At 65.0% G+C, this 57,520-nt stretch carries 50 protein-coding genes, 2 tRNA genes and 1 pseudogene (2 of these 53 running past the window's edge); 34 read left to right on the top strand and 19 right to left on the bottom strand.

The window, feature by feature from the left end; genetic code table 11:
* The 7 genes from tolB to AC1DUN_RS14235 all read left to right on the top strand — a co-directional run.
* Nucleotides 1-217, top strand: the 3' portion of a protein-coding gene (gene tolB / locus AC1DUN_RS14265; protein WP_477714513.1) for a Tol-Pal system beta propeller repeat protein TolB. The gene continues 1,085 nt to the left of window position 1, outside the view; the window shows 217 of its 1,302 coding nt (coding positions 1,086-1,302); its start codon lies beyond the left edge, outside the window; it ends in the stop codon at nt 215-217.
* Nucleotides 218-291: 74 nt separating this feature from the next.
* Complete coding sequence (pal, locus tag AC1DUN_RS14260; protein ID WP_477714512.1) at nt 292-825, top strand: peptidoglycan-associated lipoprotein Pal; 534 nt, start codon at nt 292-294, stop codon at nt 823-825.
* Nucleotides 826-839: 14 nt separating this feature from the next.
* Entirely contained in the window at nt 840-1,601 is a 762-nt protein-coding gene (gene ybgF / locus AC1DUN_RS14255; RefSeq protein WP_477714511.1) for a tol-pal system protein YbgF, read from the top strand.
* Nucleotides 1,602-1,650: 49 nt separating this feature from the next.
* The gene (locus tag AC1DUN_RS14250) at nt 1,651-2,766 is read left to right on the top strand and encodes a YeeE/YedE family protein (RefSeq protein ID WP_477714510.1); all 1,116 of its coding nucleotides are present in this window, start codon (nt 1,651-1,653) and stop codon (nt 2,764-2,766) included.
* 21 nt (nt 2,767-2,787) lie between these two features.
* Nucleotides 2,788-3,567, top strand: a complete 780-nt coding sequence (locus tag AC1DUN_RS14245; protein ID WP_477714509.1) for a tRNA threonylcarbamoyladenosine dehydratase — start codon at nt 2,788-2,790, stop codon at nt 3,565-3,567.
* Between the two features lie 104 nt (nt 3,568-3,671).
* Nucleotides 3,672-3,747 (top strand) — tRNA-Lys (locus AC1DUN_RS14240).
* A gap of 8 nt (nt 3,748-3,755) precedes the next feature.
* A tRNA-Lys gene (locus AC1DUN_RS14235) sits at nt 3,756-3,831 on the top strand.
* A gap of 81 nt (nt 3,832-3,912) precedes the next feature.
* Here the strand turns inward: AC1DUN_RS14235 and AC1DUN_RS14230 are convergent.
* From AC1DUN_RS14230 to dapC, 7 genes are all read right to left on the bottom strand, one after another.
* Nucleotides 3,913-4,416 (bottom strand): hypothetical protein, encoded by a 504-nt coding sequence (locus AC1DUN_RS14230; protein WP_477714508.1) that lies wholly within the window; start codon nt 4,414-4,416, stop codon nt 3,913-3,915.
* A 68-nt stretch (nt 4,417-4,484) separates the two neighbouring features.
* Nucleotides 4,485-6,491, bottom strand: a complete 2,007-nt coding sequence (locus AC1DUN_RS14225) for an ABC-F family ATP-binding cassette domain-containing protein (protein WP_477714507.1) — start codon at nt 6,489-6,491, stop codon at nt 4,485-4,487.
* Nucleotides 6,492-6,594: 103 nt separating this feature from the next.
* A complete protein-coding gene (gene prmB / locus AC1DUN_RS14220) occupies nt 6,595-7,488 on the bottom strand; it encodes a 50S ribosomal protein L3 N(5)-glutamine methyltransferase (RefSeq protein WP_477714506.1) in 894 nt (297 codons plus the stop codon).
* Nucleotides 7,485-8,645: a succinyl-diaminopimelate desuccinylase gene (gene dapE / locus AC1DUN_RS14215; protein ID WP_477714505.1), complete on the bottom strand. Its 1,161-nt coding sequence runs from the start codon at nt 8,643-8,645 to the stop codon at nt 7,485-7,487. Before dapE ends, prmB begins: the two co-directional genes overlap by 4 nt.
* A gap of 315 nt (nt 8,646-8,960) precedes the next feature.
* Complete coding sequence (locus AC1DUN_RS14210; protein WP_477714504.1) at nt 8,961-10,106, bottom strand: PilT/PilU family type 4a pilus ATPase; 1,146 nt, start codon at nt 10,104-10,106, stop codon at nt 8,961-8,963.
* Between the two features lie 50 nt (nt 10,107-10,156).
* Entirely contained in the window at nt 10,157-10,984 is an 828-nt protein-coding gene (gene dapD / locus AC1DUN_RS14205) for a 2,3,4,5-tetrahydropyridine-2,6-dicarboxylate N-succinyltransferase (protein ID WP_477714503.1), read from the bottom strand.
* A gap of 28 nt (nt 10,985-11,012) precedes the next feature.
* Entirely contained in the window at nt 11,013-12,218 is a 1,206-nt protein-coding gene (gene dapC / locus AC1DUN_RS14200) for a succinyldiaminopimelate transaminase (protein WP_477714502.1), read from the bottom strand.
* Between the two features lie 388 nt (nt 12,219-12,606).
* Here dapC and smc point away from each other — a divergent pair, with 388 nt between their 5' ends.
* From smc to AC1DUN_RS14165, 7 genes are all read left to right on the top strand, one after another.
* Nucleotides 12,607-16,143 carry a chromosome segregation protein SMC gene (smc, locus tag AC1DUN_RS14195; protein ID WP_477714501.1) on the top strand — a complete coding sequence of 1,179 codons (3,537 nt, stop codon included), beginning with the start codon at nt 12,607-12,609 and terminating at the stop codon, nt 16,141-16,143.
* 7 nt (nt 16,144-16,150) lie between these two features.
* Nucleotides 16,151-17,245, top strand: coding sequence for a cell division protein ZipA C-terminal FtsZ-binding domain-containing protein (locus tag AC1DUN_RS14190; protein WP_477714500.1), 1,095 nt, complete (start codon nt 16,151-16,153; stop codon nt 17,243-17,245).
* A 124-nt stretch (nt 17,246-17,369) separates the two neighbouring features.
* Entirely contained in the window at nt 17,370-19,448 is a 2,079-nt protein-coding gene (gene ligA, locus AC1DUN_RS14185) for an NAD-dependent DNA ligase LigA (protein ID WP_477714499.1), read from the top strand.
* 25 nt (nt 19,449-19,473) lie between these two features.
* Nucleotides 19,474-20,190 (top strand): MgtC/SapB family protein, encoded by a 717-nt coding sequence (locus AC1DUN_RS14180; RefSeq protein WP_477714498.1) that lies wholly within the window; start codon nt 19,474-19,476, stop codon nt 20,188-20,190.
* A 107-nt stretch (nt 20,191-20,297) separates the two neighbouring features.
* Nucleotides 20,298-20,492, top strand: coding sequence for a hypothetical protein (locus AC1DUN_RS14175; protein WP_477714497.1), 195 nt, complete (start codon nt 20,298-20,300; stop codon nt 20,490-20,492).
* A 33-nt stretch (nt 20,493-20,525) separates the two neighbouring features.
* Nucleotides 20,526-21,065 carry a peptide deformylase gene (gene def, locus AC1DUN_RS14170; protein WP_477714496.1) on the top strand — a complete coding sequence of 180 codons (540 nt, stop codon included), beginning with the start codon at nt 20,526-20,528 and terminating at the stop codon, nt 21,063-21,065.
* A gap of 88 nt (nt 21,066-21,153) precedes the next feature.
* Entirely contained in the window at nt 21,154-21,867 is a 714-nt protein-coding gene (locus tag AC1DUN_RS14165; RefSeq protein WP_477663096.1) for a class I SAM-dependent methyltransferase, read from the top strand.
* Between the two features lie 13 nt (nt 21,868-21,880).
* On the opposite strand, the gene AC1DUN_RS14160 is transcribed toward AC1DUN_RS14165, so the two are convergent.
* Together AC1DUN_RS14160 and map are read right to left on the bottom strand one after the other, a co-directional pair.
* Nucleotides 21,881-24,472 carry a [protein-PII] uridylyltransferase gene (locus AC1DUN_RS14160; protein WP_477714495.1) on the bottom strand — a complete coding sequence of 864 codons (2,592 nt, stop codon included), beginning with the start codon at nt 24,470-24,472 and terminating at the stop codon, nt 21,881-21,883.
* A 62-nt stretch (nt 24,473-24,534) separates the two neighbouring features.
* Nucleotides 24,535-25,377: a type I methionyl aminopeptidase gene (map, locus tag AC1DUN_RS14155; RefSeq protein ID WP_477663097.1), complete on the bottom strand. Its 843-nt coding sequence runs from the start codon at nt 25,375-25,377 to the stop codon at nt 24,535-24,537.
* 260 nt (nt 25,378-25,637) lie between these two features.
* On the opposite strand from map, the gene purL reads away from it, so the two are divergent.
* Entirely contained in the window at nt 25,638-29,645 is a 4,008-nt protein-coding gene (gene purL, locus AC1DUN_RS14150) for a phosphoribosylformylglycinamidine synthase (RefSeq protein WP_477714494.1), read from the top strand.
* Between the two features lie 33 nt (nt 29,646-29,678).
* Here the strand turns inward: purL and AC1DUN_RS14145 are convergent, their stop codons facing one another.
* From AC1DUN_RS14145 to AC1DUN_RS14105, 9 genes and pseudogenes are all read right to left on the bottom strand, one after another.
* Entirely contained in the window at nt 29,679-30,092 is a 414-nt protein-coding gene (locus AC1DUN_RS14145) for a CBS domain-containing protein (protein WP_477714493.1), read from the bottom strand.
* Nucleotides 30,093-30,240: 148 nt separating this feature from the next.
* Nucleotides 30,241-30,990: an ABC transporter substrate-binding protein gene (locus tag AC1DUN_RS14140; RefSeq protein WP_477714679.1), complete on the bottom strand. Its 750-nt coding sequence runs from the start codon at nt 30,988-30,990 to the stop codon at nt 30,241-30,243.
* A 135-nt stretch (nt 30,991-31,125) separates the two neighbouring features.
* A pseudogene (locus tag AC1DUN_RS14135) lies at nt 31,126-31,347 on the bottom strand (hypothetical protein); the annotation flags it as partial.
* 323 nt (nt 31,348-31,670) lie between these two features.
* On the bottom strand, nt 31,671-32,456 hold the full coding sequence (locus AC1DUN_RS14130; protein WP_477714492.1) for a peptidylprolyl isomerase: 786 nt from the start codon (nt 32,454-32,456) through the stop codon (nt 31,671-31,673).
* A gap of 89 nt (nt 32,457-32,545) precedes the next feature.
* Nucleotides 32,546-32,839, bottom strand: coding sequence for a BolA family protein (locus tag AC1DUN_RS14125; protein WP_371327253.1), 294 nt, complete (start codon nt 32,837-32,839; stop codon nt 32,546-32,548).
* Nucleotides 32,836-33,462, bottom strand: coding sequence for a septation protein A (locus tag AC1DUN_RS14120; RefSeq protein WP_477714491.1), 627 nt, complete (start codon nt 33,460-33,462; stop codon nt 32,836-32,838). The genes AC1DUN_RS14125 and AC1DUN_RS14120 overlap by 4 nt, the downstream gene beginning before the upstream one ends.
* Before the next feature lie 141 nt (nt 33,463-33,603).
* Nucleotides 33,604-34,014, bottom strand: coding sequence for a peptide-methionine (R)-S-oxide reductase MsrB (msrB, locus tag AC1DUN_RS14115; protein WP_477714490.1), 411 nt, complete (start codon nt 34,012-34,014; stop codon nt 33,604-33,606).
* A 28-nt stretch (nt 34,015-34,042) separates the two neighbouring features.
* The gene (locus AC1DUN_RS14110; protein ID WP_477714489.1) at nt 34,043-35,542 is read right to left on the bottom strand and encodes a protein adenylyltransferase SelO; all 1,500 of its coding nucleotides are present in this window, start codon (nt 35,540-35,542) and stop codon (nt 34,043-34,045) included.
* Nucleotides 35,543-35,591: 49 nt separating this feature from the next.
* Nucleotides 35,592-36,281 carry a Crp/Fnr family transcriptional regulator gene (locus AC1DUN_RS14105; RefSeq protein ID WP_477714488.1) on the bottom strand — a complete coding sequence of 230 codons (690 nt, stop codon included), beginning with the start codon at nt 36,279-36,281 and terminating at the stop codon, nt 35,592-35,594.
* A gap of 230 nt (nt 36,282-36,511) precedes the next feature.
* On the opposite strand from AC1DUN_RS14105, the gene AC1DUN_RS14100 reads away from it, so the two are divergent.
* The 19 genes from AC1DUN_RS14100 (at nt 36,512) to AC1DUN_RS14010 (ending at nt 57,322) form a co-directional block, all read left to right on the top strand.
* Nucleotides 36,512-38,140, top strand: coding sequence for a 3-(methylthio)propionyl-CoA ligase (locus AC1DUN_RS14100; RefSeq protein ID WP_477714487.1), 1,629 nt, complete (start codon nt 36,512-36,514; stop codon nt 38,138-38,140).
* A 329-nt stretch (nt 38,141-38,469) separates the two neighbouring features.
* On the top strand, nt 38,470-39,720 hold the full coding sequence (locus AC1DUN_RS14095) for a branched-chain amino acid ABC transporter substrate-binding protein (protein ID WP_477714678.1): 1,251 nt from the start codon (nt 38,470-38,472) through the stop codon (nt 39,718-39,720).
* 85 nt (nt 39,721-39,805) lie between these two features.
* The gene (locus tag AC1DUN_RS14090; protein ID WP_477714486.1) at nt 39,806-40,759 is read left to right on the top strand and encodes a branched-chain amino acid ABC transporter permease; all 954 of its coding nucleotides are present in this window, start codon (nt 39,806-39,808) and stop codon (nt 40,757-40,759) included.
* Between the two features lie 11 nt (nt 40,760-40,770).
* Nucleotides 40,771-42,063 (top strand): branched-chain amino acid ABC transporter permease, encoded by a 1,293-nt coding sequence (locus AC1DUN_RS14085; RefSeq protein WP_477714485.1) that lies wholly within the window; start codon nt 40,771-40,773, stop codon nt 42,061-42,063.
* A complete protein-coding gene (locus AC1DUN_RS14080) occupies nt 42,060-42,839 on the top strand; it encodes an ABC transporter ATP-binding protein (protein ID WP_477663107.1) in 780 nt (259 codons plus the stop codon). Before AC1DUN_RS14085 ends, AC1DUN_RS14080 begins: the two co-directional genes overlap by 4 nt.
* Entirely contained in the window at nt 42,839-43,534 is a 696-nt protein-coding gene (locus tag AC1DUN_RS14075) for an ABC transporter ATP-binding protein (protein WP_074574254.1), read from the top strand. The genes AC1DUN_RS14080 and AC1DUN_RS14075 overlap by 1 nt, the downstream gene beginning before the upstream one ends.
* Before the next feature lie 218 nt (nt 43,535-43,752).
* Nucleotides 43,753-45,861, top strand: coding sequence for a 3-hydroxyacyl-CoA dehydrogenase NAD-binding domain-containing protein (locus AC1DUN_RS14070; protein WP_477714484.1), 2,109 nt, complete (start codon nt 43,753-43,755; stop codon nt 45,859-45,861).
* 47 nt (nt 45,862-45,908) lie between these two features.
* Nucleotides 45,909-47,084 carry an acetyl-CoA C-acyltransferase gene (locus AC1DUN_RS14065; RefSeq protein ID WP_477714483.1) on the top strand — a complete coding sequence of 392 codons (1,176 nt, stop codon included), beginning with the start codon at nt 45,909-45,911 and terminating at the stop codon, nt 47,082-47,084.
* Nucleotides 47,085-47,175: 91 nt separating this feature from the next.
* On the top strand, nt 47,176-48,999 hold the full coding sequence (locus tag AC1DUN_RS14060; protein ID WP_477714482.1) for an acyl-CoA dehydrogenase: 1,824 nt from the start codon (nt 47,176-47,178) through the stop codon (nt 48,997-48,999).
* A complete protein-coding gene (locus AC1DUN_RS14055) occupies nt 48,999-49,229 on the top strand; it encodes a hypothetical protein (RefSeq protein ID WP_477714481.1) in 231 nt (76 codons plus the stop codon). Before AC1DUN_RS14060 ends, AC1DUN_RS14055 begins: the two co-directional genes overlap by 1 nt.
* 203 nt (nt 49,230-49,432) lie before the next feature.
* A complete protein-coding gene (locus tag AC1DUN_RS14050) occupies nt 49,433-50,224 on the top strand; it encodes an SDR family oxidoreductase (protein WP_477663112.1) in 792 nt (263 codons plus the stop codon).
* 6 nt (nt 50,225-50,230) lie between these two features.
* Complete coding sequence (locus AC1DUN_RS14045) at nt 50,231-50,686, top strand: PaaI family thioesterase (protein WP_477714480.1); 456 nt, start codon at nt 50,231-50,233, stop codon at nt 50,684-50,686.
* 47 nt (nt 50,687-50,733) lie between these two features.
* Complete coding sequence (locus AC1DUN_RS14040; RefSeq protein ID WP_477663114.1) at nt 50,734-51,750, top strand: NADP-dependent oxidoreductase; 1,017 nt, start codon at nt 50,734-50,736, stop codon at nt 51,748-51,750.
* A gap of 24 nt (nt 51,751-51,774) precedes the next feature.
* Complete coding sequence (locus AC1DUN_RS14035; protein WP_477714479.1) at nt 51,775-53,415, top strand: isovaleryl-CoA dehydrogenase; 1,641 nt, start codon at nt 51,775-51,777, stop codon at nt 53,413-53,415.
* A 27-nt stretch (nt 53,416-53,442) separates the two neighbouring features.
* Nucleotides 53,443-54,381: a glutathione S-transferase family protein gene (locus AC1DUN_RS14030; RefSeq protein WP_477714478.1), complete on the top strand. Its 939-nt coding sequence runs from the start codon at nt 53,443-53,445 to the stop codon at nt 54,379-54,381.
* Nucleotides 54,378-54,836, top strand: a complete 459-nt coding sequence (locus tag AC1DUN_RS14025) for a GNAT family N-acetyltransferase (RefSeq protein WP_477714477.1) — start codon at nt 54,378-54,380, stop codon at nt 54,834-54,836. Before AC1DUN_RS14030 ends, AC1DUN_RS14025 begins: the two co-directional genes overlap by 4 nt.
* Nucleotides 54,837-54,937: 101 nt before the next feature.
* Entirely contained in the window at nt 54,938-55,843 is a 906-nt protein-coding gene (locus AC1DUN_RS14020; RefSeq protein ID WP_477714476.1) for an SDR family oxidoreductase, read from the top strand.
* Nucleotides 55,843-56,682, top strand: coding sequence for an alpha/beta hydrolase family protein (locus AC1DUN_RS14015; protein WP_477714475.1), 840 nt, complete (start codon nt 55,843-55,845; stop codon nt 56,680-56,682). The genes AC1DUN_RS14020 and AC1DUN_RS14015 overlap by 1 nt, the downstream gene beginning before the upstream one ends.
* A gap of 46 nt (nt 56,683-56,728) precedes the next feature.
* Nucleotides 56,729-57,322: a thioredoxin fold domain-containing protein gene (locus AC1DUN_RS14010; protein WP_477714474.1), complete on the top strand. Its 594-nt coding sequence runs from the start codon at nt 56,729-56,731 to the stop codon at nt 57,320-57,322.
* A 31-nt stretch (nt 57,323-57,353) separates the two neighbouring features.
* Here the strand turns inward: AC1DUN_RS14010 and AC1DUN_RS14005 are convergent, their stop codons facing one another.
* Nucleotides 57,354-57,520: the end of a hypothetical protein gene (locus AC1DUN_RS14005; protein ID WP_477714473.1), read on the bottom strand. The gene runs 187 nt beyond the window's last position; 167 of the gene's 354 nt are visible here — the last part of the coding sequence; the start codon falls outside the window, past its right edge; it ends in the stop codon at nt 57,354-57,356.

Genomic DNA, 57,520 nt, shown 5'->3' with positions numbered 1-57,520 from the left:
CATGGAACTTGCGACAGGGACCGTCACTCCAATCACCGACACTTCGGCCGACGAAAGTCCGAGCTTCGCGCCCAACAGCCGCCTGATCGTCTACGCGACCCACCAGCAGGGCAGGGAAGCGCTGATGACCACCACGCTGGACGGCAAGATCAAAGCCAGGCTGTCCGGCGCCAGCGGCGATATCCGGGAGCCCGATTGGGGACCCTTCCAGCGTTGATTCACAGCGCCAGGCAGGCGCTTCAAGCCACCGTTTTTGATCCGGCCCATTTTTATTTTTTGTAGAGGTACTTCATGAAACGCAGAATTTTTTCCATCATCTCCTCCCTGGTCCTGGCGGCCACGCTGGCGGCCTGCGGCTCCGGCGTCAAGCTCAATGACGTTCCCGTCGAAGACCGCACGGGCCAGACCACACAAGGCGACCCGTCGGGCGCCAGCGGCCGCGGTGTGCAGCCGGTGCAGGTGGAAGGCGCCGATGCCTCGCTCGCGGGCCCGGCCAATGTGGCCAAGGTCATCTACTTTGATTTCGACAGCTACGTGGTCAAGCCCGAGTTCCAGGGCGTGATCGAAGCCCATGCCAAGTACCTGACCGCCAACAAGGGCCGCAAGATGGCCATCGAAGGCCACACCGACGAGCGCGGCGGCCGTGAGTACAACCTGGCCCTGGGCCAGAAACGCGCCGAAGCCGTTCGCCGCGCGCTGGGCCTGCTGGGCGTGGCCGATGCGCAAGTCGAAGCCGTGAGCTTCGGCAAGGAAAAACCCGCGGTGCCGGGCTCCGACGAGGAAGCCATGGCGAAGAACCGCCGCGCTGAACTGAGCTACCGTTAAGCCGGGTGCCGACCGTGAAGACCTTCCGGATCGCCGCGATCCTCGCGGCCGGCCTGCTGGCGTTCAACGCGCATGCGGGGCTGTTTGAAGACGACGAGGCTCGCCGGGCGATCCTCGATTTGCGGCAGAAGGTCGATGCGGCGCAAACCCGCACGGCCGAAGAGCTGCGCAGGACCACCGAGGACAACGCCCAGCTGCGCCGCAGCCTGCTGGACCTGTCCAACCAGATCGAAGCCCTGCGCAATGAACTCGCCACCCTGCGCGGGCAGAACGAGAACCTCACGCGCAATGTGGCCGAGATGCAGCGCACCCAGAAGGACCTGACGACGGGCGTGGACGAGCGCCTGCGCAAATTCGAGCCCGGCAAGGTCAACGTGGACGGCAAGGAGTTTGTCGCCGAGCCGGCCGAAAGGCAGGAGTTCGAAACCGCGCTGGCCACGCTGCGCAAGGGCGACTTTGCGGGCGCGCAGACTGGTTTCCTGGCCTTCATGAAGCGTTACCCGCAGACCGGCTACCGGGCTTCGTCCCTGTTCTGGCTCGGCAATGCGCAGTACGCCTTGCGCAATTACCGTGATGCGGTGACCAATTTCCGCTCGCTGGTGACGGCTGAACCCGACCATATGCGCGCGCCGGAAGCCATGCTTTCGATGGCCAACTGCCAGGTGGAACTCAAGGACGTCAAGTCGGCCCGCAAGACGCTGGAAGACCTGGTCAAGGCTTATCCCCAAGCCGAAGCGGCTTCCGTCGCCAAGGAACGGCTGGCCAAGCTGAAGTAGCGGCGCCATTCAAAAGGGGCAGATGTTCATTCCCAACTAAAATCGGGGCATGGACATCTCCGCACTCAACAGTCTCACGGCCCAGGTTCTCTGGGCCGGTTTCATTCTGGCCATGGTTTTTGGCGCGATTGCCCAGCGCACCCACTTCTGCACCATGGGCGCCGTCAGCGACATCGTGAACATGGGCGACTGGACGCGCATGCGCATGTGGGGCATGGCCATAGGTGTGGCCATGATAGGTTTCTTCACCATGGCCGCGGCCGGGGTGATCGATCCCGCGAAGACGCTTTATGCGTCCAACCGCTTTATCTGGCTCTCGGCCCTGGTGGGCGGCGCCATGTTCGGTTTTGGCATGGTGTTGGCTTCGGGCTGCGGCAGCAAGACCCTGGTGCGCATAGGCGGCGGCAGCCTCAAGTCCGTCGTGGTGTTTGCCGTGATGGGTATCGCGGCCTTCGCCACGCTCAAGGGCATCACCGCCGTGGTTCGCGTGGCCACCGTCGACAAGGTCGCGATTGATTTCACGGCCAACGCGACCCTGCCGAACTGGGTGGCCGGCGCCATCGGCATCACGCCGGCCGCGGCCGGCATAGGCCTGGCCATCCTCATCGGCCTGGGCCTGATCGTCTGGGCCTTGTTCAGCGAAGACTTCCGCCGCTTCGACAGCCTGCTCGCCGGCCTGGGCATAGGCGGCGTCATCGCCGCCATGTGGTGGGTCAGCGGGCGCCTGGGCTATGTGGCCGAACACCCCGAGACGCTGCAGGAGGCTTTTCTGGCCACCAACTCGGGCCGGGCCGAGGCCTTGAGTTTTGTCTCGCCCGTGGCCTATACCGTGGACTGGCTGATGTTCTTCAGTGACAAGAGCAAGGTGCTCACGCTGGGCATCGTGTCGGTGTTCGGCGTGGTGGCCGGTTCGGCCGTCTATGCGCTGCTGTCGCGCAGCTTCCGCTGGGAAGGCTTTCGCGACGCGGAAGACACGGCCAACCACCTGGTGGGCGCCACGCTGATGGGCGTGGGCGGCGTCTGCGCCATGGGCTGCACCGTGGGGCAGGGCCTGTCGGGCATCTCGACCCTGAGCTTTACGAGTTTTGTGGCGCTGGCGGCCATACTCGCGGGCTGCGTGGCGGGCTTGAAATACCAGGTCTGGCGGCTTGAGCGCCAGGCCTGAGGCCCGCATAGCTTCACGGCCATGACTTCCCTGATCGAAGAACTCCCCGCCGACCTGGAGCGCCGCTTCGGCGGCCTGGCGCGCCTTTACGGCGCAGCGGGCGCGCAGCGCATACGCCAGGCGCACATCGTGGTCGTGGGCCTGGGCGGCGTGGGTTCCTGGGCGGCCGAAGCCGCGGCCCGCAGCGGCGTGGCCCGGCTGACCCTGATAGACCTTGACCACATCGCCGAATCCAATATCAACCGCCAGGTCCATGCGCTGGACAGCACGCTGGGGCAGGCCAAGGTGCAGGCCATGCGGGAGCGCATCGCGCAAATCCATCCGGGCTGCCGCGTCGACGGCATTGAGGAATTCGTCGACGCCGCCAACTGGCCGGGCATTCTGGACCTTGAGGGCAGTTTTGACCGTAAGCAACTGGCCGTGATCGACGCCTGCGACCAGGTGAAAGCCAAGACCGCCATGGCCGCCTGGGCCATCGCCAACAAGGTCAACCTCGTCAGTGTGGGCGCGGCGGGCGGCAAGCGGCTGGCGCACCGTGTGGACATCGACGACCTGTCGCTGGTCACGCACGACCCCTTGCTGGCGCAACTGCGCTACCGGCTGCGCAAGGAGCACAGCGCGGCGCGCAAAGGCAAGATGGGCGTGGCCTGCGTGTTCAGCCGCGAGGCCGTGCTGCAGCCCGCCGCCGCGGCCCAAAGCGACGGCAGCCTGAACTGCCATGGTTATGGGTCGGTGGTCAGCGTCACCTCGACCTTCGGCCTATGCGCGGCCGGCTGGGCACTCGACAAAATTGCCGCCTGAGTTTTTGCGGAGCGCTAAAAAACCACGCTATAATTCAAGGCTTTGCTGCTCTTGAAGTGGCAAATACCGGAATGTATCGCGAGGGAAACCCTGTGATATAACTCGGGACCATAGCTCAGTTGGTAGAGCAGCGGACTTTTAATCCGTTTGTCGTGGGTTCGACCCCCGCTGGTCCCACCAGAATTTCCGGGTTCTTAGCTCAGTTGGTAGAGCAGCGGACTCTTAATCCGTAGGTCGACAGTTCGAATCTGTCAGAACCCACCACCCTTCAAAAGGACTTGGCCGAAAGGCCAAGTCCTTTTGTTTTTTGCGCGGGGAAATTGCGGGGTCCGGTCTCAAGCCGATTCAGGCCGAATGCCCCAGCGCCGGCACGTCGAGCTGCGCCTGCCGTGCCACCCGTATGCAGTCCTTCATGTGCTCTTCACCGAAGTAGCGGATGGCCGCGTAGCCGACGGCGGCCGCGACGACCTGGCCGGCCAGCGGGACGTATTTGGCGGCCTGCTTGGCCGTCAGGCGCACGCCGATTTTGGTGGCGGCCTTGATGACCAGGTCGCGGCTGATGAATTTGCCGATCAGCACCGAGCCCACCAGGGCCACGGCTTTTTGCACCTGGTCGCGTTTTTTCGGCTCGAGCCGGTCGAGCTGCTGCGGCGTGAGGCCGAATTCCTTGTTGATCTCGGGGATGAGCTGGGACAGCATGGCCGCGTCCACCATCCAGTCGAGCCCGGGCACCGGTACGGCGCTGGCCGCAGCCGCGACCATGGCGCGCTTGTTCAGCAGCTTGCGGCTGCGCTTGACGGCGGCTGACAGTGCCGCGTTGTCCGCGGCCATGTGCAAGGCGGAAGGCATGGATCAAATCCTTTCAAGGACGGCCCTGCTTGGGTCAACAAGCTGCAGGCGAGGGGCCTGCAGCCACTTTACACCGCGGTGGTCTCTATCTGCTCTGTCAGCTCCAGCCACCGTTCTTCCAGCATGCCTATTTCGCCTTCGATGGCCTTGAGGCGCTTGCCGGCCTGGGCCAGTTCGGCCGGTGCGGTGGTGGTGGCCAGCAGGGCCTGCAAGCTGCCCTGCTCAATGTTGAGGGCCTTCATGCGCTGATCGATTTTTTCAACTTCCTTGCGCAGCGGCTTGGTGGCCTCGGCCTGCTGCTGGCGGCGCTGCGCGTCGAGCTTGCGCTGCTCGGGTGTGTCGCGCGGCACGGGTTTCTTTTCCGCGGGCGCGGCGGCGGGTGTTTCTGGCTTGGCGGCTGGGGCCGCACCGCCGGCTTTCTTGGCTTCCTCGCGCTGGCGCTTGGCCTCGTCGAGCAGGTAGCGCTGGTAGTCGTCCAGGTCGCCGTCAAAGGGCGCGACGCCGCCGCGCGAGACCATCCAGAACTCGTCGCAGACGGCGCGCAGCAGGGCTCGGTCATGGCTGACCAGCATCACCGTGCCTTCAAACTCGTTGAGCGCCATCGACAGCGCCTCGCGCGTGGCCAGATCCAGGTGGTTGGTCGGCTCGTCGAGCAGCAGCAGGTTGGGGCGCTGCCAGACGATCATGCACAGCACCAGGCGGGCTTTTTCACCGCCGCTCATGCTACCCACGGCCTGCTTGACCATGTCGCCGCTGAAATTGAACATGCCCAGGAAGGCGCGCAAGTCCTGCTCGCGCGTCTGCTGGCCGCTGATCCTGCCGGCCGCGGTGACTTCCTTGACGAGGCGGATCATGTGCTCCAGCGGCGTATCGGCCGGGCGCAGCACGTCGAGTTCCTGCTGGGCGAAGTAGCCGATGTTCAGGCCCTTGCCTTCGGTCATCTCTCCTTGAATAGGCGCCAATGCGCGCGCCACGGTCTTGACCAGCGTGGACTTGCCCTGGCCGTTGGCGCCCAGGATGCCTATGCGCTGGCCGGCCAGCACCGACTTGCTGACGTTCTGCACGATGACCGTGGGCGGCGTGCCTTCGGGTGCGCCTTCGGGCGGCGGGTAGCCGAAGAAGGCGTTCTGCATCGAGAGCATGGGATTGGGCAGGTTGGCCGGCTCCTTGAACTCGAAGGTGAAGTCGGCCTCGGCCAGCAGGGGCGCGATTTTTTCCATGCGGTCCAGCGCCTTGACGCGGCTTTGCGCCTGCTTGGCCTTGCTGGCCTTGGCCTTAAAGCGCGCGATGAATTTTTGTAGGTGGGCGATCTTGTCCTGCTGCTTGGCGAAGGCGGTTTGCTGCAAGGCCATCTGCTCGGAGCGCAGGTCCTCGAACTTGCTGTAATTGCCGCCGTATCGCGTCAGCCTGGCGTTTTCGATGTGCACCGTCACGTCGGTCACGGCGTCGAGGAATTCGCGGTCATGGCTGATGACCAGCATGGTGCCCTGGTATTTTTTGAGCCAGGCCTCGAGCCAGACCAGCGCGTCCAGGTCCAGGTGGTTGGTGGGCTCGTCGAGCAGCAGCAGGTCGGACGGGCACATCAGCGCGCGCGCCAGCTGAAGGCGCATGCGCCAGCCGCCGGAGAAGCTGTTGACGGGGTTGTCGAGTTCGCTGACCTTGAAACCCAGGCCGAGGATCAGGGCCTGGGCGCGGGCTTGTGCGTCGTGCGCGCCGGCGTCGTAGAGCGCCATATAGGCGTGGGCCATGCGGTCGCCGTCGCCGCTGGCTTCCGAGGCTTCCACCTCGGTTTGCGCGGCCAACAGCACCACGTCGCCTTCGACCACAAAGGCGGTCGCGCTTTGCTCGGTCTCGGGCATGTCCTGCGCCACCTGCGCCATGCTCCACTGCGCGGGTATCGAAAAATCACCGCCGTCCTCGTGCAGCGTGCCGTTGAGCATGGCGAACAGCGAGGACTTGCCGGCGCCGTTGCGGCCCACCAGCCCGATTTTTTCACCGGGGTTGAGGGTGACGGACGCGCTGTCCAGAATCACTTTGGCGCCGCGGCGCAGCACGACGTTTTTAAGGGTAATCATTTAAATGTGCAATTTCAGGAAAAGTAGTCGGGCGGCGGTGTCCACGCCTGGCCCTTGCGGTGCAAGAGCCGCGCCAGGGCTTCGCGCCGGCCGTCAAGCCGGCTCAAGCCAGTTGTTCGCGCGTCAGCAGCAAAACCTGGTCGGCGCCCGAGCTGGTCTCGAACCACAGCGGTTCAAGCGTCGGGAAGGCGCGCTCGAAATTCTCGCGCTCATTGCCGATTTCCAGCACCAGGACCGCATTTTCGCTCATATGGCGGGCCGCGTTTTGAATCAGGCCTCGAATGAAGTCCATGCCGTCGCTGCCGCCGGCCAGCGCCAGGTCCGGTTCCGCGCGGAATTCGGGGGGCAGGGCGGCCATGCTGGCCGCATTCACATAGGGCGGATTGCACAGGATCAGGTCGTATTGGCCCGCGCAGGCGGCCAGGCCATCCGATTCAACCAGCGTGACGCGGCTGTCCAGGTGGTGGCGGTCCACATTGATGCGGGCCACGGCCAGGGCGTCCAGGCTGATGTCGGCGGCCTCCACCACCACGTCCGGGTAGGTGATGGCCGCGAGAATGGCCAGGCTGCCGTTGCCGGTGCACAGGTCGAGCACACGGTGGGTGTGCTCGCCCAGCCAGGGGTCTATGCTGGCGTCGGCCAGCAGCTCGGCGATCAGCGAGCGCGGGATGATTACGCGCTCGTCGACGTAAAAAGGCAGGCCCATGAGCCAGGCTTCCTTCGTGAGGTAGGCAGCCGGCTTGCGCGTGCTGATGCGCGCATCCAGCAGCGCGGCGACCTGCGCCTCTTCTTCGGTGCTCACCAGCCGGGTTTCGACCGAATCAAGGTCGTCCAGCGGCAAGCCCAGCTTCCACAGCACCAGCCAGGCGGCTTCGTCAAAGGCGTTGGTCGTGCCCTGGCCGAAGCCGTCGGCAAAGCTCAGGCCCGCGGCATCCAGCCTTGCCGCCATCTGCTCGACCAGCGCCAGCACCGTCAGGGGCGTTACGGCCTTGGTCATGCCGCCAGCCGCTCCAGCACGCCCTTGTAGATGTTTTTGAGCGGATCGAGCGAACTCACCGGCACACATTCGTTGATCTTGTGGATGGTGGCGTTGAGCGGACCGAACTCGATGACCTGCGGGCAGATCTTGGCGATGAAACGGCCGTCGCTGGTGCCGCCCGTGGTGGAGAGCTCGGTCTGCAGCCCGGTCTCGGCCCCGATGGCGCCGCGCACCGCCTCGACCAGCGTGCCGGGTGTGGTCAGAAAGGGCAGCCCGCCCAGCGTCCATTTGAGGTCGTAATCGAGCTGGTGCCGGCTCAGCAAGGCCTGCAGGCGCTGCTGCAGGCTTTCGGGCGTGGACTCGGTGCAGAAGCGGAAGTTGAAATCGACCACCAGCTCACCCGGGATCACGTTGGACGCGCCGGTGCCGCCATGGATGTTGGACACCTGCCAGCTGGTGGCCGGGAAGAAGGCATTGCCCTTGTCCCATTCGGTGGCCACCAGCTCCGCCAGCGCCGGCGCGAACAGGTGGATGGGGTTTCTGGCCAGGTGCGGATAAGCAATATGGCCTTGCACGCCCTTGACCGTGAGTTTGCCGCTCAGGGTGCCGCGCCGCCCGTTCTTGATCATGTCGCCCAGCTGGGCGACCGAGGTGGGCTCGCCCACGATGCAGTAGTCCAGCGTCTCGCCGCGCGCCTTGAGCTGCTCGCAGACCACGACCGTGCCGTCGACCGCCGGGCCTTCCTCGTCGCTGGTGACCAGGAAGGCGATGGAGAGGGCCGGGTCGGGATGCGCGGCCAGGAACTCCTCGACCGCCACCACCATGGCCGCGATGGAGGTTTTCATGTCGGCGGCGCCGCGCCCGTACAGCTGGCCGTTGCGGTGGCTGGGCGTGAAGGGGGGGCTCTGCCACTGCTCCAGCGGGCCGGTGGGCACAACGTCGGTGTGGCCGGCAAATACAAGCGTTTTAGCCGGGGTTTCGCCGGACGCCGGCTTGCCCGCGCGCTTGGCCCAGAGGTTGGTCACGCGGAAGTTTTCAGGGCCGCTGGTGATGGTTTCGCACTGGAAGCCCAGTGGCGCCAGGCGTTCAATCAGCAGGGCCTGGCAGCCGGCATCGTCGGGCGTGACGGAAGGCCGGGCGATCAGTTGCTCGGTGAGCTGCAGGGTTCGGGACATGGTCGTTTAGGGCCTGTTAACACTATGTTTACAAATGCGAATGGGGTGAAAACAGCGCCAATCAAGGCGTGCGACGAATCCCAGACCGGGAGTCTGGGTGAGGAGCGCAACGCGGAGTGGCGCTGTTTTCACCCCATTCCCTCCGGGTTGCGATCAAAAAGGCCCTGCGCGGCGTTGCAAAGCCTTGACGGGGTTCACCCCGCCTGCGTTTTGCGCCTTGCTCAAGGCCTTTTTGACTCGCAACGCATCTTGCAAACATAGTGTTAACAGGCCCTGGGTTCGAGTCGGCCCGAAGAGACGAGCGCCATCGTGTTTTTAATGTTTCACGTCGAGCGTGATTTCGGTGAAGGACGGTTCGTCATCCGGGTCTTCTTCAGGCTCCAAGGCCTTGGCCTTGACGGCGAAGTCGTTTTCGAGGCGCCACATCAGGTTGGTCGGCGAGTCGGCATAGAGGATGCCTTCCTTGCGGGTCACGGTGCCTTCCACGATCAGCTTGGCGATGTCCTGCTCAAAGGTCTGCGAGCCCTCGGCCATGGATTTTTCCATGGCTTCCTTGACGCCCGAGAAATCGCCTTTTTCAATCAGCTCGGCGATCAGCTTGGTGTTGAGCATGACCTCCACCGCCGGCGTGCGGCCRCCGTCCTGGGTGCGCAGCAGGCGTTGCGAGACGATGGCCTTGAGGGCCGCGGCCAGGTCGCCCAGCATGGTGCTGCGCACCTCGACCGGGTAAAAACTCAGGATACGGTTGAGCGCCTGGTAGCTGTTGTTGGCATGCATGGTGGCCAGGCACAGATGGCCCGACTGCGCATAGGCAATGGCGGCCGACATGGTTTCCCGGTCGCGGATTTCACCGATCAGGATCACGTCGGGCGCCTGGCGCAGCGCGTTTTTGAGCGCCACCTGCAGCGATTGTGTGTCGCTGCCGACCTCGCGCTGGTTGACGACGGACTTCTTGTTGGTGAACAGGAATTCGACCGGGTCCTCGATGGTGAGGATGTGGCCCAGCGTGATCTCGTTGCGGCGGTCCATCATGGCCGCCAGCGTGGTGCTCTTGCCGGCGCCGGTGGAGCCCACCATCAGCAGCAGGCCGCGCTTTTCCATGATCAGGTCGGCCAGGATGGGCGGCACGTTCAGGCTGTCCAGCGGCGGAATTTCCGTGGGGATGAAACGGATCACCGCGGCATAGGTGCTGCGCTGCCTGAAGGCGCTGATGCGGAAGTTGCCCAGGCCGGCAATCGGCAGCGCCATGTTGAGCTCGCCGATTTCCTCCATCTCCTCGATGCGCTCGGGCGGCAGCACCTCGGCCAGCAGGTTGCGCGGCGCGTCCGGCGGCAGGATTTGCGCGTTGATCGGAATGGCCTGGCCGTTGATCTTGATCAGGGCGGGGGAATGGGCCGACAGGTAAACGTCCGACGCCTTTTTGTCCGCCATCAAACGAAGGATTCTTTCCATCGTGCTCATAGTCCGCTCCCAGTCATTTCAATCTGTCAATCAAACCGCAAGGAAAGTGCTCAATCGCGCAAGAGGTCGTTCAGGCTGGTGGTGGAACGCGTCTTGGCGTCCACGCGCTTGACGATCACCGCGCAGTACATGCTGTACTTGCCGCCGGCCTTGGGCAGGTTGCCCGAGACCACAACGGAGCCTGCGGGAATACGGCCGTAAGTGACGGTGTCGGCTTCGCGGTCGTAAATCGGCGTGCTCTGGCCGATGTAAACACCCATGGAGATGACCGAGTTTTCTTCCACGATCACGCCTTCGACGACTTCGGAGCGCGCGCCTATGAAGCAGTTGTCTTCAATGATGGTGGGGTTGGCCTGCAGGGGTTCGAGCACGCCGCCCAGGCCCACGCCGCCGGAGAGGTGGACATTGTTGCCGACCTGCGCGCAGCTGCCCACGGTGGCCCAGGTGTCGACCATGGTGCCTTCGCCGACCCAGGCGCCGATGTTGACGTAGCTGGGCATCAGGATCGCGCCCTTGGCGATGTAGCTGCCGCGGCGCGCCACGGCGGGCGGCACCACACGCACGCCGGTGGCGCGCATTTCGCTTTCGCTCAGGTGGGCGAACTTGGTGGGCACCTTGTCGAAAAAGCCCAGGTCGCCGGCGCGCATCATTTCGTTGTCCTTCAGGCGAAAGCTCAGCAGCACGGCCTTTTTGATCCACTGGTGGGTGGTCCACTGGCCCACGCCTTCGCGGGTGGCCACGCGCAGCTTGCCGCTGTTGAGCTGGGCGATGGTGTGTTCGACGGCGTCCAGCACTTCCTTGGGGGCCGATTGGGGCGACAGGTTCGCGCGATTTTCCCAGGCCGCGTCAATGGTGCTTTGCAGGTTGTCTTGTGTCATGTTGGTTTCAGTCTTGTTGTCAGTGAAGTCAAGGGTTTCTGGATTGGATGAATTGAACGATGCGCTGCGCCGCTTCCACGCATTCGGCGGTTTCTGCCACCAGTGCCATGCGGATTCTGCCGGCGCCGGGATTGTGCCCCTGCGCGTCGCGCGCCAGGTAGCTGCCCGGCAACACCACGACATTGTAGAGAGCGAGCAGCTCGCGTGAAAACGCGGTGTCCGAGCCCTTGAAAGTTTCGGGGATTCCGGCCCACAGGTAAAAGCCCGCATCGGGCAGGGCGACGTCCATCACGGCCGAGAGCATGGGCGTGACCTGGGCGAATTTTTCGCGGTACATCGCGCGGTTGTCCATCACGTGCCGCTCGTCATTCCAGGCCGCGATGCTGGCGGCCTGCACGACCGGGCTCATGGCGCTGCCGTGGTAGGTGCGGTAGAGCAAAAAGGGCTTGATCAGGGAGGCGTCGCCGGCCACAAAGCCGCTGCGCAGGCCTGGCACATTGCTGCGTTTGGAGAGGCTGGTCAGCGACACCAGGTTTTTGAAATCATGCCGGCCCAGCCTGGCCGCCGCCTGCAGGCCGCCCAGGGGCGCCTCGTCGCGGAAGTAGATTTCGCTGTAGCACTCGTCGGAGGCGATCACAAAGCCGTGGCGGTCGCTGAGCTCGAACAGCAGCTTCCATTCATCGAGCGACATCACGGCGCCCGTGGGGTTGCCCGGCGAGCAGACAAATACCAGCTGGGTCTTGGCCCAGACGGCCTCGGGCACGCCGGCCCAGTCGACCGCGAAATTGCGCGCCGGGTCGCTGGGGGCAAACCAGGTCTGGGCGCCCGCCAGCAGGGCCGCGCCCTCGTAGATTTGGTAAAACGGGTTGGGACAGACCACGGTGGCCCCCGGCTTGCCGGCGTCCAGCACGGTCTGCGCGAGTGAAAACAGCGCCTCGCGCGAGCCGTTGACGGGCAGGATCTGCGTGGCCGGGTCCAGCTTCAGGTCGTAGCGGCGGGCCACCCAGTCGGCCATGGCCTGGCGCAGTTTGGGTTCGCCCAGGGTGCCCGGGTAGCTGGCCAGGCCGCTCAGGCTGGCCGTCAGCGCGTCCTTGATCAGCTGCGGCGTGGCATGGCGGGGCTCGCCTATGCCCAGGCTGATGGCTTTGTAGTCGGGATTGGGGGTGACGTCGGCGTGCAACTGGCGCAGCCGCTCAAAAGGATAGGGCTGAAGGCGTGAAAGCAGGGGATTCATACCCGGATTATCCAGCCTCGCGGCCGGCCCAAAATGACCGGCTGCCGGGCCCGCGGCGCCAGAAGGGCCGGCTTGCTGCCAAATTGATAGCTTGGGCGCCAGGCTGGATACCGCTGGAGCGGCGTTGGTGCAGCTGCTTTGAGGCTGGCCCGCCACGCCAGGCCAGCCGGCGCACCGGCCGGTGCGCACGGCGCGATGCAAAGTGTTTCACGCCGGCCCCGTCAAGGGCCTTTTTCCCGGCAAAATCCCGGTCCCGCTCGGGTAACATGGCGGACCGTGCCGCTTGCCGAAGGCGGCACCCGATATGCCAGCGTTGTTGTAAAAACGCTATAAGAATCAACGAGTTAGCCTAGGGCTAACCGCAAGCTCACAAAAAACAGGGACAGCCGTGCGTCTCAATTCGATCAAGCTATCAGGTTTCAAGTCATTCGCGGAGCCCACCAATTTTGTATTACCGGGCCAACTGGTGGGTGTGGTGGGCCCCAACGGCTGCGGCAAGTCCAACATCATGGACGCGGTGCGCTGGGTGCTGGGCGAGAGCAAGGCCTCCGAGCTGCGCGGCGAGTCCATGCAGGACGTCATCTTCAACGGCACCACCACACGCAAGCCGGCCAGCCGCTCCAGCGTGGAACTGGTGTTCGACAACGCCGACCACCGCGCCGGCGGCCAATGGGGCCAGTTTGTCGAGATCGCCGTCAAGCGCGTGCTCACGCGCGACGGCACCTCCAGCTACTACATCAACAACCAGCCGGTACGCCGCCGCGACGTGCAGGACGTGTTCCTGGGCACCGGCCTGGGCCCGCGCGCCTACGCCATCATCGGCCAGGGCACCATCAGCCGCATCATCGAGTCCAAGCCCGAAGAGCTGCGCCTGTTCCTCGAGGAAGCCGCCGGCGTATCGAAGTACAAGGAACGCCGCCGCGAGACCGCCAACCGCCTGTCCGACACCCGGGAAAACCTGACTCGCGTCGAAGACATCCTGCGCGAGCTCAACGCCAACCTGGACCGGCTGGAAAAGCAGGCCGAGGTGGCCCTGCGCTACAACACCCTGCACGCCGACGCCAGCCTCAAGCAGCACCAGCTGTGGTTCCTCAAACGGGCCGAAAGCGAGGCCGACCAGTCCAAGGTCAAGGCCGATGCCGAAAAGGCCGTGAACGACCTGGAAAGCCGCGTGGCCGATTTGCGCCATATCGAGGCCGACCTGGAAACCATACGCCAGGCGCATTACGCGGCCGGCGACCAGGTCAACCAGGCCCAGGGCAAGCTGTATGAAGCCAGCGCCGAAGTCGGCCGGCTGGAAGCCGAAATCCGCTTCGTGGTCGACGGCCGCCAGCGCGTCGAGCAGCGGCTGAACCAGCTCAAGGAACAAACCGCGCAGTGGGCGACCCGCAAGGAAGACGCCGCCGTCGAAACCGAAAGCCTGGCCGCCCAGGCCATCGAAGCCGAGGAAAAGGCCGAACTGCTGGCCGCGCAGACCGAAGAACACCTGACGCAGCTGCCGGCCCTTGAGGACGCGCTGCGGCAGGCCCAGGCCAAGGCCAACGAGCAGCGCACCAGCGTGGGCCAGGTGCAGCAGCAGATCCAGGTGCTGGCCGCCGACCAGCGCAACATCGAGGAGCAGTCGCGCAGCCTGGGCTTGCGCCTGGAAAAGCTCACGGCCGACCGCAACGCGCTTAACGCCCCCGACGAAGCCCGCCTGGCCAACCTGAATACCCAGTTCGCGGCGGCGCAGGAAGCCCAGGCCGAAGCCGAAGCCCGCCTGCATGAGCTGACCGAAAGCGTGCCGCAGCTCGACGAAGAGCGCCGCACCCTGCAGCAGACCGTCAACACCGAATCGGCCAAGCGGGCCGATCTGTCGGCGCGCATGGAAGCGCTCAAGGCCTTGCAGGAAAAGGTCAAGACCGACGGCAAACTCAAGCCCTGGCTGGCCAAGCACGGCCTGGACGGCCTGCAGGGCCTCTGGAGCCGCATCCACATCGAACAGGGCTGGGAGAATGCGCTGGAAGCCGCTCTCAGAGAGCGGCTGGGCGCCCTGGAGGTGTCCCGGCTCGACATGGTGCGCGGCTTTGCCGGCAGCGACGGGCAGGGCACGCCGCCGGCCAAGCTCGCGTTTTACTCGCCGCCCAGCGCCGCCGCGCCCGCGCGCGTCAATCCCGCGATCAACCTCAAGCCCTTGACCGAGCTGCTGCGCCTGAACGACGCCGGCCAGTCGGCGCTGCTGGGCGACTGGCTCAACGGCTGCTACACCGCTGGTAGCCTGGACGACGCGCTGGCCGCGCGCGACAAGCTGCAGGCCGGCGAGGTGATTTATGTGCAGAGCGGCCATGCCGTGACGCACCACAGCGTGAGTTTTTACGCCCAGGATTCCGAACAGGCCGGCCTGCTGGCCCGCGCCCAGGAAATTGAAAACCTCGACAAGCAGCTCAAGGCCCAGGCCCTGATCAGCGAGGAAGCCCGCTCCGCGCTGGTGCGCGCCGAAGCCGCCTATGCCGATGCCGCCCAGCGCCTGGCCACGGCCCGCCGCGAAACCGCCGAAGGCCAGAGCCGCGCCCACGAACTGCAGGTGGAAGTGCTGCGCCTCACGCAGCTGGCCGAGCAGACCCGCGCGCGCAGCGAGCAGATCCAGGCCGACATGGCTGAAATCGAAGCCCAGCTTGGCGAGTTGCAGGAACGCAAGGTCACGGCCGAGGGCCGTTTTGAAGAGCTGGACATGCAACTGGCCGACAGCCAGGAACGCCACGCGCAGCTCGACGACCGCGTGATCGAGACCGAACGCAAGCTCGGCGAATCGCGCGAACAGCAGCGCACGCTGGAGCGCCAGGCCCAGGAAGCGGCCTTCGCGCTGCGCAGCCTGGCTTCGCGCCGCGAAGAGCTGACCCGCTCCATCGACATGGCCGCCCAGCAGGCTGCCTCCATCGCCAGTGAGGAGGCGCAGGCCCGCGAAGAGCTCTCGCGCCTGACCGATGCCGCCGCGCAGGCCGGCCTGCAAAGCGCCTTGAGCGTCAAGCTCGAGCGCGAGGCCGACCTGGGCGCCAAGCGCAGTCAGTACGACGACCTGACCAGCAAGCTGCGCGCCAGCGACGAGCGCCGTCTGCAGCTTGAGCGCGAGCTCGACCCGCTGCGCCAGCGCATCACCGAGTTCCAGCTCAAGGAGCAGGCCGCGCGCCTGGGCTTCGAGCAGTACGAGCAGTTGCTGGCCGACGCCCAGGCCGACCTGGCCGCGGTGGAGCAGTCCATACAGTCCGGCAATGTGCGCCTCACGGGCCTGCAGGGCGAAATCGACCGCATCAACCGCGAAATCCAGTCGCTGGGGGCGGTCAACCTGGCCGCGCTTGACGAGCTGAGCGCCGCGCGTGAACGCAAGCAGTTCCTCGATTCGCAGTCCAAGGACCTCAACGAGGCCATGACCACGCTGGAAGACGCGATCAAGAAGATCGACATCGAAACGCGCGATTTGCTTTCCAGCACCTTCGACACCGTCAACGGCCATTTCGGCCGCATGTTCCCCGAGCTTTTCGGCGGCGGCAACGCCAAACTCATGATGACGGGCGAGGAAATCCTGGACGCCGGCGTGCAGGTGATCGCCCAGCCGCCCGGCAAGAAGAACCAGACCATCCACCTGCTGTCCGGCGGCGAAAAAGCCCTGACGGCCATCGCGCTGGTCTTCGCCATCTTCCAGCTCAACCCCGCGCCTTTCTGCCTGCTGGACGAGGTCGACGCGCCGCTGGACGACGCCAACACCGAGCGTTATGCCAAGCTGGTGCGTTCCATGAGCAAGGAAACCCAGTTCCTGTTCATCAGCCACAACAAGATCGCGATGGAAATGGCCGAGCAGCTGATAGGCGTGACCATGCAGGAGCAGGGTGTCTCGCGCATCGTGGCCGTGGACATGGAAGCCGCGATCGGCTTCGCCGAGGCGGCCTGATCCCCGTATGAGCTCCCTGCAGATCAGTCTGGCGGTGGTGGGCGGCCTGGTGCTGGCCGGTGTCGTGGCCCACAGCGCCTGGTCCTCGCGCCGCAACCTGCCCAAGCGCGCCACGCCCGAGGCCGCGCCTGTGCCGGAAACCGCCGCCGCGGCGGATCAGCAGCTGCCAACAGCAGCAGGCGAGGGCGAGGGCGAGACCGAGCGGCTGGAGCCCAGCTTTGACGCCGACTCGGGCCTGGCCTCGCTGAACGCGCTGACCCGGCTCACCACGCCAGAGCGCAAGCCCGGCCTGGACATCCTGATCGACGCCATGGCGGCCGTCGCCCTGGACAATGTGGTTTCGGGCGAGGCCGCGCTGGCCGCCATGCCCAGCACGCGCCGCGCCGGCAGCAAGCCTTTCGGCGTCGAGGGCCTCAGCGTGATCACCGGCGAATGGGAGTTCCCGACGGCCGGCCACCGCTACAGCGCTTTCCAGTGCGGCGTGCAACTGGCCAACCGCACCGGTGCGCTCAACCAGATCGAATACTCCGAATTTGTCATGAAGGCCCAGGCCTTCGCCGACGCCGTGGGCGGCGAGCCCGAGTTCCCCGAAATGCTGGACGAGGTCGCCCGCGCCCGCGAACTCGACCAGTTCGCCAGCGCCCACGACGCGCAGCTGAGCTTCACCTTGCGTGCCGTCAACACCGCCTGGAGCCCCGGCTATGTGCAGCAAAGCGCGGCACGCCTGGGTTTTGTTCCCGGCTCCATTCCCGGCCGCATGGTGCTGCCGGCCAGCCAGCCGGGCCACGCGCCCATCCTGGGCCTGGCCTTCGACACCCAGGCCGCCATGGCCGAAGATCCCGAGCAGACCGCCTTGCGCGAACTCACGCTGTCGCTGGACGTGCCGCAGGTGCTGCGTTCCGAGCAGCCTTTTGCGCGCATGTGCGAGGCCGCGCTGTCCCTGGCCGCCAATATGGACGGCGTGATCATCGACGACAACGGCAACCTGATCCGGCCCGAGGCCATGGAAGTCATACACGCCGACCTCGAGCAGCTCTACGACACGCTGGACAGCCGCGATCTGTCGGCCGGCTCGGTGCTGGGGCGCCGGCTTTTTTCCTGAAAAAATATGGCTCCCCCCCGTAGCGGCCTTCGGCCGCTTCCCCCCTGCAGGGGGCGCCGCTTGCGGCCCGGCAAAGCCGGTTCCACGGCGGCCTGGCGAAGAACTTTTGTTTGGAATTGACGAGATGGATGAGCACGATCTCTTTGGCGATACGGCCCGAGATACAAAACGAATAGAAGCCTTGCGCGCTGAGCTGCACCAGCACGCGCACCGCTACTACGTGCTCGACGAACCGACGATTCCCGATGCCGAATACGACAAACTCTTCAGGGAACTGCAGGAGCTCGAAGCCGCCCATCCCGAACTGCTGACGCCGGACTCGCCGACCCAGCGCGTGGGCGGCAAGCCGCTGGACCAGTTCGCCAGCGTGCGCCACAAGGTGCCCATGCTCAGCATACGCACCGAGACCGACACCGAAGCCACGGGCGCGCAGAACTTCGACACCCGCGTGCGCAAGGAGCTGGGCCTGGGCGAGTCCGAACCGCCGGTCGAGTACGTGGCCGAGCTCAAGTTCGACGGCCTGGCCATGAGCTTGCGTTATGAGAACGGCGTCCTCATGCAAGCCGCCACGCGCGGCGACGGTGAGGTCGGCGAGGACGTCACGCAGAACATCCGCACCATCAACCAGATTCCGCTTCGTTTGCCGGCCGACGCGCCGCCCGTGATGGAAGTGCGCGGCGAGGTCTATATGCGCCGCGCGGATTTTGAAGCGCTCAATGAAAAGCAGCGCGAGAAGATCGCGCAAGGCGCCAAGGGCGAAAAAACCTTTGTCAATCCGCGCAATGCGGCGGCCGGCGGCGTGCGCCAGCTGGACCCGGCCATGGCCGCGCAGCGGCGCCTGAGCTTTTTTGCCTACGGCCTGGGCGAGGTCACGCCGGCGGAAGAGGGCGGCCCGGCCTTCGAGAGCCATTTCCAGATGCTGCTCACGCTCAAGTCCTGGGGCTTTCCGGTGGCGTCGCAGACGCAGCTCGCGCAGGGCTCGTCCGAACTGATCGCCTTTCACGAAGCCATGGGCCGGCAGCGCGACAGCCTGCCTTACGACATCGACGGCGTGGTCTACAAGGTCAACAGCCTGGCGCTGCAAAAAAAGATGGGCTTTGTCACGCGCGAACCGCGCTGGGCCGTGGCGCACAAATACCCGGCCCAGGAGCAGCTCACCACCGTGCAGGCCATCGAGGTCCAGGTGGGGCGCACCGGCAAGCTCACGCCGGTGGCCAAGCTGGCGCCGGTGTTTGTGGGCGGCGTCACCGTGACCAATGCCACGCTGCACAACGAGGACGAGGCGCGCCGCAAGGACGTGCGCGTGGGCGACACCGTGATCGTGCGGCGCGCGGGCGACGTGATCCCCGAAGTTGTCAGCGTGCTGCTCGACAAACGCGTGCAGGATGCGCCGCAATTCAGCATGCCGCGCAAATGCCCGGTCTGCGGCTCGGACGCCGTGCGCGAAGAAGGCGAGGCCGACTACCGCTGCACCGGCGGCCTGTTCTGCGGCGCCCAGCGCAAGGAAGCCATCCTGCATTACGCGCACCGGCGCGCCGTCGAGGTCGAAGGCCTGGGCGACAAGCTGGTCGAGCAACTGGTGGATGCCAACATCATCCGCACCTTGCCCGACCTTTACAAGCTGGGCCTCACGGCGCTGGCCGGCCTGGACCGCATGGCTGAAAAATCGGCCAACAACCTGCTGGAAGCGCTCGAAAAATCCAAGCAGACGACCTTGCCGCGTTTCCTCTTCGGCCTGGGTATACGCCATGTCGGCGAAGCCACGGCCAAGGAACTGGCACGCCACTTCGGCAAGCTCGACACCATCATGGACGCGACCGAGGAGCAGTTGCTGGAAGTCAGCGACGTGGGCCCCATCGTCGCGCAAAGCATTCGCACTTTCTTCGAGCAGCCGCACAACCGCGAAGTGGTGGAACAGCTGCGCGCCTGCGGCGTGCACTGGGAAGAAGGCGAGCCCGCCGCCCGCGCGCCGCAGCCGCTGTCGGGCAAGACCTTTGTCATCACCGGCACCTTGCCCACCCTGAGCCGCGACGAGGCCAAGGACAAGGTCGAGGCCGCCGGCGGCAAGGTCGCCGGCTCGGTCAGCAAAAAGACCGATTTTGTGGTGGCGGGCGAGGAGGCCGGCAGCAAGCTGGCCAAGGCGCTGACGCTGGGTGTGCCGGTGATTGACGAAGCAGCTTTGCTGGCCATGCTGGCCGAGTGACGATTTAAGGTGCAAAAGCAATCCCATGCAGGCGCTTGAAACCATCAATACCCCTGACCTGCTGGACTCGGTCGTCAGCCTGTCCTCCGCCTTCATCTTTGGCGCCCTGATTGGCTTTGAGCGCCAGTACCGCCAGCGCACCGCGGGCTTGCGCACCAATGTGCTGGTGGCCGTGGGTGCGGCGATTTTTGTCGACATGGCGAACCGGCTCTCGGGCTCGTCGGGCGCGGTGCATGTGGTGGCCTATGTGGTGTCGGGCATAGGTTTTCTGGGCGCCGGCGTGATCATGCGCGAGGAGGGCAATGTGCGCGGCCTCAACACGGCGGCCACGCTGTGGTGCTCGGGCGCGGTGGGCGCCTGCGCCGGCGCGGACCTCATCGTGCAGGCCGGCATCGCCACGCTGTTTGTGCTGGCGGCCAATACGCTGCTGCGGCCCATCGTGAACCAGATCAACCGCCTGCCGCTGGACGTGCAGTCGGCCGAGGTGACCAACACGGTCTATGTGGTGACGGATGGATCGCACCAGAAAGAGGTGCTGGCCGTCCTGGAAAAATCCCTCGAAGCGCTGCATTACCCGACCAACGACCTGGAGGTTTATGCCTTTGGCGAGGAGGGCGTGAAGATCCAGGCCACGCTGGTGGCCATCGCGGTGGACGGCGCCGCCATGGACCGCCTGGTCCAGCAGCTCGGCGAGCTGCCCATGGTGAGCCAGGCCTACTGGAGCGCCAGCACCACGGAGTAGCCGCGCGCAGGAGCGGCCTTACATGGCGTTACCGGGGTTTGCACGCCGGACGTCAGGCCGGCTGCCCCCGCCAGGCGTTGAAAAGACCTGTACACAGGAGCTTTTCCATGAATAACAAACGTTTACCCGCCTTGCTGGCCGTCGCCGGCCTGGCCGCCTTGCTGTCCGGTTGCGTGGTGGCGCCTGTCGGCCCTCCGGTGGCGGTTTACCCGTCGCGTCCCGTTTATGTCGAACCTGCGCCCGTCGTGGTGGTGCCGGCACCTGGCTACTATCGCGGCTGGGGCTACAGGCACTGGCGTTAAGCCAAAAAAGCTTCGCGCCGCCATAATTGGCGCATGACCATTCGCGAAATCCTCAAGATGGGCGATCCCCGGCTGCTGCGGATTGCCCAGCCCGTCACCGCCTTCGACACCGATGAGCTGCACCAGCTGGTCTCGGACATGTTCGACACCATGCGCGCCGTCAACGGCGCGGGCCTGGCGGCGCCGCAGATCGGCGTGGACTTGCAGCTGGTGATTTTCGGCACCGACGCGGTGAACCCGCGCTATCCCGACGCACCGCTGGTGCCGCGCACGGTGCTGCTCAACCCTGTGATCAAGCCCCTGGGCCCCGAGGAGGAAGAGGGCTGGGAAGGCTGCCTCTCGGTGCCCGGGCTGCGCGGCGTGGTGCCGCGGTTCTCGCGCATCCACTATGCCGGTTTTGACCAGTACGGCGACGCGATAGAGCGCATGGTGGAGGGCTTTCATGCGCGTGTGGTGCAGCATGAATGCGACCACCTGATAGGCACGCTCTACCCCATGCGCATCCGCGACTTCAGCCGCTTCGGTTTTACCGAGGTGCTGTTTCCCGGGCTCGATGCCTCCGACGACGATTGAGCGCTGACAAGGGCCAGGGGTACACTGGCCCCGGTTGAGGGCTATTTCGCCCCGTTTGAGCGTGTTGTACGCAAGGAAAGTTTTCCGCATGCCGCACGCTCCCGTCCCGGGCCCGGTTCCCGCTGCCGGAACCGCCCCTGCAGCACCCTACCTGCTCAAGTATGAAACCGTGTGCGGTAGCGGCGAAGACCTGCAGCTGCGCTCCCTGCTGGACCGGCAGCAATTCCACGATCCCCTGGGCGAGGCCGAGCGCGAAGGCATTTCTTCCTCGGCCTGGCCGCTGTTCGGCCTGCTCTGGCCCTCGGGCCGGGTGCTGGCCCATGCCATGCTGAGCTTCGAGCTGGATGGCAAGCGCATCCTGGAGCTGGGCTGCGGCCTGGCGCTGGCCAGCCTGGTGGTGCACAGGCGCGGCGGCAACATCACCGCCAGCGACTGCCATCCGCTGGCGGCGGAGTTCCTGCTGGAGAACCTCAAGCTCAACCAGCTGCCGGCGATGAAGTACCAGGCCGGCAACTGGTCGCGCGCCAACCCGCTGCTGGAGCGCTTTGACCTGATCATAGGCAGCGACGTGCTTTACGACCGCGGCCAGCCCGAGGCCTTGTCGCAGTTCATCGAGCTGCACACCTACGCGGATGCCGAAGTGCTGATTGTCGACCCGGACCGCGGAAACCGGGCGAGTTTTAATCGAAAAATGGATGTATTGGGCTATTCACGCACTGAGACGCGAGTGTCCGAACTGCCGGGGAACGGCGGCGTTTACAAGGGCCGGCTTTTGCAATACCTGCGCAAATCAGCCGCCTGAACTCAGCGCCGGCTCAGGTATTGAGCGCTTCGAGCAGCTCGGTCTCGATCGCGATCTGCGCCTTGTTGTGCTGCAGCTCGGGCCCGTCGATCAAAAACGTGTCTTCCACGCGCTCGCCCAGGGTGCTGACCTTGGCCAGCTGCAGGTTGATGCGGTGGCGCGCCAGCACCCGCGCGATGCGGTACAGCAGCCCGACGCGGTCGCTGGCCGAGACGCTGAGCAGCCAGCGCTGGGCTTTTTCGTCGGGCCGCAGGTCCACGCGCGGCGCGATCGGGAAGCTCTTGACGCGGCGCGACACGCGGCCCTTGCCGGGCGGGGGCAGGGGGCCGGGCTCCTCGATGGTGCGGTCCAGGTCGGCCTCCACCATGGCCGCGAGTTCGCGGTAGTGGTCGGCTAGCGTCGGGCTGACGACCTGGAAGGTGTCCAGCGCATAGCCGTTCTGGGCGGTGTGGATCTTGGCATCCAGGATGCTGAAGCCGGCTTCGTCAAAGTAGCCGCAGATGCGCGCGAACAGGTCGGGCGCATCCGGCGTGTAAACCAGCACCTGCATGCCTTCGCCGGCCAGGGAGCGGCGCGCGCGCACCACCGCCTTGGCCTTGCCGACGTGGCGCGAGAGCTGGCGCGCGTGCCAGGCGATGTCGGAGGCCTCGTGGCGCATGAAGTAGCTGACGTCCAGCGTGTCCCACAGCGCCTTGTGTGCTTCAAAGGGTTCGGCATGCAGGGCCAGGATGGTCAGGGCCTCGCGCTTGCGGGCCTCCACCTCGGCGTCCGCATCGGGCGCGCGGCCGCCCAGCACGCGCAGGGTGTAGCGGTACAGGTCTTCCAGCAGCTTGCCCTTCCAGGCGTTCCAGACCTTGGGGCTGGTGCCGCGTATATCGGCCACCGTCAGCAGGTAGAGCGCCGTCAGGTAGCGCTCGTTGCCCACGCGCTTGGCGAAGGCCGCGATGACTTCCGGGTCGCTCAAGTCTTCCTTCTGAGCGATGCGGCTCATGCTCAGGTGCTCGCCGACCAGGAATTCGATGAGTTTTGCGTCCTCGGTCGCGATGCCGTGCTGGCGGCAGAAAATGTGCACCTCCTTGCAGCCCAGCTCGGAATGGTCGCCGCCGCGGCCCTTGGCGATGTCATGGAACAGCGCGGCGATGTACAGGATCCAGGGTTTGTCCCAGCCGGCCGCCAGCTGCGAGCACATGGGGTATTCGTGCGAGTGCTCGGCCATGAAGAAGCGCCGCACATTGCGCAGCACCATCAGGATGTGCTGGTCCACCGTGTAGACATGGAACAGGTCGTGCTGCATCTGCCCGACGATCTTGCGGAAGATCCAGAGGTAGCGGCCCAGCACCGAGGTCTGGTTCATCAGCCGCATGGCATGGGTGATGCCCTCGGGCTGCTGCAGGATGCGCAGAAAGGTCGCACGGTTGACCGGGTCCCTGCGGAAGCTGGCGTTCATCAGGCCGCGGGCGTTGTAGAGCGCGCGCAGGGTGCGCGCCGACAGGCCCTTGATGCCCACCGTGGTTTCGTAGAGCAAAAAGGTCTCGAGGATGGCGTGCGGCTCGCGCGCGTACAGGTCGTCGCTGGCCACCTCCAGCATGCCGGCCTTGTCGCAAAAGCGCTCGTTGATGGGCCGCAGCGGGTAGGTGTTGGGGTTCAGCCGCTCCTCGATGTTGAGCAGCAGGATCTGGTTGAGCTGGGTCACGGCCTTGGCCGCCCAGTAGTAGCGCTTCATCAGCGCCTCGCTGGCGCGGCGCGGCAGCTTGCTGCCGTCGTCGGCCTCGGCCGAATAACCGAAGGATTCGGCCACGGCGGTCTGCAGGTCGAACACCAGGCGGTCTTCGCGGCGCCCGGCGATCAGGTGCAGGCGCGCGCGTATCAGGCTCAGCAGGGCCTCGTTGGCCTTGATCTGCCGTACCTCAAAGGCCGTGGCCAGGCCCTTGCGCGCCAGGTCGTCCCAGGACTTGCCCAGGCCGGCGGCGCGCGCCACCCAGAGGATCACCTGCAGGTCGCGCAGGCCGCCCGGCGACTCCTTGCAGTTGGGCTCCAGCGAGTAGGGCGTGTTCTCGAACTTGTTGTGGCGCTGGCGCAGCTCCAGCGTCTTGGCCACGTAAAAGGCCTGCGGGTCCAGCACGGCGGCCAGGCGTTTTTGCAGCTGCTGGAAGTTCTTTTTGGCGCCGGCGACCAGGCGAGCCTCCAGCAGCGAGGTCTGCACCGTGACGTCCTTGGAGGCTTCTTCCACGCAATCGGACGCCGTGCGCACGCTGGAGCCGATTTCCAGGCCCACGTCCCAGCAGGCGCCTATGAAGCGCTCGACCTTGGCCTTCAGCGCCGGGTCGGCATCAACGTCGGTGTGGTCCGGCAGCAGCAGCAGCACGTCCACGTCCGAGTGGGGAAACAGCTCGCCGCGGCCATAACCGCCCGCAGCGACCAGGCAGGCCGCGGCCGGAAAACCGGCGCCTTCCCAGAGCGCCTGCAGCGTGGCGTCGGTGTGGCGGGCGAATTTTTGCAGCAGGCCGTGGATGCCGCGCGAGGACGCGCCGCTGGCGGCCAGCGAGGCCAGCAAGGCGGCCTTGCCGGTTTTGTACTGCTCGCGCAGCTGGGGCAGGCCGGTCATTGCCGTAGAGGCCGTGTCAGGGGACGCGCGCGGCACGGGCATGGGGGCCTTAGGGGCGCCGCTCAGGCGCTGACCGTGGCCTGGACCGGGCTTTGCTGCGGCACAAAGGCCGGAATCGCCGGGCTGCCGGCCGACAGGGTCAGCACCTCGTAGCCGGTGTCGGTCACCAGGATGGTGTGCTCCCACTGGGCCGACAGCGAATGGTCGCGCGTCACGATGCTCCAGCCGTCTTTTTCGGGGCCGTCCTTGATGTCGCGCTTGCCGGCGTTGATCATGGGCTCTATGGTGAAGGTCATGCCGGGAACCAGCTCTTCGAGCGTGCCGGGGCGGCCGTAGTGCAGCACCTGGGGTTCTTCATGGAAGTTTTTGCCTATGCCGTGGCCGCAGAACTCGCGCACCACCGAAAAGCCCTGTTTTTCGGCAAAGGTCTGGATCGCAAAGCCGATGTCGCCCAGCCGCACGCCGGGTTTGACCCGCATGATGCCCTGCCACATGGCTTCGTAGGTGATATTGCACAGCCGCTTGGCGGCGATCGAGGCCTCGCCGACCAGGTACATGCGGCTGTTGTCGCCGTGCCAGCCGTCCTTGGTGATGACGGTCACGTCGATATTGACGATGTCGCCCTTTTTGAGCGGTTTGTCGTTGGGGATGCCGTGGCAGACCTGGTGGTTGACCGAGGTGCACAGCGATTTGGGGTAGGGCACATAGCCGGGAGGGCCGTAGCCCAGGGTCGCGGGAATGGTGCCCTGGACCTGGGTCATGTAGTCATGGGCCAGCCGGTCGATTTCATTGGTGGTCACGCCCGGTTTCACGAAGGGGGCCAGGTAGTCCAGTACCTCGGAAGCCAGCCTGCCGGCCAGGCGCATGCCTTCGATCCCGGCCGCATCTTTGTAAGTAATACTCATGGCCCTGATTATCCCACCGCTCTCCGGGGCATGCATTTTCAGCATGAGACCGAGGGCTTTTGCTTTTTTGGCCTGAATGAATCGCAAAAGTGCCCATGCTCGGCGTCCGCCGGGCCCGGCAAACGCCCAGTCGCTGATAAAATTACGGGTTAACGCGAACCCCGCAAAGGCCGGCCACAAACAGGGCAACAGGCGCTTGCAGGCGGTGTTAAATCCTCAGCCATGAGCTGCCCACTTCCCACTACAAGGCCACCGCTACCGTGACCCTGCACCTGACGACTTTTGAGGGCGAACCCCACGGGATCAGCGCCCTCAGCGACTTCCGCGTCCAGCAACTCCTTCCCCGCCTGCAAGCCATCCACGACAAGATCGCCGGCATCAGCGCCCGTTTTGTGCACCTGGTGGCGACCGAATCGCCGCCTTCAGAGGCCGCCAAAGCCCAGCTCGCGGCGCTACTCAGCTACGGCGAGCCCTGCGCGCCGTCCGCCGGCAAGGAGGGCGATGCCCTGGTCTTTATCGTCTCGCCGCGTTTCGGCACCGTCTCGCCCTGGGCTTCCAAGGCCACGGACATCGCCCACAACTGCGGCCTGGCCGTCAAGCGCGTGGAGCGCATCACCGAATACCGCGTCACGCTGAAAAGCGGCTTCTTCAGCAAGACCGCCCTGGGCGCCGCCCAGCGCGAGCAGGTCGCCGGCCTGCTGCATGACCGCATGACCGAAAGCGTGATGTTCGACCGCTCGGAGGCCGCGGGCCTGTTCACCGAGCTGCAGGGCGCACCGCTGCAGACCATAGACGTGCTGGCCGGCGGCAAGGCCGCGCTCGAAAAAGCCAATGCCGAGTTCGGCCTGGCGCTGGCCGCCGACGAAATCGACTACCTGGTCAATGCCTTCACGCAATTGAAGCGCAACCCGACCGACGTCGAACTCATGATGTTCGCCCAGGCCAACAGCGAGCACTGCCGCCACAAGATCTTCAACGCCGATTTCACGATCGACGGCGTGCCGCAGGAAAAAAGCCTGTTCGGCATGATCCGCAACACCGAAAAGCTGCACCCCCAGCACACGGTGGTGGCTTATTCGGACAACGCCTCCGTCATGGAAGGCTACAAAAGCCAGCGTTTTTACGCCAAACCGGACGCCACCGGCCGCCAGACCTACAGCGCCACCGAGGGCGTGCAGATGCACGTGCTCATGAAGGTCGAGACGCACAACCACCCCACGGCGATTTCGCCGTTCCCGGGCGCTTCCACCGGCGCGGGCGGCGAGATCCGCGACGAGGGCGCGACCGGCCGCGGTTCCAAGCCCAAGGCGGGTTTGACGGGCTTTACGGTCTCCAGGCTGTTTGACGGCGACTACGGCAAGCCCGAACACATCGCCAGCCCGCTGCAGATCATGACCGAGGGCCCGCTGGGCGGCGCGGCCTTTAACAACGAATTCGGCCGGCCCAACCTGGCCGGTTATTTCCGCGAATACGAGCAGACCGTGGCCGGCCAGCGCTGGGGTTACCACAAGCCCATCATGATCGCGGGCGGTGTCGGCACGATTGACGCGGCCTTGACCAAAAAAATCCTGTTCCCGGCCGGCACGCTGCTGATACAGCTGGGCGGCCCCGGCATGCGCATCGGCATGGGCGGCAGCGCCGCCAGCTCCATGGCCTCGGGCGCCAACGCGGCCCAGCTCGATTTCGACTCGGTGCAGCGCGGCAACCCCGAAATCGAACGCCGGGCCCAGGAAGTCATCAACCAGTGTGCCCAGCTGGGCGCGGCCAACCCCATCCTGGCCATCCACGACGTGGGCGCCGGCGGCCTGTCCAACGCCTTCCCCGAACTCGTCAACGACGCCGGCCGCGGCGCGAAGTTCGACCTGCGCGCCGTGCCGCTTGAGGAAAGCGGCCTCTCGCCCAAGGAAATCTGGAGCAACGAAAGCCAGGAACGCTATGTGATGGCGGTCGCGCCCGAGTCGCTGCCGCAGTTCCAGGCTTTCTGCGAACGCGAGCGCTGCCCGTTCGCCGTGATCGGTGTCGCCACCGAAGACAAGCAACTGGTGCTGTCCGACAAGGACGCAGCGGCTCCCGTGGATATGCCCATGAATGTGCTGCTGGGCAAGCCGCCCAAGATGCACCGCGACGTGAAAACCGTCCGCCATGCCGTCAAGCCCATCGACCTGACCGGCGTGGACCTGCAAAAAAGCGCGATTGCCGTGCTGAGCCACCCCACGGTCGCTTCCAAGCGCTTTTTGATCACCATAGGCGACCGCACCGTAAGCGGCCTCACGCACCGCGACCAGATGGTCGGCCCCTGGCAGGTGCCGGTGGCCGATTGCGCCGTCACGCTGGCCGACTACAGCGGTTTTGCCGGCGAGGCCATGAGCATGGGCGAACGCACGCCGCTGGCCACCGTCAACGCGGCCGCCTCCGGCCGCATGGCGGTTGCCGAGGCCATCACCAATTTGCTGGCCGCGCCTATCGAGTTGCCGCGTGTCAAGCTCTCGGCCAACTGGATGGCCGCCTGCGGCGAGCCCGGCCAGGATGCCGCACTGTACGAAACCGTCAAGGCCGTGGGCATGGAACTGTGCCCGGCGCTGGGCGTGTCGATTCCCGTCGGCAAGGATTCCCTGTCCATGCGCACCGTGTGGAGCGAAGGCGACGCCGGCAAAAAGGTCACCTCACCGGTTTCCTTGATCGTGAGCGCCTTTGCCACGCTGCCTGACGTGCGCGGCACGCTGACGCCGCAGCTGAACCGTGACGAGGCCGACAGCACGCTGATCCTGGTCGACCTGGGCAAGGGTAAAAACCGCATGGGCGGCTCCATCCTGGCGCAGACGCTGGACAAGGAAGAGGGCGAGGTGCCCGACCTTGACGATCCCCAGGACCTGGTCAAGCTGGTCAACGCCATCAATGCGCTGCGCAAAGAGGGCAAGCTCATGGCCTACCACGACCGCAGCGACGGCGGCCTGTTCGCCGCGGTCTGCGAGATGGGTTTTGCCGGCAATGTGGGCGTGTCGCTCAACATCGACATGCTGCTGGTCGAAGGTGACGGCATTTCCGATAGCCGAATGGACACCGGCGACAGCAAGAACTGGGCAAGCCAGGTCGGCGCGCGCCGCGAAGAGCTCACGCTCAAGGCGCTGTTCAACGAAGAACTGGGCGCCGTCATCCAGGTGGCCACTTCAGAGCGCAACGAGGTCATGCAGACCCTGCGCGAACACGGCCTGTCCAAATTCAGCCATTTCGTCGGCAAGACCCGGCCCCAGCAGGCTTCGCTCGAGGTCGGCAAGGGCGAGATCCAGGTCTGGCGCGACACCAAGGCCGTGTTCTCGGCCAGGCTGCAAGACCTGCACCAGGTCTGGGATTCGGTCAGCTGGAAGATCTGCCAGCAGCGCGACAACCCCGACTGCGCCAACACCGAACACGCTTCCGCCGGCCATCCCGCCGACCCGGGCCTGCACGTTCAATTGACTTTCGACCCGGCGAAAGCGCCGGCGGCCCCGGCGCTCAACCTGTCGGCACGGCCGCGCGTGGCGGTGCTGCGCGAGCAGGGCGTCAACTCGCACATGGAAATGGCTTACGTCTTCACCGAGGCTGGCTTTGAAGCCTGCGACGTGCACATGACCGACCTGCAGAGCGGCCGCGCCAAACTCGCTGACTTCAAGGGCATCGTCGCCTGCGGCGGTTTCAGCTACGGCGACACCCTGGGCGCCGGCGTGGGCTGGGCGCGCTCCGTCACCTTCAACCCGGCGCTGTCCGACGAGTTCAAGGCCTTCTTCGCGCGCCAGGACACCTTCGGCCTGGGCGTGTGCAACGGCTGCCAGATGTTCGCCGAGCTTGCCGACATCATTCCGGGCGCCGAGGCCTGGCCGCGCTTCACCACCAACCGCAGCGAGCGCTTCGAGGCGCGCCTGAGCATGGTCGAGGTGCTGGAGTCCCCCAGCATCTTCCTGCGGGGCATGGCCGGCAGCCGCCTGCCGATTGCGGTCGCGCACGGCGAGGGTTATGCCAATTTCGCCTTCCGGGGCGACGCCTCCAAGGCGATTGCCGCGATGCGTTTTACCGACAACCACGGCCAGCCCACGGAAGCCTACCCGGCCAATCCCAACGGCAGCGCCGGCGGCCTGACGGGTGTGACCACGGCCGACGGCCGCTTCACGGCCATGATGCCGCACCCCGAGCGTGTGTTTCGCAACATCCAGAAAAGCTGGACCTCAGGCAGCCCCAGCGAGCGCAGCCCGTGGATGAGCTTGTGGCACAACGCGCGCAAATGGGTGGGATAGCAGGACGCTAGGGCGCGGGCCCTGGCGTCTCGCTCAGGCCGAGATGCCGGCCAAGGCCTTGGCCGCGGGTTGCAACTCGGCCTTGTTCATCGCAAGATCGCCAAGGGCCACGATACCGACCAGGCGCTTGTCGTGATTGACGATGGGCAGCCTGCGCACCTGGTGCTTGGTCATGATCTTCACGGCATTCTCGACCGTGTCGTCGTCGTAAGCCCAAAGAATGCCTTCCGACATGACCTCGCGCACGCGGGTATCCGCCCCTTTGCCGTCGGCAACGGCGCGCATGACGATGTCGCGGTCGGAGATGGCGCCTGTCAGCCGGTCGTTCTCGCCCACCGGCAGCAAACCGAAATCACCCGCGCGCATACGCTGGGCGGCTTCGGCGATGCTCGCGTCGGGGCTGATGACATCGACCTGCCGTGTCATGACTTCCTTGATGGTGTACATGAAAATCTCCTTCAAGTGCTTACCTTGTTGATGGGGCCAGCTGCTGCCGGCCCCGTAAGCACCACCTTAACCCCACCCATTTGAGCGGCCGTAGTCTTGCCTATTGCCTGGGCGTAGGCCCATGCTGACAGGGCTGTGGACTCGCGCCTTAAGGCTTCACGGGCGGCGCGACGGCCGCGCCCTCAATGCCATGGCGCGACAGCGCCGCGGCCACAAAACCCGAAGCCTTCATCTCCTCGACAAAAGCCGCCAGGTAGCGCGCGCCGGCTTCACGCCCCTTGGGCAGGCCCATGGCCTGGTTGATCACCATAAAGCGTCCCGGCAGCAGGCGCAGGCCGGCCAGGCGCCTGGCGTCGGCTTCGAGCTGCTGCTTGACGCCGGCCGCCACCTCCAGGTTTTGCGCGACCATCACGTCGGTGACCACCGGTGAGGTCGGGGCCTTCACCAGCCTGGCGGCCTTGAGCTCACGGCTCAGGTAAAGGTCGTAGGCGCTGCCGTTGCCGACCACGACGCGGTGGGCTGCCTGGTCCACCTCTTCATTGCGGCGTATCGGCGAGTCGTTTCGCACCAGGTAGGCGCCTTCGATGATGACGTAAGGCGGTGTCTGCAGCATGTCGGCGCCGCGCACCGGGTCTATCGCGACAAAAGCGATGTCGACCTGCGCATCCCTGACCGCTTCGACCACCTTGCCGGCCGATGTGAAGGTCACCAGTTCAACCGGTACGCCCAGCCGCCTGCCGAGCTCGTTGGATAAATCCACCGAGACGCCGCGCGGCTCGCCGCTGGCGGCATCTTTCACTGCCAGGATGGGGTTGCCGAAATTGATGGCGGCCTTGAGTTTGCTGGAGGGTGCCAGTTCGGCCACGGGCGCCCGTGGTGCGAAGGCGCAGCCCAGCAGCGCGAAAGCGGCCAGCGCCAGCACGGCCAGCGCGGCAAACCACCACCACAAGCTGTTCGAGTTGCGCACCTCGCCCGGGGACAGTCCCTCGCTCGTGCCCGGTCCCGCGTCCAGCCCGATGCCTCCGGCCTCCACTGCATCCTTGGCTTCCTTGAGCCCCATGCCGGTCAGGCCCCGCAAGCGCCGTACCGCTTCTATCTTGTTGCCCTGGTCCAGCGCCTCCTGCACCTGCGCGGGAAGGGGCGCGCCGGCGGGCAGGGCTTTGGGCGCAAAGCCGCCGGCCGGTGCTTCGCCGCGCAGATAGGCTTCCAGCGCGTCCTTGGTTTCCTTCAGGCCCAGGCCGGTGCCGGCGCGCATCAGCTGGATGGCTTCGACCAGGTTGCCGCGCTGCAAGGCGTCCTGCACGGGCTGGGGAAGGCTGGGGGCAGGGTTGCTACTGTGAGAGGAGGAAGGAGGACTGGAGTCATTCATATGCGCCTCGACGGAGGGATGAAAGATGAAGAAAAAGCAAGGCGCTTGGACATCGGGCCTGCGCAAGAAGGTGAGCCATTGGAACGGCCCGCGCCACCTTCGTCAATCGGCAGTTCACCCCCATCAAGCGAGCCCCAATAAAAAAGCAGCCCAAAGGCTGCTTTTTCAGAAAAGGCAGGGCGGGCAGGCCGCCCGCGGCGCTGTGCCGCTTATTCGACCTTGGCTTTTTTGCGCAGGTCGGCCTGGAAGGCGGCCAGCTTTTGCTGCTGCATCGACTGGGCGATCTGCGGCTTGACTTCGTCAAACGAAGGCAGCTGCGCCGTGCGGATGTCGTCGACACGAATGATGTGGTAGCCGAACTGGGTCTTGACCGGGGTCTCGGTGGTCTGGCCCTTGCCCAGCTTGCCCAGCGCTTCGCTGAACTCAGGCACGTAGCTGGAAGGGTTGGCCCAGTCGAGGTCGCCGCCCTTGGCGCCGGATCCGGGGTCCTTGGATTTCTTCTTGGCGATCTCGTCGAACTTGCCGCCTTTTTTCAGGCTGGCGATGATGTCCTTGGCTTCGGCCTCTTTTTCCACCAGGATGTGGCGCGCCTTGTATTCCTTGCCGCCGTTGGCTTCGGCGAACTTGTCGTATTCGGCCTTCATTTCAGCTTCGGTCACCGGGTTGTTCTTCTGGTAGTCGGCGAACAGCTCGCGGATCAGGATGGTCTGGCGCGCCAGTTCCATCTGCACCTTGACGTCTTCACTGGTGGACAGGCCCCGTTTTTCGGCTTCCTGCATGAAGACCTCGCGCGCGATCACTTCCTCGCGCAGCTGGGCCTCCATGTCCGGGGTCACAGGCCGGCCGGACTTGGCGACCTGCTGGGCCAGCGAGTCCAGGCGGGTCTTGGGAACAGCCTTGCCGTTGACGATGGCGAGGTTTTGCGCGAGGACGCCTTGGGCGCCCAGGGCCAGCAGGCCCGCAACGGCGGTAGCCAGTACAAATTGTTTCTTCATGGTGTCTTGCAGTCCTTTGGTGAATGCTTGGGTTAGCGTCTGGATGGTGCCTGGCCTTCGCGGCCGGAGTCAGGAGGGCGCCGCGGGTTTCAGGGTGACTCGATGATCTCGATCGCCAGGGCGTGCAGGCCCTGGTCAATGAAATTTTGCAGTGCATCATACACAAGGCGGTGGCGCGCCACCCGGCTTTGGCCGGTAAAGAGCGGGCTCGCGATGCGGATGCGAAAGTGGCTGCCGTAGCCCTCGGCGTTGGCCCCCGAATGCCCGGCATGGGCGGCGCTTTCATCCAGCACCTCCAGCCGCGTGGGCTGCAGCCGCGCCTGCAGCTGCAGTTCTATGTCATGGGCGCGCACGGGCAGGGCGCTGGAAACGCCGGCCATCATGGTGTGGTGCCAGGTTTGATGTGCTTGTTGAGGTAAACCGCCTGCGCCAGCACAAACACCACCATCAGGCCCAGGCCGCCGAAGAGCTTGAAATTGACCCAGGTGTCGGTGGAGAAGGTGAAGGCCACCCACAGGTTGAGCATGCCCATGACGGCAAAAAAGCCTATCCAGCTGAAATTGACGGCTCGCCAGATGGCGTCCGGCAGCTCCATCTGCGCGCCCATCAGCGACTTGATGCCGTTTTTCTTGAAAACCAGCTGGCCGACCAGCAGCGCGCTGCCCATGACCCAGTAGAGCACGGTGGGCTTCCATTTGATGAAGTTCTCGCTGTGGAAATAAATCGTGGCGCCGCCCAGCACGGTGACCAGCGCCAGGCTGACCCACAGCATGGTGTCCACTTTTTTGCCGCGCGCCTTGAGCCAGAGGATTTGCGCCAGCGTGGCGATGATTACCACCACGGTGGCCAGCAGCACAGGCGCCTCCGAGGGGCCCACCACGCCGCCCGAAACCATAAAACCCAGCCAGTCGGTGGCCGTCGTTGCGGCCCAGTCCTTGTGGCCTTCGGCGTACTTGAACATGCCGAAAAACAGGACGATGGGTAAAAAGTCGAAAAGAAGTTTCATGTGCTGATTATCGCGGGCTCGCCGTATAGATTGTTATTGGCTCAAACCAAGCAGGGGCCGCGGAACCGGCTTTGCCGGGCCGCAGGCGCAGCGGCCCCCTCGGGGGGCAGGGAGCTACACGCAAGTGAGCGACCGTGGGAGCTATTTTGGTTTGAAGTCCAAAGAGGCGGAATTCATGCAGTAACGCAGGCCGGTTGGCGTCGGCCCATCAGGAAACACATGTCCCAGGTGCGCGCCGCAACTGGCGCACACCGTTTCGGTGCGCACCATGCCGTGCTTGCGGTCCACGATTTCCTCGATCGCGCCCGGCACGGCTTCCTCGGAAAAGCTGGGCCAGCCGCAGCCGGCGTCAAATTTGGTCTCGGAGTCGAACAGCTTGGCGCCGCAGCAGATGCAGTGGTAGCTGCCGTCGGCCCAGACGGCTTCGTACTTGCCGGTGTAGGGGCGTTCGGTGGCGGCGTGGCGGGTGACTTCAAAGGCGGCCGGTTCGGCCCCTTTTTCGGCCAGCAGGGCTTTCCATTCGGCGTCGGTTTTCTGGATCTTGGCGCTCATATTCCGGTCCTGTGATGTGGCTTTGATGTTACGAACTGCAACTAATTTCAATCGATGAGGCCCAGTCGGGCGGGAAACCGGCAAAACTCTCATGGCCGGCATGCTCCTCACATGGGGATTGCAGCAGGGCAAGCAAGGTATCGACACCCGAAAAGTCTTTTAGTTTCGCCGCGCGTATGGCTTCTTCGCCCAGGTGGTTGCGCAGCACGAATTTCGGGTTGCTCTTGTGCATCAGGCCGGCCCGCAGCACTTGGTCCACACCGGCCAGCCGCTGCGAATAGTCCTGCGCCCAGGCATTGAAGGATTCGCGGTCGAAGAACAGGTCGCGCACCGGCTCATGGCCGCTTTGCGGCGTGAAGCCGTTCAGGCGCCGCCAGAAGATGCTGTAGTCCACCTTGTTGCCGGCCAGCAGCCTGAAGCAGTTGTCCACCAGGGCCTTGTCGTCCGGCTGCTCGTCCGCCAGGCCCAGCTTGGCGCGCATGCGCGCGTACAGGGCGTCGGGGAACAGGGTTTTGTAAGGCTCCAGCGCGGCCAGCGCCAGTTCCTGTTCGCCTATCAGCGGCAGAAGGGCCTGTCCCAGGCAGAACAGATTCCAGTAGGCCATGTTCGGCTGGCGGTTGTAGGCATAACGGCCCTGGGCGTCCGAATGGTTGCAGATGTGGTTGGGGTCGAAGGCGTCCAGGAACTGGAAGGGGCCGTAGTCTATGGTCAGGCCCAGGATGCTCATGTTGTCGGTGTTCATCACGCCGTGGCAAAAGCCCACGGCCTGCCAGGCCGCCATCAGATGGGCCGTGCGCGCGCTGACGGCCTCCAGCAGGGCCGCATAGGGCTGCGGCGCCTCGCGGCAATCGGGGTAGAAGCGGTCTATGACGTAGTCGGCCAGGGCTTTGAGCTGGGCGTGCTGGCCGCTGTAGCTGAAATGCTCGAAATGCCCGAAGCGGATAAAGCTGGGTGCGGCGCGCGTCACGACGGCGGCGGTTTCGATTTCCTCGCGCCGTACCGGCGCGTCGGAGCCCGTCACGCACAGCGCCCGCGTGGTCGGGATGCCCAGGCCGTGCATGGCCTCGGAGCACAAAAACTCGCGAATCGAGCTGCGCAGCACGGCCCGGCCATCGCCCATGCGCGAATACGGGGTTTTGCCAGCGCCCTTGAGCTGGATTTCCTGCGGGCCGTTCGGTGTGTCTATTTCGCCCAGCAGCAGCGCGCGGCCGTCGCCCAGCTGCCCGGCCCAGACGCCGAACTGGTGGCCGCCGTAGACGCTGGCCAGGGGCCGCGAGCCCGGCAGCAGGCGGTTGCCGGTCAAGGCTTCCAGGGTGTCGGCCGATTCCAGCCAGCTGTCTTCAAGGCCGAGTTCGCGCGCGAATACGCGGCTTTTGCCCACCCAGTAGGGCGATGGCAGGGGCGTGGGCTGAAGTTCGGTATAAAAGTCCGGGCCCAGGGCGGCAAAACTGTTGACCCAGTTCAGGCCGGGGGTGTCGGCGGGGTTCAATTCGCCGGCAGGGCTGTCTATCGCGGAAGCTGAGGTCATGGCCTTATTGTGCTATCCCCCAGGCAGCCATGCCGGGCTGGGGTTAAGCCTAGTCCTGCGTGGGCCGGCTGGCGTAAGCGGCCAGCGCCTGCTCATTGAGCAGGGCCACGCGGCCGAACTCCAGCGACACCAGGCCCAGCCCTTCCAGGGTCTGCAGCACGCGGTTGACGGTCTGGCGCGACAGGCCGGCCAGGTGGCCCAGTTCTTCCTGCGACAGCAGCAGTTTGCGCCGGCCCTGCCAGAACACCCGGCTCAGGTACAGGGCCACACGCTGCTCGGGCGCGCGCAGGCGGCCCGCCTCGATGATGGTCATGGCCTGGGCCAGGCGCCGGTTCAGGTGGGCGACCAGGTAGTGGTTGAAGTCCAGGGAGCCGGCCAGCAGTTCGTCGAATTCGGCGCGCGGCAGGCACAGCAGCGTGGTGTCGCGCAGCGCGATCACGTCGTAGCGGCGCGGTTCGGTCTTGAGCGCCGAGCCTTCGCCAAACCACTCGCCGTCGGGTACCCCCAGGAAGGCCGACACCCGGCCTTCGGGCGAGGTGCTTTGCAGCTTCACCAAACCCGACAGCACCGCATACCAGCCCTGGACCGGCGCGCCCGCACCCAGCAGCACTTCGCCCTTGCGCCCGTCCATCGTGAAGCTGTGCTCCAGCAAACGCGCCTGGTGCTCTGCCGTCAGGCCGGGAAACCAGGGCTGGCCGCCCAGGAAGCGATGCGGCAATGGGGCGAGGTCAAAGGGCATGGGCGTCATTGTCCTCCGGCCGCGGCACGGGGTATCTACCTAGAACCTGTCGGCCGGGCGACAGGCTTTGCCTTCCGCCCGCCAGGCGGCGACAGTAGGCTGCGCGGTGTCGCCAAAGCGCCGCCGCTGGGGACTTTCCCGGGGCCTGACGCGCAAGCCCCGGGGGTACCATGGCCGCGCAGACAGTTGATTCACCCACACGCCCACCGGGCAGGAAAGGAAAGCCGACGATGTTAGGTTTGATGCAAAGCCAGCCATTGCTGATTTCCGGTTTGATCGAGTTCGCGGAGCGCCACCACGGTGACGCCGAAATCGTCTCGCGCCGCGTGGAAGGCGACCTGCATCGCTACAGCTACAAGGACATGGGCCAGCGCGCGCGCCGCGTCGCCAAGGCACTGGACGGCCTGAAACTCGCCTTTGGCGACCGGGTCGCCACGCTGGCCTGGAACGGCTACCGCCACCTGGAGCTGTATTACGGTGTGAGCGGCTCGGGCCGGGTGCTGCACACCATCAACCCGCGCCTGCACCCGGACCAGATCGCCTGGATCGCCAACCATGCCGAGGACCAGGTGCTGTGCTTCGACCTGAGCTTTTTGCCGCTGGTGCAGGCGGTGCATGCCCGCTGCCCGACCATCAAACACTACATCGCGCTGTGCGACGCCGACAAGCTGCCGGCCGATTCGGGCGTGCCCAACCTGCAAAGCTATGAAAGCTGGATAGGGGCGCAAAGCGCCGACTACACCTGGCCCAGTTTTGACGAGAACACGGCGTCAAGCATGTGCTACACCAGCGGCACCACCGGCAACCCCAAGGCCGCGCTCTACAGCCACCGCTCCAGCACGCTGCATGCCTATGCGGCCGCGCTGCCCGACGTGATGTGCATCTCGGCGCGCGACGCCATCCTGCCCGTGGTGCCCATGTTCCACGTCAACGCCTGGGGCATTCCGTACTCGGCCGCGCTCACCGGCGCCAAACTGGTGTTCCCCGGCCCGGCGCTGGACGGCAAGTCGATCTACGAGCTGATAGAAGCCGAGAAAGTCACCTACGCGGCCGGCGTGCCCACGGTGTGGCAGATGCTGCTGGGCCACATGAAACCCGCGGGCCTGAAGTTCTCCACCTTGAAACGCACCGTCATAGGCGGCTCGGCCTGCCCGCCGGCCATGATCCATGCCTTCCGCGAGGACTACGGCGTGGAGGTGCTGCATGCCTGGGGCATGACCGAGATGAGCCCGCTGGGCACGCTGTGCACGCTCAAGAACAAGCACGACGCGCTGCCGGAAGCCGAAAAAATGAAGATACGCCTCAAGCAGGGGCGTGCCATCTATGGCGTCGACATGAAGATCGTCGACGGCAACGGCGAGGAACTGCCCTGGGACGGCAAGGTCTTCGGCGACCTGCACGTCAAGGGGCCGTGGATCGTGCGCGAGTATTTCAAGGGCGAGGGCGGCGACCCGCTGGTGGACGGCTGGTTCCCCACGGGCGACGTCGGCACCATAGATCCCGACGGCTACCTGCAGATCACCGACCGCAGCAAGGACGTCATCAAGTCGGGCGGCGAATGGATCAGCTCCATCGACATCGAGAACATCGCCGTGGCCCACCCGGCCGTGGCCATGGCCGCCTGCATAGGCGTGGCCCATCCCAAGTGGGACGAGCGCCCCATCATCGCGGTCGTCAAAAAGCCCGGCATGGAGCTCACGCGCGACGAGCTGATCCGCTTCTACGACGGCAAGACCGCGAAATGGCAAATCCCCGACGACGTGGTTTTTGTCGACGCCATCCCGCTGGGCGCCACCGGCAAGATGCTCAAGACCAAACTGCGCGAGATGCTCAAGGACTACAAGCTACCGCAGAGCTAAAACCAAAGTTCGAGGAGCCCGGATTCAAACCAAGCAGGGGCCGCGGAACCGGCTTTGCCGGGCCGCAGGCGCAGCGGCCCCCCCGGGGGGCAGCGTATTACACGGAGCCGAAGGCGCAGTGAAAAGCGTGGGGGTCACGTTAGTGACATACCGCTAGGGCATTCCCTGACGCAGTGCAGCATTAATTAACCTAACCTTTGCCGGTTCCCCGTCAGGTTTCGTTCGCACATTCATAAATTTTCAGGAGACAAGGGATGACAACCCAAACCCGATTTTTCGCGCGGCATGCAGGCGTCGCCCTGGCGGTATCCGCCATGTTTTACAGCGGCATGACGCTGGCCCAGGCACCGGCCAAGGCCGCCGCGCCGGCCAAGGCCGCCGCCCCAGCGCCCGCCGCCGGTGGCGCCGTCAACCTGAACCAGACCGTCAAGATCGCCTGGCTGGACCCGCTGTCCGGCCTGATGGCGGCGGTCGGCACCAACCAGCTCAAGGGCTTCCAGTTCCTGGCCGAGCAGTTCAGCAAAAAGAACAAGGCCGGCGTGAAGTTCGAGATCATCGGCATCGACAACAAACTCAGCCCGCAGGAAACCACCAACGCGCTGAAGTCCGCCATCGACCAGGGCGCGCGCTACATCGTGCAGGGCAACGGCTCCGGCCCGGCGCTGGCCATCATGGACGCGCTGTCCAAGTACAACGAACGCAACCCCGGCAAGGAAGTCGTCTACCTCAACTACGCCGCGGTGGACCCGGACCTGACCAACAGCAAGTGCGACTACTGGCACTTCCGCCTGGACGCCGACACCTCCATGAAGATGGAGGCGCTGACCGCCTTCATGAAGGAGCAGCCGGACATCAAGAAGGTCTACCTGATCAACCAGAACTACTCGCACGGCCAGCAGGTCGCCAAGTTCGCCAAGGCCAACCTTGCATCCAAGCGCCCCGACATCCAGATCGTCGGCGAAGACCTGCACCCGCTGGCCCAGGTGCGCGACTTCGCGCCCTACATCGCCAAGATCAAGCAGTCCGGCGCCGACACCGTGATCACCGGCAACTGGGGCTCCGACCTTTCGCTGCTGGTCAAAGCCGCCAACGAGGCGGGCCTGAACAACGTCAAGTTCTACACCTATTACGCCGGCGTCACCGGCACGCCGACCGCACTGGGCGCGGGCTCGGCGGGGCGCGTCTACATGGTGGCCTACAACCACCTCAACATGGGCGGCGAGATCCAGCAGATCCAGGCCGAGTACAAAAAGAAGTTCAGCGACGACTTCTACACCGGCGCGATCTTCCACGCCTTCACCATCCTGACCGAAGCCATGGCGCAGACCAAGTCGACCGAGCCGGCCGTGGTGGCCAAGGCCATGGAAGGCCTGCGCTTCAAGAGCTTTAACGGCGACGTCGAGATGCGCAAGACCGACCACCAGCTGCAGCAGGGCCTTTACATCGACAAATGGGAAAAAGCCGGCGGCAAATACCCCTACGATGCCGAGAACACGGGCTACACCTTTGTGCCGGTCAAATACTATGAGCCTTACGTGGCCAGCACGCCCACCTCGTGCCAGATGAAGCGCCCGGGATGACACCGGTGTCCCGCTGACGGACCCAGGCCCGATCCGAGTTCGGGCCTTTTTTTCATCCGGCTTTTACTGCAACAGGCGCTTATCGATGAATCTGGAATCCTTCACCATCGCGATGCTCAACGGCCTCAGCTACGGCTTGCTGCTGTTCATGCTCAGTTCCGGCCTGACGCTGATCTTCAGCATGATGGGCGTGCTCAATTTCGCGCACGCGTCCTTCTACATGGTCGGCGCCTATATCGCCTACAGCACCTCGCAGGTGATCGGCTTTTGGTGGTCGCTGCTGGTGGCGCCGCTGCTGGTGTTTGCCATGGGCGCGGCTTTCGAGCGCTTTTGCCTGCGCAAGGTGCACAAGTTCGGCCATGTGCCCGAGTTGCTGGTCACCTTCGGGCTGTCCTACCTGCTGCTGGAGCTGGTGCAGCTGGTGTGGGGCCGCTCGGCCGTCAACTACGTGCTGCCCGAAGGCCTGCAGGGCCCGCTGTTCACGGTGTTCGGCACCAACTTCCCGAAATCGCGCGCCTTCATCATGTTCATCTCACTGGCCATGCTGGCCGGCATCTGGCTGCTGCTCACGCGCACCCGCATAGGCCTGGTGATCCAGGCCGCGCTGACCCATCCTGAAACGGTGGAAGCCCTGGGCCACAACGTGCCGCGTGTCTTCATGCTGGTCTTCGGCGGCGGTGCGGCGCTCGCGGGCCTGGCCGGCGTCATAGGCGGCAACACCTTCATCACCGAGCCCGCCATGGCCGGCTCGGTGGGCGCCATCATCTTTGTGGTCGTGGTGGTGGGCGGCATGGGCTCGCTGAGCGGCGCCTTCCTGGCGTCCCTGCTGATAGGCCTGATACAGACCTTCGCGGTGGCCCTGGACCAGTCGCTGATGACCTTGCTGGCCCACTTTAACTACCGGGTGACACCCGAGACCTTCGGCTACCCGCTGCTCAAGCTCACGATCTCGCAGGTGGCGCCGATACTGCCGTTCCTGTTCCTGGTGCTGATCCTGATCTTCAGGCCCAAGGGCCTGCTCGGTACGCGGGAAGGGTAAGGCAACAGAACATGTCCACCCCGTACTACCAATTCAAACCCTATAACGTCGGCCGCTGGCTGCTGTGGACACTGTACGCACTGCTGCTGATCGCCGCGCCGCTGATGTTCAAGAGCAGCCTGGCGCTGACCATGCTGTCGCAGGCCGGCTACCTGGTCATCATCTGCCTGAGCTACAACATCCTGCTGGGGCAGGGCGGCATGCTCAGTTTCGGCCATGCGGTCTATGCCGGGCTGGGCTCCTTCCTGGCCGTGCATGCGATGAACCTGGCCGGCAAAGGCACGTTCTACATCCCGCTGTCGCTGATCCCGCTGGTGGGCGGCCTGTCGGGCCTGTTCTTCGCGGCGCTGTTCGGCTACGTCACCACCAAAAAGGCCGGCACCACCTTTGCCATGATCACGCTGGGCGTGGGCGAGCTGGTATTTGCCATGTCGCTGATGTTCCCCGAGTTCTTCGGCGGGGAGGGCGGCATCACCACCAACCGGGCCTACGGCAAGCCGGTGTTCGGCATCAGTTTCGGCCCGCAGATCCAGGTCTATTACCTGATCGCGTTTTACTGCTTTGTCTGCACCGCCGCGATGTTCGCCTTCACGCGCACGCCGCTGGGCCGCATCCTGAACGCCGTGCGCGACAACCCCGAGCGCGTGGAGTTCATCGGCTACAACACCCAGCGCGTGCGCTACTACGCCTTCATCATCGCCGGCTTCTTCGCCGGCATAGGCGGCGGTCTGGCGGCCATCAATTCGGAAATCGTCACGGCCGAGGTCGTGAGCGGCGTGCGCTCGGGCAGCCTGCTGCTGTTCACCTTCCTGGGCGGGGCGACCTTTTTCTTCGGCCCCATCATCGGCGCGGGCCTGCTGGTGGTGGCACTGATCCTGCTGTCCGAGCTGTCCATGGCCTGGCTGCTGTATGTGGGCCTGATCTTCCTGTTCATGGTGATGTATGCGCCCGGCGGCATCGCCAGCCTGATCATGATGAACCTGCGCGTGGCCGCCTTCGGCAAGCTCAGGGAGTTGTGGGTCGCTTACCTGGGCCTGGCCGTGACGGCCTTCACCGCGCTGGCAGGCGCGGCCGCCATGGTGGAAATGATTTACCACCTGCAGCTCAACGCGGCGCTGGGCCCGGAGCTTGGCTTTATGGGCGTGCGGCTCAACGCGACCAACCTCAACAGCTGGCTGGGCGCGGGCTTTGTGCTGGCCACCGGCCTGGGGCTGTTTGAACTCACGCGCCGGCAATTCCTCACGCAATGGGGCCAGATACAAGATGACATCGAAAAAGAAATCAAGCGGAGGGAGCTGTTGTGAGTGCCATCACCTGTTCGCTTGAACTGAAGGATTTGCGGAAAAACTTCGGCAAGACCGAGATCATCCGCGGCGCCAACCTGCAGGTGAAAGCCGGCGAGCGCGTCGCCATCATCGGCCCCAACGGCGCGGGCAAGTCCACGCTGTTCAACCTCATCAGCGGGCGCTTTGAGCCCACCAGCGGCGAAGTGTTGCTCAACGGCCAGCGCATTGACGGCAAGAAGCCGTTTGAGATCAACCGGCTGGGCCTGTCGCGCAGCTTCCAGATCACCAACATCTTCCCCAAGCTCAGCGTGTTCGAGAACCTGCGCTGCGGCGTGCTCTGGAGCCTGGGCTACAAATACACTTTCTTGCGCTTCCTGGCCGACCTGGACGACGCTAACCAGCGCGCCGAGGAGTTGATGGCCATGATCAAGCTCGACAAAAAGCGCGATGTGCTGGCCACCAATCTGACTTACGCCGAGCAGCGCGCGCTGGAAATCGGCATCACCATCGCTGGCGGCGCCAGCGTTATCCTGCTGGACGAACCCACGGCCGGCATGAGCCGCTCCGAGACCAGCCGCTTCATCAGCCTGATCAAGGAAGTCACCGTGGGCAAGACCCTGTTGACGGTGGAGCACGACATGGGCGTGGTCTTCGGCCTGGCCGACAAGATCGCGGTGGTGGTGTATGGCGAAATCATTGCCTATGACACGCCGGAAGCCGTGCGCGCCGACCAGCGCGTGCAGGAGGCTTATCTCGGCTCTTCCGTTGCAGATGCCCAGGCGGGAGGCCACTGATGCTGCATATCCAGAACCTCCACGCCTTCTACGGCAAAAGCCATGTGCTGCACGGCGTGCACTTTGACGTGCAGCCCGGCCAGATCGTCGCCTTGCTGGGCCGCAACGGTTCGGGCCGTTCCACCACGGCCAAGGCCATCATGGGCCTGGTCGACTGCCAGGGCTCCATACTCTGGAAAAAGCAGGAGATCGTCGGCAAGAAGGCCTACCAGATCGCCCACTTGGGGATTGGTTATGTGCCCGAAAACCGCGACATCTTCCCCAAGCTCACGGTGCACCAGAACCTGCTGCTGGGCCAGAAGGGATCCGGCAAGGGCTCGCGCTGGTCGTTTGAAGACATGTACCAGATGTTCCCGCGGCTGCGCGAACGCCAGCACACCGAGGCCGGCGTGCTCTCGGGCGGCGAGCAGCAGATGCTGACCTTGTGCCGCACGCTGATGGGCGACCCCGACCTCATCATCATCGACGAGCCCACCGAGGGCCTGGCGCCCAAAATCGTTGAACTCGTGGGGCAGTATTTGCAAACGCTCAAGGCCAAAGGCATTTCGGTGCTGCTGATCGAGCAGAAGCTGACGATTGCCATGGCGATTTCCGACCGCGCGCTGGTCATGGGCCACGGCAGCATCGTGTTTGACGGCACGCCCGACAGCCTGCGGGCCGACGCCTACATCCGCAAAGAGTGGCTTGAGGTGTAAAAAATGGTATGGACTGTCCCGGGCCTGTCGCCGCAGGGACAAAAATAGACTGAATCGCCCAACTGGGGCCTTGTGCCGTCACAAACGCCCCCTACAATAGAAAAAGAACGGTCGTACTTTTTTGGCGACCGCTGGTGTCGCCACCAGGGCTTGCAGGGCCGCAGCGCCAGCCGAGACAACTGAAAACCGAAACTCCCATCAAGGAAAGAAGCACCGCAATGACCACTCTTTACGAAGTCCACGGCCCCGTCGCGCTCATCACGCTGAGCAACCCGCCCGTCAACGGCCTGGGCCACGCCACCCGCCTGAGCCTGACCGACAACCTGCAAAAAGCCAATGCCGACGCGGCTGTCAAGGCCATTGTGATCACCGGTGCCGGCAAGGCCTTCTCGGGCGGCGCCGACATCAAGGAGTTCGGCACGCCCAAGGCGCTGACCGAGCCCAACCTGCTCAGCGTGATCCGCGCCGTCGAGAATTCCGCCAAGCCCGTCGTGGCCGCGATCCATACCGTCTGCATGGGCGGCGGCCTGGAGCTGGCCCTGGGTTGCCACTACCGCATTGCCGCGCCCGGCACCAACATCGCCTTGCCCGAAGTCAAGCTGGGCCTGCTGCCCGGCGCCGGCGGCACGCAGCGCCTGCCGCGCGTGCTCGGCGTGGAGCCGGCCCTGAACATGATCGTCAGCGGCGAACCCGTCAAGAGCGAGTTGCTCGCGCAAATCCCCGGCCAGAAGCTGTTTGACAAGCTCGCTGCCTCGCCCGAATCGCTGGCCCAGGAGGCCCTGGCCTTCGCGCAGTCGATCTCCGACACCCGGCCGCTGCCGCTGGTGCGCGAGCTGCGCGCCAAGCACCCCAACGGCGACGCCTACTTCCAGTTCGCCCGCAACATGGTCAAGGGCATGTCCAAGAACTTCCCCGCGCCGCTCAAGTGCGTGGACGCCGTGGAAGCCGCCACCAAGAGGAAATTCGAAGAAGGCATGGCGCTTGAGCGCGAGTTCTTCATCAACCTGATGTGGACGCCTGAAAGCCGCGCGCTGCGCCACATCTTCATGGCCGAGCGCGCCGCCTCCAAGATTCCCGACGTGCCGGAAGACACGCCCAAGCGCGAAATCAACTCCGTTGCGGTGATAGGCGCCGGCACCATGGGCGGCGGCATCGCCATGAACTTCCTGAATGCCGGTGTTCCGGTCAAGATCCTGGAGATGAAGCAGGAAGCCCTGGACAAGGGCATTGGCATCATCCGCAAGAACTACGAAGCCCAGGTCAAAAAGGGCAAGCTCAAGCAGGACAAGTACGAGCAGCGCATGAGCCTGCTGAGCACCACGCTGAGCTACGACGAGCTGAAAGACGCCGACATGGTGATCGAGGCCGTGTTCGAGGACATGGGCGTGAAGGAAAAAGTCTTCAAGGAACTGGACCGCGTGATGAAGCCCGGCGCCATCCTGGCGTCCAACACCTCGACGCTGGACGTCAACCAGATCGCGGCCTTCACCAAACGCCCGCAGGACGTGGTGGGCATGCATTTCTTCAGCCCCGCCAACGTCATGAAGCTGCTTGAAGTGGTGCGCGGCGCCAAGACCGGCAAGGACGTGCTGGCCACCGTGATGGCGGTAGGCAAAAAAATCCGCAAGACGGCCGTGGTCTCCGGCGTGTGCGACGGTTTTATCGGCAACCGCATGATCGAGCAGTACGGCCGCCAGGGCGGTTTCCTGCTTGACGAAGGCTGCACGCCCGAGCAGGTCGACAAGGCCATCGAGAAATTCGGCTTCGCCATGGGCCCCTTCCGCATGGGCGACCTGGCCGGCAACGACATCGGCTGGGCCATACGCAAGCGCCGCTACACCGAAAAACCCGACATGAAGTACAGCAAGACGGCCGACCTGCTCTGCGAAAAAGGCCGCTTCGGCCAGAAGACCGGCGCCGGCTGGTACGACTATGTGCCCGGCAAGCGCGACGCCATCCCGAACGCCGAAGTCGTCAAGATGATTGAAGACCACCGCAAATCGCTGGGCATCACGCCGCGCAAGATTTCCGACGAGGAAATCGTGCAGCGCCTGGTGTTCTCGCTGGTCAACGAGGCCGCGCACATCCTGGAGGAGGGCATTGCCTCCAAGGCCAGCGACATCGACATGGTCTACATCATGGGCTACGGCTTCCCGGTCTACCGCGGTGGCCCCATGCTCTACGCCGACCAGCTGGGCCTGTTCAACGTGGTGCAAAGCATGAACCGCTTCGCCCAGAACCCGCTGGACGACGCCAAATTCTGGAAGCCCGCGCCCCTGCTGGCCAAACTCGCGGCTGAAGGCAAGACCTTCAACCCGACCGTCTGAACCCAGCGCACCGCACAGATCAACGCACCCAGATTCCGGAGAATTTCATGAGCTCAGCAGTCATTGTTTCCACCGCACGCACCCCCCTGGCCAAAAGCTGGAAGGGCTCCTTCAACATGACACACGGCGCCACCCTGGGCGGCCATGCCGTCGAGCACGCGCTCAAGCGCGCTGGCATCGAGGCCGGCGAAGTCGATGACGTGATCATGGGCTGCGCCACGCCTGAAGGCGCGACCGGCGCCAACATCGCGCGCCAGGTCGCGCTGCGCGCCGGCTGCCCCGTCACCGTCTCGGGCATGACGGTCAACCGTTTTTGCTCGTCGGGCCTGCAGACCATTGCCCTGGCGGCCCAGCGCGTGATCGCCGGTGAAGCCGACATCTATGTGGCCGGCGGCGTAGAAAGCATCTCCTGCGTGCAGCAGGAAATGAACACCCACATGCTGCAGGAAGCCTGGCTGGCCAAGAACAAGCCCGAAATCTACTGGAACATGCTGCAGACGGCGGAGCAGGTCGCCAAGCGCTACAACATTTCGCGCGACCGCATGGACGAATATGGTGCGCTGAGCCAGCAAAAGGCCACGGCCGCGCAGGCCGCTGGCCTGTTTGAAGCCGAAATCGCGCCCATCACCGTGACGGCCGGCGTGGCCGACAAGGTCATGGGCCTGACGACCAAACAGGTCACCGTCAGCAAGGACGAGGGCATACGCGAAGGCACGACCAAGGAAGGCATCAGCGGCATCAAGCCGGCGATTCCCGGCGGCGTGATCGCGGCCGGCAATGCCAGCCAGTTCTCCGACGGCGGCGGCGCCGTGGTGGTCATGAGCGAAACCGTGGCGCAAAAGAAGGGCCTCCAGCCCCTGGGCCGCTTCCTCGGTTTCGCGGTCGCCGGCTGCGAACCCGACGAGATGGGCATAGGTCCGGTCTTCGCGATCCCCAAGGTGCTGGCCAAGCTGGGCCTGAAGATCGACGACATCGACCTCTGGGAACTCAATGAAGCCTTTGCCGTGCAGGTGCTGTACTGCGCCGACAAGCTGGGCATTCCCATGGACAAACTCAATGTCAACGGCGGCGCGATCGCCGTCGGCCACCCTTACGGTGTGACCGGCCAGCGCCTGACGGGCCACGCGCTGATCGAAGGCAAGCGCCGCGGCGCCAAGCGCGTCTGCGTGACCATGTGCATTGGCGGCGGCATGGGCGCGGCCGGCATTTACGAAGTCCTCTAAACCGGGCAAGCACCATGGATGAAACCCTGCTCCTTCAGAAAGGGCAGGTGTTTCCTGCCTTCCCGCCTGCCTGCCAACCGGGGAGCCGGTCATGAGCCTCAGGCCCACGCTGGACTTCCTGCTGTACCACTGGTTGGATGCCGAGTCGCTGAACCAGCGCGAGCGTTTCGCCGACCATTCGCGCGAAACCTTTGACGCGGTTTTCGACACCTGCGAGCGCATCGCGCGCGAGAAATACGCGCCCTTCAACCGTACGGTGGACACGCAGGAGCCGCATTTCGACGGCGAAAAAGTGATCCTTCCGCAGGCCACGCATGATGCGCAAAAGGCCTATGCGGCCTCCGGCATGCTCAGCGCCGCGCAGGACTATGAAGTCGGTGGCATGCAGCTGCCCTATACCGTCGAGGCCGCGGCCAACGCCTTTTTTGCCATGGCCTCGGTCAGCATAGGCTCAGGCCTCTTGACCACCGGCAATGCCAACCTGCTGATGGTGCACGGCACCGAGCTGCAAAAAGAAGTCTTCGCGAAGAACGAATTCTCGGGCCGCTTCTCGGGCACCATGTGTTTGTCCGAGCCGCAGGCCGGCTCCTCGCTGAGCGACGTGACCACACGCGCCGTGCCCGACGGCGAAGGTTTTGAGGCCGACCCGCTGGGCGCTCGTTATCGCCTCAAGGGCAACAAGATGTGGATTTCGGCCGGCGAGCATGAGCTGACCGACAACATCATCCACCTGGTGCTGGCCAAGATACCGGGGCCGGACGGCAAGCTGATCGCCGGCACGCGCGGCATCTCGCTGTTCATCGTGCCCAAGAAAATGGTCAATACCAGAGGCGAGCTCACCGGCGTGCGCAACGACGTGGCGCTGGCGGGCCTGAACCACAAGCTGGGCTGGCGCGGCACCACCAACACCTTGCTCAATTTCGGCGAAGGCAAATACCCGGTGGACGGCCAGGCCGGCGCTGTCGGCTACCTGGTGGGCAAGCCGCATGAAGGCCTGCGCTGCATGTTCCACATGATGAACGAGGCGCGCATAGGCGTGGGCACGGCCGCCACCATGCTGGGCATGGCGGGTTATTACGCCAGCCTGGACTACGCCAAGAACCGGCCGCAGGGCAGGCCGGTGGGCGTGGGCGGCAAGGATGCCTCCCAGCCGCAGATCCGCATCATCGAGCATGCCGACGTCAAGCGCATGCTGCTGGCACAAAAAGCCTATTGCGAAGGCGCGCTGGCGCTGGAGCTGTACTGCGCGCGCCTGGTCGACGAAAACCATACCGCCGAGGCGCAGGCCGCCGACGATGCGCGCCTGCTGCTGGAGGTGCTGACGCCGATTGCCAAAAGCTGGCCCAGCGAATGGTGCCTGGAGGCCAATTCCCTGGCCATCCAGGTACACGGCGGTTACGGCTACACGCGTGACTTCCCGGTGGAGCAGTACTGGCGCGACAACCGCCTGAACATGATCCACGAGGGCACACACGGCATCCAGGCCATGGACCTGCTGGGCCGCAAGGTGTTGATGGAAGGGGGCAGGGGGTTGCAGCTGCTGGCCGCCCGCATCAACGCCACGATTGAAAAAGCCATACAGCAGCCCGCGCTGGCGGTGCACGCCAACGCGCTGGGCAAGGCCCTGCAGCATGTGGGCAGCGCCACCAAGGCGGCCTGGTCCACGGGCGAACCCGGCGAGGCTCTGGCCAATGCGGTACCCTATATGCAGGCCTTCGGCCACACCGTGCTGGCGTGGCTGTGGCTGGATGTGGCCCTGGCCAGCCTTTCACTACCCCCGGATGCACCGCATGCGGGGCGAATGGGGGCCATGCGCTACTTTTATCATTACGAGTTACCCAAGATCGACGCCTGGCTCAAGGTGGTTGAAAACCGCGACCTGACCTGCGCCGAGCTGCCCGAGGAGGCTTTTTAATGGCATTTTTCAAACCGTCCGCCGACCCTGTCTCCAACAAGAACGTGGCGCGCCTGCAGGCCCTGATCTGGATCCTGATCTACGGCGGGCTGTTGACCCTGGTGCTGGGCCTGTCGGTCCAGCGCACGGACGACGCCATAGGCTGGTCGCTGGTGGTTGGCGGCGGTATTGTCGCGGCAGTGGGCTTTTTGCTGATCTACGTGCGCTCCCGCATCAACGTGGGCTCGTGAGCAGCGCCTGGCTGCCAAGTCGCCGCCACGACAGCATGGGCTGCAACCGGCGCGATGTTGTGCCAACATGGCGAAGTCCACGTAAGTGAAAAAATGCAGCCGCGGCTGCCTGAACACCCTTCTTTATTCCATCCCGTCATCCCCGCCCAGGCCGCCCGTGCGGCGCAGCGGGAAAGCATGAACAACAACTCCAGGAGATTCCCATGACCCGCAGCATCCAGCAACTGTTTGACCTCAAAGGCAAGACCGCCCTCGTGACCGGTGGCTCGCGCGGCCTGGGCCTGCAACTGGCCCAGGCGCTGGGCGAGGCCGGCGCCAAGGTCATCCTGAGCTCGCGCAAGGCCGAAGACCTGATCGAGTCCGCCGCCGAACTCAAGGCCGCCGGCATAGACGTCGACTGGATCGCCGCCGACTGCTCGAAAGAAGAAGACATACGCGCGCTGGCCGACGAAGCCATCAAGCGCCTGGGCCATGTCGACATCCTGGTCAACAACGCCGGCGCCGCCTGGGGCGCGCCCGCCGAAGACCACCCGGTGGAAGCCTGGGACAAGGTCATGAACCTCAACATCCGCGGCTATTTCATCCTGAGCCAGCACATCGCCAAGCACAGCATGATCGCGCGCAAGTCCGGCCGCATCATCAACGTGGCCTCCATCGCCGGCCTGGGCGGCAACCCGCGCGAGATGACCACCGTGGCCTACAACACCTCCAAGGGCGCCGTCGTCAACTTCACGCGCGCGCTGGGCTGCGAATGGGGCAAGTACAACATCACCGTCAATGCCATCTGCCCGGGCTTTTTCCCGAGCAAGATGACCGTCGGCACGCTCAAGGCGCTGGGCGAGGAAAAACTCGCCTCGCACGCGCCGCTGGGCCGCCTGGGCGACGACGAGGATCTGAAGGGCCTGTGCGTGCTCTATGCCTCGGACGCCGGCAAACACATCACCGGCCAGTGGCTGGCGGTGGACGGCGGCGTATCAGTCGTAACCGGCGGTTAAGTCGCAATGGGTTGGGAGGAACTGATGGACTTCGGCGCCGATATCCCTTTCGTCAGGCATCTGGGCTTTGAGCTGGAGCTGTTCACGGGCGGCGCCTCGGCCATAGGCTACACGCCCCAGCCCGAGCACCTCAACTCTTTTGCCGTGACGCACGGCGGCGCCATCATGACGCTGCTGGACGTGACCATGGCCACGGCGGCGCGCAGCGTGCAGAAAGACATGGGCGTGGTCACCATTGAAATGAAGACCAGCTTCATGCGGCCGGCGCCTGGCGACGGCAGCCGGCTCACGGCCAAGGGCCGGCTCATGCACCGCAGCGCCACCATGGCGTTTACCGAGGCCACGTTATACGATGTGCTGGGCCAGGCCTGCGCGCATTCGACCGGCACCTTTAAATACGTCAAACGCAAGCCCGCCGCCGGCCCAGCGGACGCGCCCGCCGGCGCGATTTCCACCGATTGACGCCCCCGCCGCGGCCCGAACGCGGCACCGATACACAGGAGACCACCATGCCCATCAACCAGCAAATCCTTCTCGACAACCGTCCCACCGGCGAGGCCAGTGCAAGCAACTTCATGCTGGTCTCCAGCGACACGCCGCCCCTGCAGGACGGCCAGGTGCTGGTGCGCCACCATTACCTGAGCCTGGACCCGTATATGCGCGGCCGCATGAACGACTCCAAAAGTTATGCCGCGCCCCAGCCGCTGGGCCAGGTCATGATTGGCGGCACGGCCGGCGAGGTGGTCGAAAGCCGCTCGCCCAAATTCCAGCCCGGCGACAAGGTCGTGGGCATGGGCGGCTGGCAGGAATACAGCGTGGTCAGCGCCGACCAGCCCGGCGCGCTGCGCAAGGTGGACACCACCCATGTGCCGCTGTCGCACTACCTGGGCGCGGTCGGCATGCCCGGCGTCACCGCCTGGTACGGCCTGGTCAAAATCATAGAACCCAAAGCCGGCCAGACCATGGTGGTCAGCGCCGCCACCGGCGCCGTCGGCAGCGCCTTTGCCGCGCTGTCCAAGGCGCGCGGCTGCCGCACGGTCGGTATCGCGGGCGGGCCCGACAAATGCAAATACGCGGTCGATGAACTCGGCTTTGACGCCTGCATCGACTACAAGCTGCATGCCGACGCGGCCTCGCTGTCCAAGGCCTTGCGTGATGCTTGCCCCGACGGCATAGACGGCTATTTCGAGAACGTGGGCGGCATGGTGCTGGACGCCGTGCTGCCGCGCATGAACGCCTTCGGCCGCATCGCGCTGTGCGGCGTGATCGCCGGCTACGACGGCCGGCCCTTGCCGCTGGCCCACCCGGCGCTGATTCTGACCAGCCGCCTCAAGCTCGAAGGTTTTATCGTGGCCGAGCACATGGAAGTCTGGCCCGAGGCGCTCAAGGAGCTCGGCACCCTGGTGGGCACCGGCAAGCTGCGCCCGCGTGAAAGCGTGGCGCAGGGCATTGAATCGGCCCCTGAAGCCTTCCTCGGGTTGCTCAAGGGCAAAAACTTCGGCAAGCAGCTGGTCAAGCTCATTTAAGCCAAACCCCACAGGAGGTTTGCCATGAACCCCACCCATGAGGTCTTCAACCAGCCCGCGCCGCTGTCGGACTACAACCTGCTGGCCACCAACCGGCCGCTGCGCGATGCGCTGAAATTCAACGCACCCGGCCTGGACAGCACGGAACTGGGCCAGCTGGGCGCCGCGCTGGGCAGCAGCGCCATGCAGACCCATGCGCGCCTGGCCAATGTGCATGGGCCGGTGCTGCACAGCCACGACCGCTTCGGGCGGCGTGTCGACCAGGTGGAGTTCCATCCGAGCTATCACGAGCTCATGAGGCTGGCGACCGGTGCGGGCCTGCACGGCACGCCGTGGACCGATGAGGCGGTGTCCCCGCATGTGCGGCGCGCTGCGGGCTTCATGCTGTTCACCGAGCTCGAGCCGTCGATCCTGTGCCCCATCTCCATGAGCTACGCGGCCACGCCCGCGCTGCGCGGCAACACCGCCATCTACGCCGACTGGGGCCCCAAGCTGGCCAGCCGCGCCTACGACGCCGAACTCAAGCCCTGGCAGGCCAAGGCCGGCCTCACCATGGGCATGGGCATGACCGAAAAGCAGGGCGGCTCCGACGTGCGGGCCAACACCACGCGGGCCGAACCCTCGGGCCGCGACGGCTGGGGCGAGCGTTATGCCATCACCGGCCACAAATGGTTTTTCTCGGCGCCCATGTGCGACGCCTTCCTGGTGCTGGCCCAGACCCAAAGCGGCCTGAGCTGCTTTTTCCTGCCGCGTGTGCTGCCCGATGGCAGCCTCAACGCCATCCGCATCCAGCGCCTGAAGGACAAACTCGGCAACAAGGCCAACGCCAGCTCCGAAGTGGAGTTCGAAGGCGCCCAGGCCTGGCTGGTCGGCGAGGAAGGCCGCGGCATTCCGCAGATTCTGGAGATGGGCACCATGACGCGGCTGGACTGCGCCCTGGGCACCAGCGGCCTGATGCGGCAAGCGCTGGCCCTGGCGCTGAACCACACCTCCCAGCGCAAGGCCTTCGGCAAGCTGCTGGTGGAGCAGCCCTTGATGCGCAATGTGCTGGCCGACCTCGCGCTCGAATCCGAAGCCGCCACGGCACTGGCGATTCGCCTGGCCCGGGCCTTCGACCGGCCGGGCGATGCCCACGAGGCCGCCATGGCGCGCCTTTTGACGCCGGTCGCCAAGTTCTGGATCTGCAAGCGCGGTAGCCACTTCGCGCAGGAGGCCATGGAATGCCTGGGCGGCAACGGTTATGTGGAGGAGGGCGGTGAAGGCATCATGGCCCGCGTCTACCGCGAAATGCCGCTCAACTCGATCTGGGAAGGTGCAGGCAACATCATGGCGCTGGACTTGCTGCGCGCCCTGCGCAAGGCCGACGCCGTGGCCGCGCTGGCGCAGGAGTTGTCCGCCGCCAAGGGCGCGCACCCGGCGCTGGACAAACTGGCCGCCGCCTTGCCCACGCGCATTGAGGAAATGGCCACAGAAATCGAAGCGCGCCGCCTTGCGCAGGACGTGGCGCTCGCTGTGCAGGCCGCGCTGCTGCTGCAAACGGCGCCTGCGGCGGTCTTTGGCGCGTTTTGTGATTCCCGCCTGGCCGGCAACTGGGGCCAGTCCTTCGGCACGCTGGGCGCCGGCAATGATTTTGACGCCATCATTGCCCGGGCCATGCCTCGTTAATTCCACAAACAAATCCGGGAGCCACCCATGAGCGAGCTGATTCTTCACCACTACCCCACATCGCCCTTCGCCGAAAAAACGCGGCTGATGCTGGGCTACAAAAACCTGGCCTGGAAGTCCGTCATCATCCCGATGATCATGCCCAAGCCCGACGTGGTGGCGCTCACGGGCGGCTACCGCAAGACACCCATACTGCAGATAGGCGCCGATATTTATTGCGACACCGCGCTGATCAGCGACGTGCTCGAGCACCTGCAGCCCACGCCCAGCCTTTACCCCGAGCCCAGCAAAGGCCTGGCGCGCACACTGGCGCACTGGGCCGACAACACGCTGTTCTGGACCTCCATGGCCTACAACAGCCAGCCCAAGGGCATCGCGCAGATCTTCGAGAAAGCGCCGCCCGAAGCCGCGCGCGCCTTTGGCGAAGACCGCAAGGCCATGAGCTTTGGCATGCCGCGCCTGCGCGCCGGCGATGCCGCGGCGGCCTACAAGTCCTATCTGCGGCGCATCTCCGACATGCTGGACGACAGGCCCTTTTTGCTCGGCGAGGTGCCCTGCATCGCCGATTTTGCGATGTACCACCCGCTGTGGTTCACGCGGGTGCAGACCCCGGTGCTCGCCGGCATCCTCAAGCTCACGCCGGCCGTGCTGGACTGGATGGACCGCATGGCCGCCATAGGCCAGGGCAGTTCTGAAAAACTCAGTTCCACCGATGCCATCGCGGTGGCCGCCGCCGCCACGCCCGCGCCGCTGCACGACGAGCTGTTCCAGGACGAGCACGGCATCCCGCTGGGCACCCTGGTGCAGGTCACCAGCGAAAGCTTCGGCCCCGAGCCTACCGAAGGCGAGCTGATCGCCGCCACCCGTATGCACTACACGCTGCGCCGCAGCGACCCGCGCGCCGGCACCGTGCACGTGCACTTCCCGCGCATAGGCTATTCGCTCAAGGCCGCCACCCCGGCATGAGCCATGGCACCATCACCTGGCGTTTTGTGCCCTTCAGCGCGCTGAACACGCTGGAGCTTTACGAACTGCTGCAGCTGCGCAGCGAAGTCTTTGTGCTCGAACAGGCCTGCGCTTTCCAGGACCTGGACGGCGCCGACACCGAGGCCATGCATTTGCTGGGTGTGCGGGACGGCCGCCTGGCCGCTTATGCGCGCTGTTTTGCCGCCGGCGTGAAATTCGCCGAGGCCAGCATAGGCCGCGTGGTCACCCATGCCTCGGCGCGCGGCGGCGGAACCGGCCATGTGCTGATGAAGGAGGCCGTTGACCGTCTGCAAGCGCACTGGGGCCCGCAAGCCATACGCATAGGGGCCCAGGCGCGGCTTGAAAAGTTTTACCAGCAACACGGCTTTGTGCAGAACGGCGAACCCTATATCGAAGACGGCATACCGCACATCGAGATGCTGCGGGCGGCCTGACTGACCCGAATGACCTGAACCACCTGAGTTCCCTGGGTGACACGCGCAAGGGCGCGCCTCATGGACAATTTTCCTATTCAAGCTATCAAGGAAGACACGCAATGATCACGGACTTCAAAGGCAAAACCGCGGTGCTGACCGGCGCGGGCTCCGGCTTCGGCCTGGAATGCGCGCGCCTGGGCGCCAAACTGGGCATGAACCTGGTGCTGGTCGATGTGCAGCAGGACGCACTGGACAAGGCCGAGGCGGAAATGAAGGCGGCCGGCGCCCAGGTGCTGTCCTTCAAGCTCGACGTCTCCAGCGCCGCGCAGATGGAAGCCATGGGCCAGGCCGTGTTCGAGCGCTTCGGCGCGCCGCACTTCGTCTTCAACAACGCCGGCGTGGGCGCGGGCGGCCTGATCTGGGAAAACAGCCTCAAGGACTGGGAGTGGGTGATGGGCGTCAACGTCATGGGTGTGGTGCACGGCGTGCGCATCTTCACGCCCATGATGCTCGAAGCCGCCGCCAAGGACCCCTCCTGGCAAGGCCACATCGTCAACACCGCCAGCATGGCCGGCCTGCTGAACCCGCCGAACATGGGCGTCTACAACGTCAGCAAGCATGCGGTCGTGGCCCTCAGCGAAACCCTGTACCAGGACCTGGGCCTGGTGACCGACCAGGTCGGCGCCTCGGTGCTGTGCCCCTTCTTTGTAGCCACCGGCATAGGCATGAGCCACCGCAACCGCCCGGCCGAACTGGCTGGCGGCAAGCCCACCAAAAGCCAGATGATCCAGCAGGCCATGACCGACAAGGCCGTGGGTTCCGGCAAGGTCACCGCGGCCGACGTGGCGCAGCTGGTGTTTGACGCCATCGCCAACAACCAGTTCTACATCTACAGCCACCCCAAGGCCATTAACTCGGTGCAGACGCGCCTGGAAGACGTGCTGCAGGCGCGCAACCCGACCGACCCCTTTGCCGACAAGCCCGAGATCGGCCAGCAGCTGAAGGCCGCCTTGCGCGGCGCCTGATGCGCCGCATCTGCCTGGCCCTGGCCGGCCTGTTGCTGGCCGGTTTGCCCTGGGCCGCCTGGTCCCAGCAGGCCACATGCCCTGACGGCAAAAAGGCCGACGGCATAACGCGGGCAGGGGACAGCCGGCATTGCCTGGTCATACGCACGTTGGCGCCCAGCCCGGCCTCGGTCCGTACCGCGTCCAGGGTGCTGGTCGTTTTCCTGCATGGCGACAATGGCGGGCGCACCGAACTCAAGGCTGACAGCGGCGCGGCCGCTATGCTCGCGGAAAAACTCCAGGCCGTGACGGTGGCGCTGCAAAGGCCTGGCTATAGCAGCGACTTGGGCAGCTCGGACGGCCAGTCCAGCCCGGGCGACGACGACTACACGCCGCAGAACATCGAGATTGTCGCCGCGGCCCTGGCCCAGTTGCACGGCCTCAATCCCAACAAAAAAATCCTGCTGGTCGGCCATTCAGGCGGCGCGGCCATGGCGGCGCTGCTGGCCGGGCGTTTCCCCGGCAGTGCCGACGCCTATCTGCTGGCCGCCTGCCCTTGCGATGTGCCCACGTGGCGGCAGTGGCGGGCCGGTTCGGCCGGCAAGAAGGGCGCCTGGACCAGCCTGTCGCCGCTGGCCGAAGCCGGCAAGCTGCCGCCGGGCACCCTGGTCAGCCTGGTCGTCGGCAACAAGGACGAAAACACCTTGCCCCTGTTCAGCGAAAGCTACGTCCGGGCCTTGCAGGCGCACGGCCTCAAGACCCGCGTGACCTATGCGATGAACGCCACCCATGTGTCGGTGCTGCGCTCGCCGGAATTCTTCATGTTGGCGGGGGAATTGGCTGAAACGCTGTCGAAATAGGTGCGCTGGGCTATTCTTGGGCTTTCGTTCATTGACGGACGCCACCATGCCCAAACCCTTGACCTCATTTTTCGCCACCGCATTGACGGCCTGCACCTTGCTGCTGGCCGGCTGCAACGACGCCCCCGAGGCTTCCGCACCCAAAACCGCGGTGGGCGCGCCCATTTCAGTGGAAGCCATCGCCGCCGAGGCCAAGGGGTTTAGCGCCGGCTCGCAAATGAGCAAGCGCGTCGTCTATGTGTTTTTTGACGCGCAGTGTCCGCACTGCGCCGCGCTGTGGGAGGCCGCCAAGCCGCTCAAGTCACAGGCCAGGTTTGTCTGGATTCCCGTCGGCCTCCTCAACGCCGCCAGCACCTCGCAAGGTGCCACCCTGCTGGCCGCCGGCGACCCGGTGGCCGCCATGGATGAACACGAAGCTTCCATGAAGGCAGGGCGAGGCGGCATCAGCGCGGCCAGCAGCATAGACCCGCAGAAAGACGCCGTCGCCAAGAACACGGCCCTCATGACCCGCATGGGTTTCAGTGCCATCCCCAGCATCGTCGGCACCCATGCCCAGACCGGTGCCGTGGTGGCGCAGGAGGGCGCCTTGCCGACGGCCGCGCTGGCGGAGTTGCTGGGTTTGCAGGTGCCGGCGCAGTAAGCAGTGCCAGCTGGCGGTCCCAGGTCCATGCTCATCGGGTAGGGGTAGTTTTCCCAAACAAAAGCGAGACAGGCCGTTCCGCGTGCGGCGCGCTCGTACCGTTGCTCCTTAGATTGCAGCGCCACGACCCGGCCAGCCACAAAGCCACGGTCTCTTCATGTGCTTGTTGAATCGCGCTGATGATGTCGTGGTTCTCCA

Source organism: Polaromonas sp. P4_F6, from assembly GCF_056401275.1.
This window is presented reverse-complemented; position numbering and strand designations above follow the sequence as displayed.

Bases quoted from the DNA above. Each gene is read 5' to 3' on its own strand.
- pal (WP_477714512.1), top strand. From the start codon at position 292: ATGAAACGCAGAATTTTTTCCATCATCTCCTCCCTGGTCCTGGCGGCC.
- AC1DUN_RS14250 (WP_477714510.1), top strand. From the start codon at position 1,651: ATGGACATCTCCGCACTCAACAGTCTCACGGCCCAGGTTCTCTGGGCC.
- AC1DUN_RS14245 (WP_477714509.1), top strand. From the start codon at position 2,788: ATGACTTCCCTGATCGAAGAACTCCCCGCCGACCTGGAGCGCCGCTTC.
- AC1DUN_RS14230 (WP_477714508.1), bottom strand. From the start codon at position 4,416: ATGCCTTCCGCCTTGCACATGGCCGCGGACAACGCGGCACTGTCAGCC.
- AC1DUN_RS14225 (WP_477714507.1), bottom strand. From the start codon at position 6,491: ATGATTACCCTTAAAAACGTCGTGCTGCGCCGCGGCGCCAAAGTGATT.
- prmB (WP_477714506.1), bottom strand. From the start codon at position 7,488: ATGACCAAGGCCGTAACGCCCCTGACGGTGCTGGCGCTGGTCGAGCAG.
- dapE (WP_477714505.1), bottom strand. From the start codon at position 8,645: ATGTCCCGAACCCTGCAGCTCACCGAGCAACTGATCGCCCGGCCTTCC.
- dapD (WP_477714503.1), bottom strand. From the start codon at position 10,984: ATGACACAAGACAACCTGCAAAGCACCATTGACGCGGCCTGGGAAAAT.
- dapC (WP_477714502.1), bottom strand. From the start codon at position 12,218: ATGAATCCCCTGCTTTCACGCCTTCAGCCCTATCCTTTTGAGCGGCTG.
- AC1DUN_RS14190 (WP_477714500.1), top strand. From the start codon at position 16,151: ATGAGCTCCCTGCAGATCAGTCTGGCGGTGGTGGGCGGCCTGGTGCTG.
- ligA (WP_477714499.1), top strand. From the start codon at position 17,370: ATGGATGAGCACGATCTCTTTGGCGATACGGCCCGAGATACAAAACGA.
- AC1DUN_RS14180 (WP_477714498.1), top strand. From the start codon at position 19,474: ATGCAGGCGCTTGAAACCATCAATACCCCTGACCTGCTGGACTCGGTC.
- AC1DUN_RS14175 (WP_477714497.1), top strand. From the start codon at position 20,298: ATGAATAACAAACGTTTACCCGCCTTGCTGGCCGTCGCCGGCCTGGCC.
- def (WP_477714496.1), top strand. From the start codon at position 20,526: ATGACCATTCGCGAAATCCTCAAGATGGGCGATCCCCGGCTGCTGCGG.
- AC1DUN_RS14165 (WP_477663096.1), top strand. From the start codon at position 21,154: ATGCCGCACGCTCCCGTCCCGGGCCCGGTTCCCGCTGCCGGAACCGCC.
- AC1DUN_RS14160 (WP_477714495.1), bottom strand. From the start codon at position 24,472: ATGACCGGCCTGCCCCAGCTGCGCGAGCAGTACAAAACCGGCAAGGCC.
- map (WP_477663097.1), bottom strand. From the start codon at position 25,377: ATGAGTATTACTTACAAAGATGCGGCCGGGATCGAAGGCATGCGCCTG.
- AC1DUN_RS14145 (WP_477714493.1), bottom strand. From the start codon at position 30,092: ATGTACACCATCAAGGAAGTCATGACACGGCAGGTCGATGTCATCAGC.
- AC1DUN_RS14130 (WP_477714492.1), bottom strand. From the start codon at position 32,456: ATGAAGAAACAATTTGTACTGGCTACCGCCGTTGCGGGCCTGCTGGCC.
- AC1DUN_RS14125 (WP_371327253.1), bottom strand. From the start codon at position 32,839: ATGATGGCCGGCGTTTCCAGCGCCCTGCCCGTGCGCGCCCATGACATA.
- AC1DUN_RS14120 (WP_477714491.1), bottom strand. From the start codon at position 33,462: ATGAAACTTCTTTTCGACTTTTTACCCATCGTCCTGTTTTTCGGCATG.
- msrB (WP_477714490.1), bottom strand. From the start codon at position 34,014: ATGAGCGCCAAGATCCAGAAAACCGACGCCGAATGGAAAGCCCTGCTG.
- AC1DUN_RS14110 (WP_477714489.1), bottom strand. From the start codon at position 35,542: ATGACCTCAGCTTCCGCGATAGACAGCCCTGCCGGCGAATTGAACCCC.
- AC1DUN_RS14105 (WP_477714488.1), bottom strand. From the start codon at position 36,281: ATGCCCTTTGACCTCGCCCCATTGCCGCATCGCTTCCTGGGCGGCCAG.
- AC1DUN_RS14100 (WP_477714487.1), top strand. From the start codon at position 36,512: ATGTTAGGTTTGATGCAAAGCCAGCCATTGCTGATTTCCGGTTTGATC.
- AC1DUN_RS14095 (WP_477714678.1), top strand. From the start codon at position 38,470: ATGACGCTGGCCCAGGCACCGGCCAAGGCCGCCGCGCCGGCCAAGGCC.
- AC1DUN_RS14090 (WP_477714486.1), top strand. From the start codon at position 39,806: ATGAATCTGGAATCCTTCACCATCGCGATGCTCAACGGCCTCAGCTAC.
- AC1DUN_RS14085 (WP_477714485.1), top strand. From the start codon at position 40,771: ATGTCCACCCCGTACTACCAATTCAAACCCTATAACGTCGGCCGCTGG.
- AC1DUN_RS14075 (WP_074574254.1), top strand. From the start codon at position 42,839: ATGCTGCATATCCAGAACCTCCACGCCTTCTACGGCAAAAGCCATGTG.
- AC1DUN_RS14070 (WP_477714484.1), top strand. From the start codon at position 43,753: ATGACCACTCTTTACGAAGTCCACGGCCCCGTCGCGCTCATCACGCTG.
- AC1DUN_RS14065 (WP_477714483.1), top strand. From the start codon at position 45,909: ATGAGCTCAGCAGTCATTGTTTCCACCGCACGCACCCCCCTGGCCAAA.
- AC1DUN_RS14060 (WP_477714482.1), top strand. From the start codon at position 47,176: ATGAGCCTCAGGCCCACGCTGGACTTCCTGCTGTACCACTGGTTGGAT.
- AC1DUN_RS14055 (WP_477714481.1), top strand. From the start codon at position 48,999: ATGGCATTTTTCAAACCGTCCGCCGACCCTGTCTCCAACAAGAACGTG.
- AC1DUN_RS14050 (WP_477663112.1), top strand. From the start codon at position 49,433: ATGACCCGCAGCATCCAGCAACTGTTTGACCTCAAAGGCAAGACCGCC.
- AC1DUN_RS14045 (WP_477714480.1), top strand. From the start codon at position 50,231: ATGGGTTGGGAGGAACTGATGGACTTCGGCGCCGATATCCCTTTCGTC.
- AC1DUN_RS14040 (WP_477663114.1), top strand. From the start codon at position 50,734: ATGCCCATCAACCAGCAAATCCTTCTCGACAACCGTCCCACCGGCGAG.
- AC1DUN_RS14035 (WP_477714479.1), top strand. From the start codon at position 51,775: ATGAACCCCACCCATGAGGTCTTCAACCAGCCCGCGCCGCTGTCGGAC.
- AC1DUN_RS14030 (WP_477714478.1), top strand. From the start codon at position 53,443: ATGAGCGAGCTGATTCTTCACCACTACCCCACATCGCCCTTCGCCGAA.
- AC1DUN_RS14025 (WP_477714477.1), top strand. From the start codon at position 54,378: ATGAGCCATGGCACCATCACCTGGCGTTTTGTGCCCTTCAGCGCGCTG.
- AC1DUN_RS14020 (WP_477714476.1), top strand. From the start codon at position 54,938: ATGATCACGGACTTCAAAGGCAAAACCGCGGTGCTGACCGGCGCGGGC.
- AC1DUN_RS14015 (WP_477714475.1), top strand. From the start codon at position 55,843: ATGCGCCGCATCTGCCTGGCCCTGGCCGGCCTGTTGCTGGCCGGTTTG.
- AC1DUN_RS14010 (WP_477714474.1), top strand. From the start codon at position 56,729: ATGCCCAAACCCTTGACCTCATTTTTCGCCACCGCATTGACGGCCTGC.